We start from the raw sequence: 55,900 nt of genomic DNA, 5'->3' as shown, positions 1-55,900 counted from the left end.
CGCCGGTCAGGCTGATCATATCGACGCCGGGGTGGTTGATCAGATAGCTGCCCACGGTCTGGCCGCGCCCGGTGATGACGTTCACCACGCCTTCGGGCAGTTCTTCGGCCAGAATGCGCGCCAGTTTCAGCGCGGTCAGCGGGGTTTGCTCGCTGGGTTTGAACACCACGGTATTGCCGCCGCCAATCGCCGGGCAAAGCTTCCACGCCATCATCATCAGCGGGTAGTTCCATGGCGCGATGGAGGCGATGACCCCCACCGCATCGCGGCGGATCATCGAGGTATGGCCTGCCAGATATTCCCCGGCCACCTGCCCATGCTGGGTGCGCACGGCGCCAGCAAAGAAGCGGAAGCAATCGACAATCGCCGGGATTTCATCGTTCAGCGCGGCATTGATCGGCTTGCCGCAATTCAGCGCCTCCAATGCGGCGAAGCCTTCGGCCTCGGCGGCGATCCGGTCGGCGATGCGCAGCAAGGCGGCGGAGCGTTCGCCGGGGGTGGTGCGGCTCCAGCTGTCAAACGCCTTGCGGGCGGCGGCGACGGCGGCATCGACCTGCGCGGTGGAGGCTTCGGCCACGTTCAGGATCAGCCCGCCGGTGCGCGGGTTCAGGATCTGTTCGGGGGTTTCTTGCCCCTGCTGGAAATCGGCGCCGATCAGCAGCGCGGTGTCGATGGTGGACATGGGTTCTCTCTCCCTCATTTGCCCGCGCCGGCGGTTTCGGAGCCGCTGCGGGTCAGGTAATAGGCGATCAGGATCGGCAGGAAGGTGGCGGCAAACACCACGATGGCTACGACATTGGTGACGGGCCGCTGCCGGGGACGGACAAGCTCTTGCAGCATCCAGATCGGCAGGGTGCTTTGCTGGCCCGCGGTGAAGGTGGTCACGATCACCTCGTCGAACGACAGGGCGAAGGCCAGCATCCCGCCCGCCAGCAGCGCCGAGCCAAGGTTGGGCAGCAACACATGGCGGAAGGTCTGAAAGGCATTGGCGCCAAGGTCAGCCGAGGCTTCGAGGATGCCGCCCGACAGGCGGCGAAACCGGGCGACGGCGTTGTTGTAGACGATGACGATGCAGAAGGTGGCGTGGCCGAGGATGATGGTCCAGACCGAATAGGGGATGTCCATCACCGAAAAGGCCGAGCGCAGCGCCATGCCGGTGATCACACCGGGCAGGGCGATGGGCAGCAGGATCAGCAGCGAAATCTGTTCGCGCCCGAAGAACCGGCTTTGCGCCATGGCGGCAGAGACCAGCGTGCCAAGGATCAGCGCCAGCACGGTGGCGATGGTGGCCACCTGCACCGACAGCCAGAGCGGTGGCCAGATGTCGGCGCGGTGCCAGGCCACGGCAAACCATTCCAGCGTCAGGCCGGGCGGCGGGAACTGATAGCTCTTTTCTTCGGTCGTGAAGGCGTAAAGGAAGATCAGCAGGATCGGCAGATGCAGGAACAGCAGGCCCGCAAGGGCGGCTATCCGCAGGCCGAGCGAGGCGCGATCAGAGTGCATCGAAGGCCCCCATGCGTTTGGCGATGGCCAGATAGACCAGCATGATGACGATGGGCACGACGGCAAAGGCGGCGGCCAGCGGCAGGTTTCCGGCGGTGCCCTGAAACTGGTAGACGGCAAGGCCGATGAAGCGGGCCGAGGTGCCGATGATCTGGGGGATGATGTAATCGCCCATGGTCAGCGAAAAGGTGAAGATCGACCCGGCCACCACGCCGGGCAGCGCCAGCGGCAGGATCACCGTGCGGAAGGTCTGGCTGCGGCTGGCGCCAAGGTCGGCGCTGGCCTCCAGCATGGTGGTGGGCACCCGTTCCAGCGCGGCCTGCATCGGCAGGATCATGTAGGGCAGCCAGACATAGACGAAGACGAGGAATGTGCCCAGCGGCGCGGTGGACAGCGAATTGCCGCCGATGCCCGGCAGCGCCAGCACGGCATTCAGGATCACGCCCGCGCCGATATGTTCGGCAACCCAGGTCACGATGCCTTCCTTGGCGAGGATCAGCTTCCACGCATAGACCTTGACGAGATAGGAGGACCAGAGCGGCAGCATGACCCCCAGATAGAACACCGCCTTCCAGCGCCCCTTGGCAAAGCGCGCCGCGTAATAGGCGATGGGAAAGGCGATGATCGCGCAGCCCAGCGTGACGGCGGCAGACATCAGCAGCGTGCGCAGGATGATGTCGAGGTTCTGGGCGCGGAACAGTTCGGCATAGGTTTTCAGGGTGAATTCTTCCTTCACCACGCCGGAAAACTCGTCGATCGAGTAGAAGCTTTGCAGCAGCAGCGCCAGCAATGAGCCGAGATAGACAACGCCCAGCCAGATCAGCGGCGGGCCAAGCAGCAGTGCCAGCAAGAGGCGCGGGCGGCGCCAGAACAGCGCGGTCAGCCGGTCACCCGGGCCGCGTTCGGGCAGGATGGCGGGGGAGGCGGTCATGCGCCCTCCATCACATGCAGGGCGTCGGGGGCGAAGGCCAGACCGATGGCGCTGCCCGGCGCGGGCAGGGGCGCCCCGGCAGGCACGATCACGGCGATTTCGGCGCCCGGCACTGCGACAGTGACGCGCGAGCCCGCACCCAGATAGCGGCTGCCGGTGACGGTGCCCGACAGGGCCACCCCGTCGGCGGCAACCAGATGCAGCGCCTCGGGGCGCAGCGAGGCCCAGGCGGCGGGGCCACCGAAAGCGCGGGTCACCTCGGGCGGCAGGACGTTGGAGGAGCCGACGAAATCGGCCACGAAACGGGTGCGGGGGCGGGCATAGATTTCTTCCGGGGTGCCGATCTGGGCGATTTTGCCCTCGTTGAACACGGCAAGGCTGTCGGCCATGCTCAGCGCCTCGCCCTGATCATGAGTGACGAAGACGAAGGTGATGCCCAGCCGCTGTTGCAGCGCCTTGAGTTCATCCTGCATCGCCTCGCGCAGCTTCAGGTCCAGCGCGCCCAGCGGTTCGTCCAGCAGCAGCACGCGGGGTTCGTTGACCAGCGCGCGGGCCAGCGCCACGCGCTGCCGCTGGCCACCCGACAATTGCCCCGGCTTGCGGTCGCCGTAGCCACCCAGCTTGACCAGCGCCAGCATCTCTTCGGCCTTGTCATGGCGCAGGCGGCGATCCACCCCCTTGACCATCAACCCGTAAGCCACGTTGTCGCGCACGTTCATATGCGGGAACAGCGCGTAGTCCTGAAACACGGTGTTCACATTGCGCCGGTTGGGCGGCACGTCGCTGACATCCTGCCCGAAGATGCGGATCGTGCCGGAGGTGGGTTTCTCGAAACCCGATATCAGCCGCAAACAGGTGGTCTTGCCGGAACCGGAGGGCCCGAGCATGGCGAAGAAGCTGCCTTCGGCAATGGTCAGCTCTACCCCGTCCACAGCGCGGACGGGGGCGGAAGGCGGGCCGAAATGGCGAGAGACGGCGCGGAATTCAACGGCGGCGGTCATGTGGGTATCCGTAGGGAGGGTAACCCCCACCCCATCCCTCCCCCCTGAAGGGGGAGGGAGGAGCGAGCGGTAACGGGTGGTCCCGGCGCCCCTTCGCAGGGATGAAGGCGGTGAGCGGCGGGTCTTTGCGCCCCCTCCCCCTTCAGGGGGGAGGGCCGGGGTGGGGGTGGTCAGCGCAAGGCGCTCAGCGCCCGCCGATCACGCCGATATAGTCGCTGACCCAGCGGTAATAGGGCACGCAGGCGCCATCGCCCTGCGCGCAGTTCGACACCGGAGTCGTCCAGAAGCGGATGCGGTCGAAATCCTTCAACCCGTTGGCATCGCAGCCTTCGGCGGTCTGCATCCCGCGCTTGTCGGTGCAGGCGGCAGGCACCGAGGGCACGGCGCCGAACCAGACCGACAGGTCGGATTGCAGGTTCGAGGACAGTTGATGTTCGAACCACATATAGGCGCAGTTCGGGTGGGCGGCATCGACATGCAGCATGGTGGTATCGGCCCAGCCCGTCGCCCCCTCTTGCGGGATGGTGCTGGCGACCGGCACATTATCGGCCTTCAGCAGGTTCACCTGAAACGGCCATGACCCCGAGGCGACCACGCCTTCATTCTTGAAATCGTCGATCTGGATGAAGGCGTCGTGCCAGTAGCGGCTGACCAGCGTGCGCTGCGTGCGCAGCAGATCCAGCGCGGCCTTGTATTGATCCTCGTTCAGCTCGTAGGGCGAGGTGATGCCCAGTTCGGGCTTGTGGAACATCAGGTATTGTGCGGCATCGGCGATATGGATCGGGCCGTCATAGGCCTGCACCCGGCCTTCGTTGGATTTGCCATCCGGCAGGTCCATCTTCTCAAACACCACGTTCCACGAGGTCGGTGCCTCCTTGAACACCTCGGTGTTGTACATCAGCACGTTCGGCCCCCACATATAGGGCACGCCGTAATGTTTGCCGCCCACGGTATGCCACGGCGCATCCTGCAGGCGCGGGTCGATGGTGGACCAGGACGGGATCAGATCCTTGTTGATTTCCTGCACCTTGCCGCCCGCGACCAGCCGCAGCGAGGCATCGCCCGAGGCGGTGACCAGATCGAAGCCGCCTTCGTTCATCAGCGCCACCATCTCGTCGCTGGTATTGGCGGTCTTGACGCTGACCTTGCAGCCCGAGGACGCCTCGAACTTGGTCACCCAGTCGAACGCCTTGTCGGTTTCGCCCCGTTCGACATAGCCAGCCCAGGCGACGATGGACAAAGCGCCTTCGCCCGCCCCGATTTCGGTCATCTGCGCGAAGGCGGGCGAGAGGCCGGTGCAAAGGGCAAGGGCGGTGGTGCTGGCAAGTTTGAATGTGTGAAGTGTGGTCATTCTGAAAACTCCCTGTTTGGTTGCGCATCATGGCGCAGCCGGTTTTCCGGTCATGGCGCCATGCTGCTGCGGGGCGTCAGCTTTCGCAAACGCAAAAGATCGGGGGGTCGTATCGGTAAAACCGATGGATCAGCGCGTCGGGATCGCCGCTTGGGCCGACCGGATGAAGTTCAGCGCCGGGGCGGCCAGCGGTGCGCCCCGCCGCCAGGCCAGACCCACCTGCACGGAAGGAAGATCGCCCGACACATCGCGGATCTCGATCCGGTCGCCTTCCAGTGACCACGGGCGGTAGACGAGGCTGGGCAGGATCGCCAACCCGGCGCCGGTGGCGACGAGGCTGCGCACGGCCTCCACACTGCGGGTGCGGAAAGCGATTTCCGGCTTTACCGGCAAGGCGGCGGTCAGGCGGCGGGTGCTTTCCTCGATCTCGTCCACCATCAACTGGATCATCGGGCGGCCTGCCAGTTCCTCAAGCGCGATGGCCTCTTGCAACGCCAGCGGATGGCCGAGGGGAAGCCACAGCCGATAGGGCGAGACGAGCAGGGTTTCGACATGCAGCGCCATGCGGTCTTTCACCGAGGAGGTGAGCAGGACGGCCACATCCAGCTCGCCCCCGATCAGCAGGTGTTGCAGGTAATCGCCGCTGTCTTCGATCACATGCAGTTCCACCAGAGGATAGGCGCGGCGAAAGCGTTGCAGCATGTCGGACAGTACATAGCCCGCCACCAGCGAGGTGACGCCCAGCGACAGCCGCCCGGTGGCCTGTTCGGCCTCGTCCCGAAAGGCGGTGCGGGCGGCGGCGACATCGGCCAGGATCTGGCGGGCATGGCGCAGGAAGGCGCTGCCCTTGTGGGTGATGAGCAAGCCGCGCGCCTGCCGGTCGAACAGGGTGACGCCCAGATCATCCTCCAGCGCGCGGATCGCCTCGGTCACCGAGGATTGCGAGATCGACAGCGCCCGCGCCGCGCCGGACACGCTGCCCGCCTCGGCGGCGGCCACGAAAAACTGAAGCTGGCGGAGGGTGAAGGCCATGATCTGCCGATAAGAACCGTGCCGCCATAGGGGCACGGTTCGGGGTCACTGTCCAGATCGGGGCTTTGGGGGAGAGGTCCGGGGGCTCTGCCGTCGCCGATCGGGCTTGAACCGATGGCGCCCGACCGGCGACCCCCGGAGTATTTTGACCAGGATGAAAAGGATCAGACCTCGACCGAGATCGCGCCCATCGGGTGCGAGCAGCAGGCGAGGATATAGCCTTCGGCGATGTCGTCATCCGAGATGCCGCCGTTATGCACCATATGCACCTCGCCCGCGGTTTTCTTCACCTTGCAGGTGCCGCAGAGGCCGAAGGTGCAGCCCGAAGGGATGTTGAGGCCAGAGCGTTTTGCCACCGCCAGCACGGTATCGGTTTCGCCGCAGGCGGTGGTGACGCCAGATGCGGTGAAGGTGATTTCCGCCTTGGCGCCTTCAACGGGGGACACGTCATCCAGCACCGGGGCATCGGCCTCGGTGGCGACGGCCATGCCGAAGCTTTCCTGATGATAGTGGCTCATGTCATAGCCGAGGCTTTGCAGCATTTCGCGCACGGCCTGCATGAAGGGTTCGGGCCCGCAGCAGAACACCTCGCGGTCCAGATAATCGGGGGCCATCAGGCCCAGCATGATCTGGGACAGACGGCCCTTGTAGCCGGGCCAGACGCGGAACGGATCGGCCTCTTCCACCGTGAAGCGCAGTTGCAGGCCGGGCACCCGGTTGGCGAACTGTTCCAGCCGTTCGCGGAAGATGATTTCCGAGGGGCGCTTGGCAGCGTGGACGAAGACGATGTCGGGCATCTGGCCGGAATCCCAGGCCCAGGTGGTCATCGACATCATCGGCGTGATGCCCGACCCGGCCGAGATGAACAGGTATTTCTTGGCCGGGTGCTTGTGTGAGGTGAAGATGCCATTCGGCCCATAGGCCTTGATCTTCACACCGGGTTTCAGATGGTCCAGCATCCAGCGCGTGCCGATGCTGCCCGCCTGCGCCTTCACCGTGACGGTGATCGAAAGCGGGCGCGAGGGGCTGGAGGAGATGGTATAGGTGCGCTGCACATTGCCACCGGGGACCGGCAGGTCCAGCGTGATGAACTGCCCCGGCTGATAGTCGAACCACGCGCCCGAAGGCGCGCGGAAGGTAAAGCTGGCGGTGTCGTCATTTTCCGGCACCACCATGGCACATTCCAGCAACTCGCTGTCTTTCCACGGTTCCGCCGACCAATTCGCGCGTGTCTTGCCCATCTGTCACTCCGCCGCCATGGCAGGCTTGGGGGCCAGACGGCCCTGCATCAGACCCGCATACCAATCGACGAACTGGATCACGCCTTCCTCCTGAATGGTGGAATAGGGGCCGGGTTCATAGGCGGGTGACAGGATGCCCTTCTGGTTTTCTTCCACCACCTGACGGTCTTCGTCATTGGTGTTCAGCCAGACCTCGGTCAGGTTCGGGATGTCGTAATCCACGCCTTCCACCGCATCCTTGTGCACCAGCCACTTGGTCGTCACCTCGGTCTCGGTGGGCGAGATCGGCAGGATGCGGAAGACGATGGCATGATCGCCGAGGAAGTGGTTCCAGGTATTCGGATAGTGGAAGAACAGCAGGCTGCCCGCGTCGTTGAACGGCATGGTGCCCATGCGCTTTGCGACCGCCGCCTTGGTGGACATCGTATAGCTTTCGGCGTTGTTCAGCAGAGGGATGCGCGCCAGACGCCATTGCATCTGCGGGTGGTTGGTAAAGCGCGAGGGCAGGCCTGCCGCCTCGCAGCGTTTCCAGTGATCCAGAATGTCGGGGCTGGCCGAATCCGGGCCTTCCATCGCCGTCATGCGCGGATTGTCGGAATAGGTCCGGCACAACGAGGGATGCGAGCCGCCGCAGTGATAGCATTCGCGGTTGTTCTCGATCACCAGCTTCCAGTTGCCCTTTTCCACGATGGTGGAGGAGAAGGCGACCTTGGCATCCTTCAGCCCCGAGGGGGCGAGATAGCTCATCAGCTTGGGTGCGAGGTCGGAAATCGGCGGCGGCACTTCGGCGAGGCAGATGAACACCATGCCGCCCAGATCGACGCAATGCACCTTTTTCAGGCCATGCGCCGCCGGGTCGAACCCGTCCTGCATGTCGCGGGCATAAAGCAGCTTGCCGTCCAGATCGTAGGTCCACTGGTGATACGGGCAGACCAGTTTCGGGGTGGAGCCGGTTTCCTTGGCACACAGCCGCTGGCCGCGGTGGCGGCAGACGTTGTGGAAGGCGCGCACCATGCCATCGTTGCCCCGGGTGATGACCACGGGATAGGCGCCCACCTGCAGCGTGGCGAAGGCACCGGCCTTCGGCAGTTCGCAGGCCGGAATGGCGAACAGCCATTCCTTGTAGAACACATGTTCCAGATCCAGCGCAAAGACGCCCGGATCACAGTAAAGATCCTGCTCCAGCGCGTAATTCGGGCGGCGGTTGGCAAGGAGGGAAAGGGTGTCGGTCTGGCTCAGCATCTGATCCTCGCTTGGCCCACGCCTCCCTGCGCAGGTCCGGGCTATTCTGGGCACGAAGGGGCGACGCTTTACCGGACTGCCTCCACAGACCGGCGAAGCCTCTTGCCTTCGCGGTTGACATATCGCGCCGACCGGCGCCGCGACAGAAAGCGGGGCTTGTGCCCCCGGCGGCAGGGAATTGGCCCCCCTTGCCGCCGCCCGCTGCATTGCAGTGCGGGTTTCGCTTCCAGTCGTGGCGCTGGAGTCGGCTTGCAAACAAAGAATAGCCTGAATGCGACCTGTGCCATGTAAGGATTGCGACATTGTGGCAGTCAAAACCGGACAGCACGCGGCGTGGGTCGGGCCTGTCGCGGCAGTGCAGCAATTTCATCACAAAAGCTTTGCCTGATCATGGCAGGCAAGGGAGGACCGGGAACCGCGCCGGGCCGATACCGTTGCCTGTGTAGCGAAGCTTGCGCAGCGTAATGGCGTCGGAAACGCGCGGATCTGCGTTCAAGGAATACGCGCCGCCGGCCCTGATGCCGTAGGATGCGGGATCGAAGGCTTGTGAGGCTCCGGTGCGCCGGGCCGAGAGAGGTAAGGGAATGAGCAGTTACGGCACCCCGCCCGCGCCGCCCCGGCATCACCGCAGCCTGTTTCTGTCGGATCTGCATCTTGGTGCGCTGGGTTGCCGGGCCGACCTGATCCGCGATTTTCTGGAACGGAACACGGCGGATCGCATCTATCTGGTGGGCGATATCCTCGACATCTGGCACCCGCTGACACTGCATTGGGGGCCGGTGCAGGACCGTATTGTTGCGCTGTTGCGCCAGCGTGCCGCCGAGGGGGCTGAGCTGATCTATCTGGTCGGCAACCACGATCACGCGCTGGATGGCGCCGAGGATTGCGGCCATTTCCCGGCGCGGCTGTGCCGCGAGATCAGCCATCTGGCGGCAGACGGGCGGCGCTATCTGGTGCTGCATGGTGATGTTTGCGATGCCCGGGTGCTGCGCTGGCATATCTGGACGCGGATCGGCAGCCGGATCGACGGTTTGCTGCGGCGGTTTGACGGGGCGCTGCGCCATCTGCGCGGCAGCCTGCGCCCCGAGGATCGCAGCCCGATCGAATGGGTGATCGCCAAGCTGAACGAGGTGCTTTATCTTGGCACCAAGCACGAGCGCAAGCTGATCGCCCATGCCCGGCAAAAGGCGCATGACGGGGTGATCTGCGGCCATTTCCATGTGGCGGCGCTGCACAACCGCCACGGGCTGGTTTACGCCAATTGCGGCGATTGGGTGGACAGTTTCACCGCGATTGCCGAGGACGCCGATGGGCGGTTGCAGATGCTGGGCGGGCGGCAGGTGTTGCGCGCCGCGCAGCCCGAAGCCGGGGTTCTGGCCGGAGAGGTGGCATGATGCCCGCATTGTTCTGGATCTGCGCCGCAGTGGCCGGGCTGATGCTGGCCCTGCATCTGGCCAGCGTGCTGTTGGCCGTGCCGCTGCGTCGCAAGGTTGCCACCGGCCCGCTGCCCGCCGTTACCCTGCTGCGCCCGGTCTGCGGGCTGGATCGGTTCGATGCGGAAACGCTGGAATCGAGCTTCACGCAGGATCACCCGGATTTCCGGCTGATCTTTTGCGCCGCGCGGGCGGATGACCCGGCGGTGGGGCTGCTGCGCCGCCTGATCGCCGCCCATCCCGCCGTGCCCGCGACGCTGCTGATTGGCGAAGACCGGATCAGCGGCAACCCCAAGCTGAACAATCTGCAAAAGGGCTGGGCAGAGGCCGAGACCCCGTTTGTCGCCATGGCTGACAGCAACCTGCTGCTGCCACCCGATTACCTGCGCGAACTGGCGGGGACATGGGATCCGGGCTGCGGGCTGGTCACCTCGCCCGCCGTGGGCACGCGGCCCGAAGGGCTGTGGGGGGCGGTGGAATGTGCCTTCCTCAATACCAATCAGGCACGGCTGCAACTGGCCGCCGACCGGCTGGGTTTTGGCTTTGCGCAGGGCAAGACGCTGTGCTGGCAGCGCGATCTGCTCAATCAGGCCGGGGGCTTGCGCGCCTTGGGCGGCAATCTGGCCGAGGATGTGGCGGCAACCAAGGTGGTGCGCGGGCAGGGGCGGCATGTGCGGCTGACCGCGCGGCCCTTTGCGCAGCCGATCGGCAAGCGCCGCGCGGCGGATGTCTGGGCGCGGCAATTGCGCTGGTCGAAGGTGCGGCGTGACGGGTTTCCGGCGGTGTTCCTGATGGAGCCGCTGAATGGTGCGCTGCTGCCCGGCCTTGCCATGGCGGGGGCGGTTGCGCTGTCCTCCCTGCAGGTCACCGCGTTGCCGCTGTATCTGGCGATCTGGTATGGCGCCGAGGCAGCGCTGGCGCGCGCGCACGGCTGGCCGATGCGGGGGCGCGATCTGCTGGCGCTGCCGCTGCGCGATGTGCTGATGCCTGCGCTGTGGCTGGCCACCTTCCGCAGCCGCAGCTTCGTGTGGCGCGGCACCGCGCTGGCCCCGCAGCCGGAGCGTGCCTGACCCGATGCTGACGCCCGAAGGCTTTGCCACACTGATCAACCAATACGGCCTGTGGGTCATCGCGCCGGTCGCGGTGCTGGAAGGGCCGATTGTCACGGTGATTTCGGTCTGGATGGCGCGGGCCGGGCTGCTGGGCTTGCAGCCCTTGCTGCTGGTGCTGGTGTTGGCCGATCTGGCGGGGGATCTGGTGCTGTATGCGCTGGGGCGCGGGCTGTTGCCGACATTGCCGCGCGGCCTGCGCAAGCTGCTGGGGTTGCGCCCGGCGCGGGTGGCGGCGTTGGCCAGCCATTTCCGCAGCGCAGGTGCGCGCACGCTGATGCTGGGCAAGCTGACCCATTCCGCCGGGGCGATGGTCTTGGTGGCGGCGGGCGTGGCACGGATGCCGCTGCTGCCCTTCCTGTTCTGGAACCTGCTGGCCACCCTGCCCAAGACCGCCGTCTTCGCGGCTTTGGGCTGGCTGCTGGGCGATGCCCATGCGCTGATCGGTGACTGGATCGCGGCGGTGTCACTGGCGCTGCTGCTGCCCATCGGCTGGATCGGGTTGTGCCTGCTGCGTCGGCATCGGGTGGCGCCATGACCCTCATCACCTGCATCGTGCCCGCCCATAACGAGGCGCCACGCATCGCCGCCGTGTTGCAGGTGCTGACCCGCCATCCGCTGATCGCCGAGGTGATCGTGGTGGATGACGGATCGCGCGACGGCACGGCCGAGGTGGCCGCCGCCTTTCCGGTGACGCTGCTGCGCCTGAGCCCCAATCGCGGCAAGACCGCCGCCCTGGCCGAGGGGCTGCGCGCCGCGCGCCATGATCTGGTGATGCTGATCGACAGCGATCTTACCGGCCTGTCCGCCGCCGACATCACCGCGCTGGTGATGCCGCTGCGGCAGGGGCGGGCGCAGGCCACGCTGAGCCTGCGCGGCAATGCGCCAAGGCTGTGGCGCTGGATCGGGCTGGATTACATCTCGGGCGAGCGGGTGTTTTCACGCGCATTGCTGAACGGGCGCGAGGGCGATCTGCTGCGCCTGCCGAAATTCGGCTTCGAGGTATTTTTGAACACCCTGTGGATCGCGCAGGGCCTGCGTGTCGCGGTGGTGGATTGGCCGGGGGTCGCCAGCCCGGCCAAGGCCGCCAAGCGCGGGCTTTGGCCGGGGCTTGCAGCCGATGCCGCGATGCTGGCCGACATGTTCCGCACCATCCGCCCCACGGCGGCACTGTCGCAGATTGTCACCCTGCGGCGGCGGCGGGTGTAGCGCAGGCCCCATGGCAGGGGCCCGCGCAGCGCTTACTTCAGGCGTTCGACCACGTTTTCGGCAAAGGCGCTGACTAGCGCGCGATAGTGTTCGGGCGTGTCGGTCAGGCTGGTCATCGCCACGGTGCCTTCGGGCAGATAGCGGTTCGCCATCTCCATCGACACGGTGAGTTCATAGGCGTCGAACTTGGCGTTGTCGTCGCTGGAGACGTTTACCTGCCCGACGAGGATCGAATCCTGCGTGCCCATCGCGGTCTGGAAGCTGTTGGCCAGCGACACCTCGTTGATGTCAACATAGATGCGCAGGCCCTTGTCGGCGATGCGCGGCTGCACGCGCGACAGGATTGCGGCAGTCAGGTCATCTGACAAACGGCCCCAGAACCGCGCGGCGGCGGGGTTGGAAATCGCCGTCACATCGGTTTCAACCTTGACGCTTTCGACCGGCGTCAGATCTTTGGCATGGGCGGTCAGCGGCAGGGCCAAGGTGGCAAGCAGGGTCATGGCGGGAAGAATACGCATGGAAACCTCGTATGTTGTTGGGGAGTGATGTGGGGAGAACTGCTGTGTTCCCCTCCTGCACAACCAACGCGCAAGCCTGCATCCGGTTCCCCGCACCCTGTGAAGACGCAGCAAAAAGGGAGCCGCAGCCCCCTTTTTTCTTCGGTCCGGCCGCACCTGTCAGGCGGCCAGCGTTTCGGTTGAGGCAAAGAACATCGCCTGACTGACCGCCGAGCGGAGTTGTTCTTCCGAGAAGGGCTTGGTGATCAGAAAGGCCGGTTCGGGGCGCGTTCCGGTCAGCAGACGTTCAGGGAAGGCGGTGATGAAGATCACCGGCAGCGCGTCGAACTGCCCCAGAATGTCGTTCACGGCGTCGATCCCCGAGGAATTGTCGGCCAGCTGGATGTCGGCCAGGATCAGGTCGGGGCGGATGCGGGTTGCCAGCGCCACCGCCTCGTCGCGGGTACGGGCGATGCCGGTAACGGAATGGCCGATCTCGGTCACGATATCCTCGATGTCCATGGCGATGATCGCCTCATCCTCGATGATCATCACCCGACCGGCGATCGAGTTTTCCATCTCGGTTCTCGCGATGGTGATCAACTCTGCCGCCTCGGCATCGCCGATTTGCAGGATTTCGGCGATCTGATCATGCGGAAACCCTTCGATCACTGAAAGTAACAGCGCCTCGCGCGAATTGGGGGTCAGCGCGGCCATATGGCGCTGCGCCTTGGCGGCCAGTGCCGAATCCGCGTCGCCCACCGGCGCCCCGGCGCTGGCCCAGACAAGATGGAAGGCGCGGAACAGCGCCACTTTCGGGCTGGTGGCTGCAGACAGCACCGACATGTCTTCCAGCAACGCCTCCAGCGTGGCGGCGGCGAAACTGTCGCCGCTGGTCTGGCTGCCGGTCAGCGCGCGCGCATAGCGACGCAGGTAGGGCAGGTTGGCCCCGATGGCGGAAGTGAGGTCGGCAGGCATGTGATCTCCCCGTCGTGGATTCGGATCGCTTTTTCTGGGAACCAAACGCGCTGACTTGCGTTTGGTTCCATGTAAAGTTGCAGGACCGGAAAAAACCATGATGCACGAGATGACCTCAAAACCAGCAAAGTCCAGCCTGCAGCAGCAGATCGACGAAAACCTCAAGAAGGTCTACGAAGAGGCGCTGAAGGAAGAAATCCCGGATCGGTTCAAAGACCTGCTGGCGCAGCTGAAGGCGAAGGAGGCGGGCAAATGACCGTGCCCGCACACGTTCTTCCCGATCCGAGGGACGAAATTGCCCTGCATCTTCCGGCGCTGCGGGCCTTTGGCATCTCGCTGACGCGCAACCTCTCTGCGGCCGATGATCTGGTGCAGGATACCATCGTCAAGGCTTGGTCGAACATCGACAAGTTCACGCCGGGCACCGATCTGCGGGCCTGGCTGTTCACCATCCTGCGCAACACCTTCTTTTCCGACAAGCGCAAGCACAAGCGCGAGGTCGCCGACCCTGATGGCATCCACGCGCAGGGGCTTTACGACAAGCCGGAACATGACGGGCGGCTGGCCTTCGGCGAGTTTCTGCGTGCCTTCGACCAGCTTTCGCCGGAACACCGCGAGGTGCTGATTCTGGTCGGCGCCAATGGCTATTCTTGCGAGGAGGCCTCAGCAATGATCGGGGTGGCGGTAGGTACGGTGAAAAGCCGCACCAACCGCGCCCGGGCCAAGCTGGCGGCGCTGCTGGGCATGGAGGCGGGGGAGGCGATTCTGGCGCCCGACTCGGGCGAGACGCTTGCGGTGATGAGCCGATCGGGGGCGCAGGCGGCATGACGCTCGCAGAGCTGCGCGCGCGGTTGCATCCCTTTGTTTCGGGGCTGGGGTTTCGGCTGATGATCATGTTCGGCATCGTTATGATGCCGCTTGCGGTGTTGAGCTATGTGCAGACCCGTCAATACCAGACCGAAGCCGCCGCCCGGGCCGAGGCGGCAGTGCTGGGCGCCACGATGCGCGCCGCCGCCCCGCTGGTGGAAGAAATCCTGCGGGGGCAGGGGGCTGTGAACGCATTGGCCGCGGCCTTGCCCGGTGTGGTGGGCGATCCCGTGGCCTGTACGGCACTTCTGGCACGGTTTCTGGCCGAGCCGGGCAATGCGCAATACACCTTTGTGGGCTATGTCCCGCGCAATCTGCAGATGGACTGTTCGCCGCAGGGCGCGCGGGATCTGACGGCGATGGGCTATCTGCGCGACCTGATGGATGCAGGCGCCCCGAAGGTGCGGGTGAACCGCAATGGTCCGGTATCGCATCAAAGCGTGCTGATCTTCTCGCATCCGGTGCGGGATGTCCGGGGCGTGGTAATCGGTCTGGTGTCGTTGTCGCTGCCCCATGCCGCGCTGACGCTGCCAGCCGTCGCCGATGCCACGGCGAAGCCCGGCACCGATCCCGTCGCGCTGATCACCTTCGACCAGGAAGGCACCCTGCTGACCACCAGCGTCGGCCTGGATGCCGCGCCGCAGCGCCTGCCCCGTGACCGCAGCCTGAAGGCGCTGACCGGCGACGGGGCGACAAGTTTCACAGGCTATTCCGTCGGAGGGGTGGAGCGGGTCTTTGCCGTGGTGCCCTTGGCGTCGGGGTCGGTGTTTCTGTTGGGCAACTGGCCGATGACCGCGACCGATGTCACGATTTTTCGTACGCCGATCCCGATCATTGCCTACCCCGTTCTGATGTGGCTGGCGAGCCTGCTTGTGGCACATCTGGCCGCCGAGCATCAGGTCTTGCGCCATATGCGCACGCTGCGCGCCTCGATCACCTCCTTTGCGGCGGGCAACCGCCGCCTGCCGGACCTGGATCTGGATCATGCGCCGCTGGAACTGCAAAGCGTCGGCCTCGCCTTCGAGCGGATGATGGAAAGCGTGCTGCATGACGAGGCGGAGCTGGAAGATATGGTCCACCAGAAAGAGGTGCTGCTGCGCGAGGTGCATCACCGGGTGAAGAACAACTTGCAGCTCATTGCCTCGATCATCAACATGCAGATCCGCAAGGCACGCAGCCCCGAAAGCAAGACCACGCTGAAGGGGTTGCAGGACCGGGTGATGAGTCTGGCCACCATTCACCGCGAACTTTACCAGACCACCGGCCTGACCGATATCCGTGCCGACGAACTGTTGCAGCGGATTCTGGAACAGATCCTGCGGATGGGCGGCAAACCGGGCGCTCCTTTCCTTGTGGAAACCACGCTGGACGACATCCACCTGACCCCCGATCAGGCGGTGCCCCTGTCGCTTCTGGTGACCGAGGCTCTGACCAACGCGCTGAAATATGCCTCGGCGCCTGCGGGGCAGCGGCCCCGGCTGCGTGTCTGCCTGCGGCGCCTGCCGGATTGCCGGGCGGGCGTCGAGATTGCCAACAGCATCACCGGAAGCCGCGGCCCGCATCCGGCGCTGATGGAGGGCGACGCCAGCGGATCCGGGTTGGGCGAGGCGCTGGTCCGGGCCTTTGCTGCGCAGCTTGGCACAGCCGTGACCCGCGAGGAGCACGATGGCGAATTCATCCTGCGCTTTGATTTCCGCCCCAGCGCCCTGGCAAATGCCGAAGCGCGGCTGGCGGCAGATGAGCCGGAAAATACGGATATAACCTGACACATACCGGCCTGACGAATGCGGTTTTCCGGCTGCCGGGAACCCGATCACCGCTCTGGCGTTGTTCTTGCGTAACAACCATGTGAGAGGAGATCACGCCATGAACTGGGATCAGATCGAAGGTCAGTGGAAACAGGTCAAAGGCAAAGCCCGCGAAAAATGGGGCGACGTGACCGGCGACGAACTGGATCAGGCGGCAGGCAAGCGCGATCAACTGATCGGGCTGGTGCAAAGCCGCTATGGTCGCGCCAAGGAAGAGGCCGAACGTGAAGTGGAGGAATGGGGCAGCAAGCTCTGATCTGACACGCACGGAACAAGACCCGCCCCGAAAGGGGCGGGCCTTTTCTCAGGAGGCTCAGTTGCGCTGCGCCAGCGCCGCAAGGGCAAAGCGCGCCTGTTCGGCCTCCAGTCGCAGATTGTGCAGCACGGCGGCCAGATCGGGGTCCAGACCGGGCACTTGCAGCGCGGCGTCAAGGCGCTCTTGCAACCTTGCTTCCATCCCGATCAACTCTGTCGGGCCGGGGGCGACCGGGGCGATGCGGATGCGATGGACCGGGCGTTCCTTCCGGCTCAGCCGGTGGCGCAACACGACTGTCGCGCGGCGGCGGCGTACCAGAATACCCTTCAGCCCGGTCGAGGGCGTAGCGCTTTGGGCCTGTTCCAGCAAGTCGAGGCTGTCCTCCAGCGTCGTCAGAACCATGGCTATTGCGCGTCTGATCGGCATTCCCGTCTTCCATTGTCCCTGCCCGGCGCATCACCGATGCCTCAGCATTGCAAACGCATATTCGGCCCGGTGGTTCCGGCAAAAAGCTAACGCAGATCAAGATTGGACTTAAGACCGAATGTAACCTGCGCCGCGCCGAAAATGAGACAGCCGACGGAACCGGAATGGACACCCCGCGTTGACCCGGCACAGTGCGTCGGAAACGACGCCCCTTCATTGCATAAAGGAGATATCCATGCTCGGTTGGGCTCTTACCTTTCTCGTCGTCGCCCTCATCGCGGCAGCCCTTGGCTTCGGCGGCATCGCGGGCACCTCTGCAGGCATCGCGCAGATCCTGTTCGTGATCTTCATCGTGCTGTTTGTCGTGGCGATGATCGCCCGGGCGCTGCGCGGCCGGCCGCCGCTGTAAGGCGCCGACCCATGATGTGGCCGGGCGCCTATGTGGGCGCGCAGGCCGCATCATAGGCGGCGACCAGCTTGCGCGCCCGGGCCGCGATCTCTGCAACGGCAAGCCCCGGAGTATACAGCGCGGTGCCGATGCCGAACCCCGTCACCCCGGCCTTCAGCCATTGGCCAAGGGTTTCCGCCCCGGCGCCACCCACGGCAAAAACCGCCGTTTCGCGCGGCAAGACGGCGCGGATCGCCTTGATCCCTTCCGGCCCCATCACGGCGGCGGGAAAGATCTTCAGCCCGTCTGCCCCGGCGCGCAGGGCGGCAAAACACTCCGTCGGGGTGAAAACCCCGGGGAATGATGCCATCCCGGCAGCTTTGGTCGCCGCGATGACCGCCGCGTTGCAATCCGGCGAGACGATCAGTCGTCCGCCCGCCGCCCGGACCGCGCCCACCTGATCCGGCGTCAGCACTGTACCCGCGCCAATCAGGGCGTGATCGCCAAAAGCCTGTGCCATGGTGGCGATGCTGGTCAGCGGATCGGGCGAATTCAACGGCACCTCGATCCGGTCAATTCCGGCTGCAATCAGCGCGGCGGCAACAGGCGCCGCCTCGGGTGGTGTCAGGCCGCGCAGAATGGCAATCAAGGGGCGCGAGGTCATGTTGCGGCTTCCTTCAACAGGCGATGGGCGGCGCACAGGCCAGCCAGCGTGATTTCTGTGCCATCGGTTACTTCGGCGGTGCAGTTCAAGGTGGACAGGGCGATTGCATAATGGCGCGACAGTCCCCCTGCTCCGATCAGCACGACCGGGCCCCCTTGCCAGATGGCGCAGGTCGCAGCCAGTTCCAGACCGATCAGCAGGCCAGACAGCCGCGCCCGCGCTGCTCCGGGGGCAAAGCTGCCCAACAGCCCGCGCGCGCGTATTGCAAACAGATCCGTGCCCAGTCGGGCCGGGTTGGCGGCAGCCTCGGCAACGGCGGTCGTGAAGGCCGTATCATCCCATCCTTCATCCAGCCCGTGCCGCAAGACGGATTGCCCCGACAGCAGCGCGAACAACTCGCCCGTCATGCAGGTCTGGAACCGCGCCACCTTGCCCGCACGGACATGCACCCATTTCGTATGGGTGCCCGGTAGGCAGAGCGTGCCTTCAAACACGGGCCTGCCTTGCAGGAACCCGGCGATCTGGGTTTCTTCGCCGCGCATCACGTCGGGCGGCGTGGTTTGCGACAGGCCCGGCAAGATATGCAGGGTGAAACGCGGATCGGCGGGTTCTACCCTGTGAAATGGCAGGCCAAGTGGGGGGCAGGGTACGGCGCGATAGGCCGCCTCTGACCAGCCTTGCCGCGCGCCGACCATGCCGCAGGCGATGACCGGCAGGGGCGCGCCGGTCAGCCAGCCGCCGATCAGCCGCAGTAGCGCGGGCTCGAACCCGTCTTGGCCCAGCCGCCCCATGCCATCGGCGGACTGCGCTTCGGCCAAAACACTGTCGCCCCGCATGGCCCAGACCCGCAAGGCCGAGGTGCCCCAATCCGCCGCGATCCAGTCAGGTGTCACCGCAGATCCTCCGGCAGGATTTCGGCGGGCAGGTTCTGATACGAAACTGGCCGCAGGAACCTGCGGATTGCCATTGTTCCGACGGATGTTGCGCCGAAATTGGTCGAGGCGGGGTAGGGGCCGCCATGGACCATGGCGTCGCAGACCTCGACCCCGGTGGGGAAGCCGTTGGCCAGCACCCGGCCCGCCTTGCGTTCCAGAATGGGCAGCAAGGTGCGGGCGAGGGCGGCATCTTCCGCATCCATGTGCAGGGTCGCCGTCAGTTGCCCTTCAAAGCTGCGGGCGATCTGTGCCATCTCTTCGGGTGTGTCCGCCGTGACGATCAGGCCCAGAGGCCCGAAGACCTCTGCGCTCAGCGTATGATTGCCCAGCCAGTCGCGGCCCTTCACGAGGAAAAGCTGCGGTGTGGCCTGCCGTCGGTCGCATACCTGCGTCAGCAGCGCGCGCACGCCGGGGGCAGCCTCGATCCGGTCGCGGCCCTGCACATAGGCCGTTGCGATTCCGTCTGTCAGCATCACCTGCGCACCGACCGCGCGCAGGGCAGAAAGCGTTGCCTCGGCCAGCGCCCCGGCCTGATCGGCCAGCACGACGGCGATACCGGGGTTGGTGCAGAACTGACCCGCGCCCATGGTCAGCGATCCGGCCCATCCCTTGGCGATTCCCTCGCCCCGGGCCGACATTGCGGTCGGAAGAATGAACATGGGGTTAACGGAACCCAATTCTCCGAAAAACGGGATCGGCTCGGGCCGCTGCGCGCACAGATCGAACAGCGCCCGCCCGCCGGCCAGCGATCCCGTGAAACCCACGGCTTTTATAAACGGATTGGTAACGAGTGCCGTGCCAACATCCCGCTTGCCGCCCTGAATCAGGCTGAACACACCGGGAGGAAGATTGCATGACAGAATCGCCGCATGAATGGCTTCGGCCACGATCTCGCCCGTGCCGGGATGGGCCGAATGGCCTTTGACCACGACGGGGCAGCCCGCTGCCAGCGCCGACGCCGTGTCGCCCCCGGCGGTGGAGAAGGCGAGCGGGAAGTTGGAGGCGCCGAACACCGCGACAGGGCCGATGGGCCGCTGCATCAGCCGGATTTCCGGGCGGGGCAGCGGTTGGCGGTCGGGCAGGGCCGGATCAATACGGCGATCAAGGTAATCGCCCTTGCGGATATGGCTGGCGAACAGGCGCAACTGGCCCGTGGTGCGCCCGCGTTCGCCCTGCAGGCGGGCGGCGGGCAGGCCGGTTTCCTGCGTGCCGATCTCGGTGATCGCCTCGGCGCGGGCCTCGATCTCGTCGGCGATGGTGTCCAGGAACGTGGCACGGGTGTCGCGCGAACTGTAGCCGTAGGACCAGAACGCCGCTTCCGCCGCGGCGCAGGCCTCGTTGACCTGCTGCGCGCTGCCCATCGCGAACTCGTGCGACGGGCCATGCGCCGGTTCGCTGGCAAAGGTCTCGGCGCCGCCAAGCCACTGCCCGGCGATCAGATGCTTGCCATGGGGGGTGAAGGTCATCGCCTTGTCCTTTGTTCAGAAATCGAAATCGGCCACCGTCACGCGGCGACCGAGCGTCATCGCATCGGCGACATGCACCATGGGCGCGAGATCGACATCGCTTTGCCCGGTGCGGACCAGCGCCGCCATCCGGGCATAAAGCGCCGGATATTCGCCCATGATGCTGTCTTCGCCGGCAATTTCGGCGCCGTTGATGTGCAGCTTGTTGCCGCCCTGCTCCAGCCGAAGCGCGCCATCCGGGGTTTCCACGGCGATATCCCAAGTCTGCTTGCCGGTCTGACGCCAGTCGAAATCGGCGCTGACATGGCCAGAGAACTGAAGCTGCGCCGCAATCGGCGTGGCGCGGTTGGTGGGAAATTCCAGCGTGGCCGACGTCAGATGCACCGGCCCAGGCAGGATTTCCGTCAGGATCGACAGGGCGTTGATGCCGGGATCGAAGACGCCCATGCCGCCCGGTTCAAACACCCAGTCCTGCCCCGGATGCCAGTGCCGCACATCCTCGCGCCAGGTGATATGGGCGCGGGTGACGGTCTTGCCCGCCAGCCAGGCCTTTGCCCCGGCAACCCCCATCGCCATGCGCGAATGCCAGGTGGCAAACAGCGTCAGCCCGCGTGCGGCGGCCATGGCTTGCAGCGCATGAACCTCGGCCAGAGTGGCGCCGGGTGGTTTTTCCAGCATCACATGGCGCCCGGCGGCGAGGCAGGCTGCGGCCACCTCATAGCGCGGCACGGGCGGCAGGCAGAGAGAGACCACGCTGACATCCGGGCAGGCGGCCAGCATGGCAGCGGTGTCAGAAAACGTCTCCACCCCCGCAACATGGCCCTGACGCGACACCGCCGCCGCCAACTGCCAATCGGGCGAGGCGGCGAGGGCCGGGATATGCTGGTCACGGGCGATCTTGCCGATGCCGACCAGCGCGATTTTCAAAGTTGCGGGCATCTAGTGCGAATCCTTCCCGACCGGCGATCCGCGACATCCTTTCAGGAAATCCAGATCCGCGCCGGTATCGGCCCCTTCCACATGCGCCTGATGCAGCCAGGCATAGCCGGAGGCCGCCTGCTCATGCGCGGGTTGCCAGGTGGCCAGGCGCGCGGCGAGCTCCGCTTCCGAAATGTCCAGATGCAGCCGCCGGTTCGGCACGTCGAGTTCGATGAAATCGCCGCTTCGCACCACCGCCAGCGGCCCGCCCGCCGCCGCCTCGGGCGAGGTGTGCAGCACCACGGTGCCGTAAGCGGTGCCCGACATGCGCGCGTCGGAAATGCGCACCATATCGGTGATGCCCTTGCGCAGCACCTTGGGCGGCAGGCCCATATTGCCCACCTCGGCCATGCCGGGATAGCCCTTCGGGCCACAATTCTTCAGCACCATGACGCAGGATTCATCAATATCCAGCGCCTCGTCGTCGATCTTTGCCTTGTAGTCGTCGATATCCTCGAACACCACGGCGCGGCCGCGATGCGCCATCAGATGCGCACTGGCCGCCGAGGGTTTCAGCACCGCCCCTTTCGGCGCAAGGTTGCCCTTCACCACCACGATGCCGCCCGATTGCGCCAGCGCCTTTTCGGCGGGCAGGATCACGTCGTCATTGTGGTTGGCGACATCCTTCACCTCGTCCCATATGGTCGCGCCGGAAACGGTCAGAGCGTCGCGGTGCAGCAGCCCTGCCTCGCCCAGCCGTTTCAGCACCACGGGCAGGCCACCGGCATAAAAGAACTCTTCCATCAGATACTTGCCCGAAGGCATCAGGTTCACCACCGTCGGCACGTCGCGCCCGCAGCGGTCCCAGTCATCCAGCGTCAGATCCACGCCCACCCGGCCCGCGATGGCCAGCAGGTGGATCACGGCGTTGGTAGACCCGCCGATGGCCGCATTGGTGCGGATGGCGTTTTCAAAGGCCGCTTTCGTCATCACGTCCGAGGGTTTCAGATCGTCCTTCACCATCTGAACGATGCGCCGCCCGGTCATCTGCGCCATGACCCGGCGGCGGCTGTCCACCGCCGGGATCGCGGCATTGCCCGACAGCGCCATCCCCAGCGCCTCGGCCATGCTCGCCATTGTGGAGGCGGTGCCCATCGTATTGCAGGTGCCCGACGAGCGGGACATCGAGGCTTCGGCCTCCAGAAACTCCTCTTGCGTCATCTCGCCCGCTTTCACCGCTTCGGAGAATTTCCACAGATGCGTGCCGGACCCGACCCGCTCGCCCCGGAAATAGCCGTTCAGCATCGGCCCGCCGGTCACCACGATCGACGGGATGTCGGTCGAGGCGGCGGCCATCAGCAGGCTGGGGGTCGTCTTGTCGCAGCCGACCAGCAGCACCGCACCATCCATCGGCTGACCGCGCATCGCCTCTTCGGTCGCCAGGGCAGCGAGGTTGCGATACATCATCGCGGTGGGGCGGAAGGTGTTTTCGCTGGCAGAGAAGACCGGCACCTCCACCGGAAACCCGCCCGCCTCCCAGACCCCAGCCTTCACCTTTTCGGCCAGTTCGCGCAGGTGCCCGTTGCAGGGCGTCAGGTCCGACCAGGTGTTCAGGATGCCGATGATCGGGCGCCCGTCGAACAGATCATGCGGATAGCCCTGATTTTTCATCCAGCCCCGGTGATAGATCGTGTCGCGCGAGGTGCCGCCATACCAGTGTTGCGAACGCAGTTTGCGGGGCCAGGGGGCGGGTTTGAATGTCATGGCAGACCTCAGAGAGCTTTGACCGCAAGCGCCGCGGTTTCGCCGGGCGCCAGGACAAGGGGGTTGCGCAGGGGCAGGCCGAAGCCGGGGGCCTCGATCTCGAACTCATCGCCGGGGGCGGTGGTGACGCCATCCGCGAAGGACAGCGTGGCGGTGCCGAAGAAATGCACATGCACATCCCCGGGCTGGCGGAACAGGTCATATTTGAAATGGTGATGTTCCAGATTGGACAGCGTGTGGCTCATGTTCGCCTCGCCCGACAGGAAGGGCTTTTCCCAGATCACCGCGCCACCGCGCCAGATGCGGCTGCGGCCCTCCACATGGGTGGGCAGATCGCCCAGCAGCAGTTCAGGGCCATAAGACGCCGGGCGCAGTTTGGAGTGGGCGAGCCAGAGGTAATTGCCGCGTTCCGTCACATGATCGGAAAACTCGTTCCCCAGCGCAAAGCCAAGCCGGAAGGGGGTGCCATCAGGGCCGATCAGGTAAATTCCGGCAATTTCCGGCTCTTCGCCCGCGTCGCGGGCAAAACCGGGCGAGACGAGCGGGGCGCCGGGGGCGATGGCGGCATGGCCGTTGCCCTTGTAGAACCATTCAGGCTGGGCGCCGACATGGCCCGCAGCGGGTTTGCCGCCTTCAAGCCCCATGCGGAACATCTTCATGCTGTCGGTCATCTGGTCCGGGTCGGCCTTGGCGTGCATCGCGTCGCGGGTGGCGGCGCTGCCCAGATGGGTCAGCCCCGTGCCGGTCAGATGCAGATGCGCCGGGTCGGCGTGATCGACCGGCAGCAGCACCCGCCCCTCGGCCAGGGCGGCAGCCAGATCGACCGGTGCGCCCGGGCCGCGCGCGGCCACCTCGGCGGCGAGGCTGTGGCCTGCCGCGATGGCCGCCTGAGCGAGGTCGATCACCGAGGTTACGCCGGGCACCAGATGGGCCGCCTCACCCTGCCGCGCCACAACGGCGCGCGCCCCGGTTTCTGTGCGGATTTGCGAAAGGAACATGGTTCAGCCCTGCTTCTGTTTGTTGTAGACATCGAAGAACACGGCGGCCAGCAGCACGAGGCCCTTGATGACCTGCTGATAGTCGATGCCGATCCCCATGATCGACATACCGTTGTTCATCACGCCCATGATGAAGGCGCCAACCACCGCCCCCACGATCTTGCCCGCCCCGCCCGACATCGAGGCCCCGCCGATGAACACGGCGGCGATCACGTCCAGCTCCACCCCGAAACCGGCTTTCGGCGTGGCGGTGTTCAGGCGCGCGGCGAAGACCAGCCCGCCCAGTGCCGCCAGCGCCCCCATGTTCACGAAGGTCAGAAAGGTCAGCCGTTCGGTCTTGATCCCCGAAAGCTTGGCCGCCTTTTCATTGCCGCCAATGGCATAGACACGGCGGCCCAGCGTGGTGCGTTCGGTCACAAAGGCATAAAGGGCGGTCAGAACGGCCATCGAGATCAGCACATTGGGCAGGCCGCGAAAGCCTGCCAGCTTCCAGATCACGAACATCAGCGCGGCCGAGACGATCACGTTGCGCGCCACGAAAAAGCTCGTCGGTTCGTCCTCGATGCCGTAGCGGGTGTTGCGGGCGCGGGTTTTCACCCCCATCCAGACCAGCACGGCCACTGCGATGATCCCGGCCGCCAGCGCCGTGACATTGGGTTTTCCGACGCCGAACAGATCAGGGATGAACCCGTTGGACAGGGACTGAAAGCTCTTGGGGAAGGGGCCGACAGATTGCCCCTCCAGCAGCCACAGCGACAGGCCGCGGAACACCAGCATCCCGGCCAGCGTCACGATGAAGGAGGGGATGCGCCAGAAAGCCACGAAATAGCCCTGTGCCGCCCCGATCAAGGCACCGACCAGCAGGCTGACCGGGATGACCACGGCGATGGGCAGGTGCCATTCGACGATCAGCACCGCCGCCAGCGCGCCCACGAACCCCATGACCGAGCCGACCGACAGGTCGATATGCCCGGCCACGATCACCATCAGCATCCCCAGCGCCATGATGATGATATAGCTGTTCTGCAGGAACAGGTTGGTGATGTTCACCGGCTTCAGCAGCGTGCCCTCGGTCACGATCTGGAAGAACAGCATGATGGCGATCAGCGCGAACAGAAGCCCGTATTCGCGCATGTGTTTCAGCAGATAGGCCCCGATCCCGCCGGCAGCCCGTGCATTGGGTTGGTTCATTTTCCCCCCTCCCCTATTCCGTGACGATGAGCGACATGATGCGCTCTTGTGTGGCCTCGGCGGCGGGCAGTTCGCCCACGAAGGCGCCTTCGTTCATCACATAGATCCGGTCGCACATGCCCAGCAGTTCCGGCATTTCCGACGAGATCATCAGAACGGCTTTGCCCTGCGCACTCAGGTCATTGATGATGCTGTAGATTTCGTATTTCGCGCCCACGTCGATGCCCCGGGTCGGTTCATCGAGGATCAGCACCTCGGGTTCGGTGAACAGCCATTTCGACAGCACCACCTTCTGCTGGTTGCCGCCCGACAGGTTCATCACCTTCTGGAACACCGAGGGCGTGCGGATGCGCATGGCGGCGCGATAGGACTCGGCCACCTCGGTTTCGCGCGCCTCGTTGATGACCCCGGCCTTCGACACGGCGCCAAGGTTTGCCAGCGTGGTGTTGCGCTGGATCGTCTCGTCCAAAATCAGGCCCAGCGATTTGCGGTCTTCGGTCACATAGGCCAGACCGGCTTCGATGGCGCGGCTGACGGTCGAAGTATCGACCGGCTTGCCGTGAATCTGCACCGTGCCGGAAATGCGCCGCCCATAGCTGTGGCCGAACAGGCTCATGGCGAATTCGGTGCGGCCCGATCCCATCAGCCCCGCGATCCCCACCACTTCACCCGCGCGGACGTTCAGCTTGACGCCCTTGATCACCTGCCGCTCGGCATGATCGGGGTGCCAGACGCGCCAGTCTGCCACCTCCATCACCATCTCGCCCGCGCGGCGGGGCCGGTCGGGATAGCGATGCGCCATGTCGCGCCCCACCATGTCGCGCACGATGCGATCTTCGGTGATGGACTCGCTGCGGGCATCCAGCGTCGAGACCGTGGTGCCGTCGCGGATCACCGTCACGCTGTCGGCCACGCGTTTCACCTCGTTCAGCTTGTGGCTGATGATGATCGAGGTCACGCCCTGCGCCTTCAGCTCCAGCAACAGATCCAGCAGCGCCTGACTGTCGCTTTCCGACAGGGCGGCGGTGGGTTCATCAAGGATCAGCAGCCGCACGTCTTTCGACAGGGCCTTGGCGATTTCCACCAGTTGCTGCTTGCCGACGCCCAGCTTGTCCACCTGCGTGGCGGGCGGCTCTTTCAGGCCGACCTTCTTCAGCAGGGCCTCGGTCTGGCGGAAAGTATCCTGCCAGTTGATCACGCCACCTTTGGCGCGTTCATTGCCGATGAACAGGTTTTCGGCAATGGACAGCAGCGGCACCAGCGCCAGTTCCTGATGGATGATGATGATGCCGCGATCCTCGCTGTCGCGGATGTCGCGGAACTGGGCGATCTTGCCCTCGTAATGGATTTCACCCTCATAGCTGCCTGCCGGATAGACGCCCGAAAGCACCTTCATCAGGGTGGATTTCCCGGCACCGTTCTCGCCGCAAATGGCGTGAATCTCGCCCTGCCGGACAATGAGGTTCACCTGATCCAGCGCCTTGACGCCCGGAAAGGTTTTGGTGATCGCGCGCATTTCCAGCAATGCGGTCATGGTCGGCCTCCGACATGGTGCCCTGAACGGGGGCACAATAAAGGGTGGGTCGCCCGCCGCTGTGGCAGCGGACGACCCGGCGGTCCGGGAGGAGGACGCGTTACTGGATCTGGTCCTTGGTGTAGTAGCCTGACCCGATCAGCACGGATTCCCAGTTGGTCGCATCGACCGAAACGGGTTCCAGCAGATAGGACGGCACGACTTTCACGCCGTTGTCATAGGTGGTGGTGTCGTTGATCTGCGGCTCGGTGCCTTTCAGCATGGCATCCACCATGCCGACGGTGACCTTGGCCAGTTCGCGGGTGTCCTTGAACACGGTCGAATACTGCTCGCCCGCGAGGATGGATTTCACCGATTGCACCTCGGCATCTTGGCCCGAAACAATCGGCATCTTCATGTCGCCCGACCCGTAGCCCACGCCTTTCAGCGAGGACAGGATGCCGATCGACAGCCCGTCATAGGGCGACAGCACGCCATGCACCTGTTTGTCGGTGTAATTGGCCGACAGCAGGTTATCCATCCGCGATTGCGCCACGGCGCCATCCCAACGCAGGGTGCCCACCTTGTCCATCCCGGTCTGGCCGGAACCGATGACGATCTCGCCGGAATCGATCAGCGGCTGCAACACCGACATGGCGCCATCATAGAAGAAATAGGCGTTGTTGTCGTCGGGGCTGCCGCCGAACAGTTCGACATTCCACGGTTTCACGTCGGGAAAGCGTTCCTTCAGCCCGTTCACCACGCTGGTGGCCTGTTGCACGCCGACCTTGAAATTGTCGAAGGTGGCGTAATAGCTGACATCACCGCTGTCGCGGATCAGGCGGTCATAGGCGATCACCTTGATGTCGGCGGCGGCGGCGTTTTCCAGTGCGTTCGACAGGGTGGTGCCGTCAATCGCGGCGATCACCAGCACATCCACGCCCTTGGTGATCATGTTCTCGATCTGGGCCAACTGGTTGGGAATATCGTCTTCTGCATATTGCAGGTCGGTTTCATAGCCGGCTTCGGTGAACTGCTTCACCATGGAATCGCCGTCCGAGATCCAGCGGGCGGAAGATTTCGTCGGCATAGAGATGCCCACAGTTTCGGCGGCGGCCTGCATTGCGATGAACGAGGCGCACATCGCCAGCGCTGCGGCGACGGATTTGAGTTTCATTGTTCTCTCCCTGACATGGGCGGGCCCGTCCTCCGGCCTCCGCCCGTCTCCTCCTCCGGCCGCTCGAATCGAGAGACCTGCGGTTGTTCTAGTTGACGGCGGTATATCCGTAAAATTACATTAAATGTATTCGTCATACCAAAAATGGCATATCATGCAAAATCCCACCGCCACCCTGAAGCCTGCGCAACTACGGCTGATCCATGAAATCGCCGAAACCCGGCAGTTGCAGTTGGCGGCGGTGGCGGTGTCGATGACCCAGCCCGCCGCCTCGCGGATGCTGTCAGAGATTGAACGGGCAATGGGCGCGCCGCTGTTCCTGCGCCAGCCCAAGGGGATGGAGCCGACCGAGATCGGCCATGTGGTGATCCGCCGCGCGCAAGCCATGCTGCGCGAAATGCGTGCCATGGCGGCCGAAGTGCGGGCGCTGCAAGACGGCTTTGGCGGCACCGTGCGGGTGGGGGCGGTGACTGGGCCTGCGGTGGGCTATCTGGTGCCCGCCATCCGCCAGATCAAACGCGAAGCACCGGCGGTGGAAATCACGGTCGACGTGGCGCCCTCGCGCGATCTGCTGCGCCATCTGGCGGCGGGCGATCTGGATTTCGCGCTGGCCCGGGTGCTGCCGGAATTCGACAGCCGCGAGTTCGATATCCTGCCGATGCGCGATGAAAAGGTGGCGCTTCTCGTGCGGCAGGGCCATCCGCTGGCCCGGGCCAGTGCTGTGACGCTGACCGAGCTTTCGGATTACGAGTGGATCATGCAGGAACGCGGCGCCCCGATCCGCGAAGCCACGCTGGAGGCCTTTGGCGCGTTGGGTCTGGCCGAGCCGCGCAATACGGTGAACAGTTCCTCGCTGCTGCTGATGATCGCGTATCTGTCGAAAAGCGATGCCATCGCGCCGATGTCGGAAGAGGTGGCGCAACTGCTGATCCAGACGCCGGTCGGCGCCGCGTTCAGCGTTCTGGCCGTGCCGCGCGACATCCGTGTCTCGCCCTATTTCATGCTCAGCCTGCGGCGGCGGCAGATGCTGCCGATCGCCGCCAAACTGCGCGATCTGGTGCTGGCGCAAAGTGGTCTGGCGCTGTGAGCGACGTTCAGCGATAGCCGCGGCGGCGTTTGCGGGCGGCGAGTTTTTCGGCGGCGGCGGCGGCCTCGGCAGCAGTGGCATGGGTTTCCAGCAGCGTCTGGCCACGCGTGCCCAGCCGACCCCAGTTGCGCAGCAGGGCAACCTCGCCGAACAGGGTTTGGGTCAGCGTCACCGTATAAAAGCGCGCGCGGTTCTGCTCCGGGTCGATCTGGGTCAGCAGCAGGGGCGGGGTGTCCATGCCGCAGCATCGCCGATCCGGGCGGCTGCGGCAAGCTCAGGCGCGGGCGGCGGCCTGCGCGCGCAGATCGTCGCCGAAGATCAGCAGCGTCGGCCCCCCTGCCGCAGCGCCTTGGCGCAACAGGCCCGGCAGCGCATCCAGATCGGTGACCCGCGCCACTTGCCAGCCGCAGGCGGCGGCAATCGCGGCCAGATCGGGGGTCAGGATATCCACGCCAAGTGGCGGAATATTCTTTGAAATCATATAGCTCTTGATCTCGCCATAGCCGTTGTTGTCGTGCAGCAGCAGAATGACCGGCACCTGCGCTTCGGCGGCGCTGGCCAGTTCGCCCAGCACGAATTGCAGCCCGCCATCGCCGGAAATCGCCACAACCGGCCGGGCATCGGCCAGTTTCGCGCCGATGGCGGCGGGCAGGCCATAGCCCAGCGTGCCAAAGCCGGTGGCCGAATTGAACCAGCTGCCCGCCGTGGCGGCGGCGAAGCCGAGGTTGCCCGCATAGGTCAGTTGCGTGGAATCCCCGACCAGCCGCGCCGCTGGCAGCGTGTCGCGCACCAGATCGAGGATCCGCAGATCGCCCTGCATATCCACGCTCAACCCCGCGCGACCCGCCTGTGCGGCGGCGGCCCGCGCGGCGCCGTCGCCCGGGGGGCGGGGCGGCAGGGCGGCGGTCAGCGCGGCCACGGTCAGCGCGGCATCTGCCACGATGCCCAGCGTGGCGGGCAGGCCACGGGCGATTTGCAGCGGGTCCAGATCCACTCGGATCAGACGGGCGGGCGGCGGGAATCCGCCATCCTCATACATGTCGTAATCGGTCGATCCCATCTCGGTTCCCAGCGCCAGAACCACATCCGCCGCCGCGATCAAGGCGCGGGTTGCGGGCAGCGAGGGCGAGAGGGAGACCGCCAGCGGATGCCCCGGCGGCAGCAGGCCGCGGGCGTTGGTGGTCATCACCACGGGGGCATCCAGCGCCTCGGCCAAGGGGGCGAGGGTGGCATGGGCCGCCCCGCCGCCTGCCAGAATTACTGTTTTTCTTGCGTTGTTTAGCAGGGATGCCGCCTCAGCCACCATTGCCGGATCGGGGGCGGGGCGCGACAGGCGCAGGGGGGCGGGCACCGGCAGATGCCCGGCCTCGGCCAGCATGACGTTGATCGGCAATTCCAGATGCACGGGCCGGGGGCGGGCGCTGGCGAACAATGCGAAGGCCTGTGCCACGGCGGGGGCCAGATCTTCGGGGCGGTGGATGGTGCGGCTGAAGGCGGCAACGCCGGCGACGGTCGCGCTCTGGTCCGGCATCTCGTGCAGCCAGCCCTGCCCCGAACCCATGCGGCCATGGGCGTTGACGGTGGAAATCACCAGCATCGGCACGGAATCGGCATGGGCCTGCCCCATCGCGGTCAGGATATTGGTCATGCCAGGGCCGGAAATAATGAAGCAGACGCCGGGTTTACGGCTGGCGCGGGCATAGCCGTCGGCCATGAAGCCTGCGCCCTGTTCGTGGCGCGGGGTGACATGGCGGATGCCGCTGCCCGCCAGCCCGCGATAGAGCTCCACCGTATGCACGCCGGGGATGCCGAAGACCACCTCCACCCCGTAGGCGCGCAGAAGATGGGTCAGATAGACCCCTGTCGAAATGCCGCTGTTGCCCATGGTCGCCCCCCTGCCTGCCGGGCGATCCTGCCATGGCGGGCCGGGCGGCTGCGCCTCTGGAAACGGCATCCGGCGGGGGCGAATGGTCTGGCAGCGGCATGAAAAAGGGGGGGTGACATCGGTACACCCCCCGTGCACCCCCTGTCGGCCCGGCGTCGTGCCTTTTTCGCGCCCGTCTGCAGGTGCCTTGCGCCGCGTCGCGGCATCGGCCAAGCATGGCGGATGACCCAACCACAGTTCACCGTCGCCACCTACAACGTCCAGAAGGGCTTTGGCATGGACCTGCGCCGCAACCCGCAGCGCACGGCGCAGGTGATCGCGTCCCTGCAGGCCGATCTGGTGGCGGTGCAGGAGGGCGACCGCCGCTTTGGCGAGCGGGCGGGGGTCTTTGATCTGGGCGAGTTGCGCGCTGCGGCGGGGCTGGTGCCGGTGCCGGTTCCGGCGCGGCTGGGCGGGCTGGCGCATGGCTGGCATGGCAACCTGCTGCTGGTGCGCGAGGCCGAGGTGCTGGCGGTGGAAGGGCTGCATCTGCCGGGGGCGGAACCGCGCGGGGCGTTGATCGTCGATCTGCATCTGGCCCATGCCGGGCCGCTGCGGGTGATCGCGGTGCATCTGGCGCTGATGGCGCAGGCGCGGCGCGAACAGGCGCGGGTGCTGGCCGATCTGGTGGCGGGCAGCCCGCGCCCGACCATCGTGATGGGTGACATGAACGAATGGCGGCGCTGGCCCAGCACCACGCTGTCGCCGCTGGATGCCGCCTTTGGCCAACCCGGCATGGCGGCCAGTTTCCCCTCGCCCTTCCCGCGCCTGTCGCTGGACCGGATCTATGTGGGGGGCGGGCTGGAGATGATGTCGGCGCAGGCGCATGACACACCGCTGGCGCGGCGCGCCTCGGATCACCTGCCGGTGGTGGCGCGGCTTAAAGTAACCACTCGATCGGCAGACGCCCGGCAAGGCGCAGCACCGTCCGGCTGAACAGGGTGGTGCCCGGTTCGGTGCGGTGGATGATCAAGGCGCCGGTCGCATCGGTCTCGATCCAGTCCAGCGCGCCCTTCTGGCCGCCTTTGCGTAGGCGCAGGCGATAGGCGATCTCGGCCATATCCTCTTCGATCCCGGCAGAAACTTCGGCGGCCAGCGCCGGGCTTTCGATCAGAAAGCCCATTTCGGTGTTCAGGAACACCGAGCGCTGATCGAGGTTGAACGAGCCGACGAACAGGCTGCGCCCGTCGATCACGAAGGTCTTGGCGTGCAGGCTGGTGCCGGTGGAGGCGCCGGTCAGCACCCGCCGCTTGCGCCGCCGGGGCAGGCGCAGGCCCAGCCCGGCCTTCACCTCATAGACCGCGACCCCGGCGCGCAGCAGTTTGCGGCGGTAGCGGGCGTAGAACACATGGACCAGCCGGACATCGGTGGATTGCTGGCCATTGGTCAGGATGCGCAGCTGCACGCCGCGCCTTGTCAGCGCCGACAGGGTGCGCAGGCCGCGCCCGCCGGGGATGAAATAGGCGGACACCAGATCGACCTTCTGGCGGGCGCGGGCCACGCGCAGCGCCAGCCGGGCGATGATGAGCTGGTGCTGCGAGGCCCGCCCGCGCGCCTTTTCGGGATCGTCGCTGAGCAGTTGCACCGGCGCCACATGCGGCACCAGCCGCCCGGCTAGCAAGTCGCCCAGAGCCGAGCCTTCGGTCAGCGCTTCGGCATAGGGCGCCCCTTCGGGACCGGTGCGCAGGGCGGCGGCCTTGGCTTGCAGGCGGCCCAGCGCGCCGGGGCGCGGGCGCAGCAGGGCGGCGGCGGGCAGGGCATGGCCCGAGGCCCAGTAGCGATCAAAATCGGCGGTGACGGCGGCGGGGGCGGGGCCAAGCGCCAGCAGATCGAAATCGATATAATGCACCCGCGCGCCGCTTTCGAAATACTCGTCGCCGATATTGCGCCCGCCCAGCACCGAGGCCACGCCATCGGCGGTGAAGGATTTGTTGTGCATCCGCCGGTTCAACCGCCCGAAATCCAGCAGCAGGTTCAGCAGGCGCAGGCGGCGCAGCAGGAAAGGGTTGAACAGCCGCACCTCGACGCCGGGCAGGCTGTCCAGTGCCTGCAGCAGCGGGTCCAGATCGGGGACGCCCAGATCATCCAGCAGCAGGCGGATGCGCACACCGCGCGCGGCGGCCTGCCGCAGTTCATCGAGCATCAGGCGTCCGGCCGTATCGCCCTGCCAGATGTAATATTGCAGATCGAGCGTGCAGGTGGCGGCGCGGATCAGTTGCACGCGGGCGGCATAGGCATCCAGCCCGTCGCGCAGCGTCACCAGCCCGCTTTGCCCCGGTGGCAGGGCCAGCGCCGCCACCGCGCGGCGCAGCGGGCTGTCGTGCTGGTGCGGGGCGGGCGCGTCTGGCAAAGCCGCCGCTGCCAGCCGGGCGATGCCGCGGCGCACCCACCAGACGGCGGCCAGCAGCAGCGCCAGAAGCCCGAGTGCGGCCCAGAGCATCACCGGGCCCCCCCTGCGGCGTTCATGTGATCCGCGCCAGGGGCGCCCCGTGGGCCAGCATGTCGCCCGCCTCGGCCAGCCGGGTCAGGCGCCCGGCATGGGGTGCCTCGATCCGGGTTTCCATCTTCATCGCCTCGATCACCGCGACGACCTCGCCCGCTGTAACGGTGGCGCCGTCGGCGACCTGCCAGAGTGTGAGGGTGCCTGCGACGGGGGCGCACAGCAGCGCGGGGTCGGCTTCGGGCGGGGGCGCGGTGGGGGACGGGGGTTGGGTGGTCAGCAGGCCGGGGGGCAGGGCGAGTTCGTGGCGCTTGCCGTCGATTTCGATGGCCATGCGCAGCAAGGGCGTGGCGTCAGGGGCGGTGACGCGGGGATGGGGGGCGAAGCGGGCGGTGCAATCGGCCTCGATCCAGCCGGTATGCACGGCGAAGGGGGTGGTGTCGGCGCGGAAGGCCGGGTCTTGCACCACGGCGCGGTGGAAGGGCAGCACCGAGGCCACGCCTTCGATGCGAAACTCGGCCAGCGCGCGGGCGGCGCGGGCCAGCGCCTCGGCCCGGGTTGCGCCGGTGACGATCAGCTTGGCCATGAGCGAGTCGAAGCTGCCGGGCACCTGCCCGCCCTCGGCCACGCCGGAATCGACGCGGATGCCGGGGCCGGAGGGTGGTTGCCAGAGGGTGATCGGGCCGGGGGTGGGCAGGAAGCCGCGCGCCGGGTCTTCGGCGTTGATGCGGAATTCGATGCTGTGGCCGCGCGGGGTGGGGGGCGTGGCGTCGGCCAGCCGGGCGCCCTGGGCGATGCGGATCATCGCCGCCACGATGTCGATGCCGGTGGTTTCTTCTGTGACGGGATGTTCCACCTGAAGGCGGGTGTTCACCTCCAGAAACGACAGGGTGCCGGTGGCAGAGAGCAGAAACTCCACCGTGCCCGCACCGCTGTAGCTGGCATGGGCGCAGATGGCGCGGGCGGCGGTGAGGATGGCGTCGTGCTGCGCGGGGGTGAGGAAGGGGGCGGGGGCCTCTTCGACCAGTTTCTGGTTGCGGCGTTGCAATGAGCAGTCGCGGGTGCCCAGCACCTTGACGGTGCCGTGCCGGTCGGCCAGCACCTGCGCCTCGATATGGCGGGGGCGATCAAGGAATTGTTCGATGAAGCATTCGCCCCGGCCAAAGGCGGTTTCCGCCTCGCGCGTGGCGGAGGCGAAGAGGTCTTCGACCTCCTCGATCTGCCGGGCGACTTTCAGGCCGCGACCGCCACCGCCGAAGGCCGCCTTGATGGCGATGGGCAGGCCATGGGTTTGCGCGAAGGCGCGGGCTTCGACCGGGGTGGCGACGGGGCCGGGGCTGCCTGCGACCAAGGGCGCGCCGACGGATTGTGCGATGCGGCGGGCGGCGATCTTGTCGCCCAAGGCCTCGATCACCTCGGGGTCGGGGCCGATCCAGATCAGGCCGGCGGCGATCACCGCGCGGGCGAAATCGGCGCGTTCGGACAGGAAGCCATAGCCGGGATGCAGGGCATCGGCGCGGGTTTTCAGCGCCAGCGCGATCAGCGCCTCGGCGTTCAGATAGGTTTGCGCCGGGGTGGTGCCGGGCAGGGCGTGGGCCTCGTCCGCCATGCGGGCGAAGGGCGCGTCGCGGTCGGGATCGGCATAGGCGGCAATCGCGGTGATGCCCAGATCGCGGCAGGCGCGCAGGATGCGGACGGCGATTTCGCCGCGATTGGCGATGAACAGGCGGCGGATCGGGCGCGGGTCGGGGCCGGGGGCGAACAGGGTCATGGCGTGGGCTCGATCGGGGCAAAGGGGGTGGCGGCGGCAAAGCGGATGCGCGCGCCGGGGGGAAGCTGGGCGGCCAGCGGCAGGGCTTCGGGTAGCAGCGTGGCGATGACGGGATAGCCGCCGGTCAGCGGGTGATCGGCAAGGAACAGCACCGGCTGGCCGGAATGGGGGATCTGGATGGCGCCACGCTCGGTGCCTTCGGACGGCAGTTCGCGCGCGTCGCGGGTCAGGGGGGCTGCGCCCGACAGGCGTAGGCCGGTGCGCGAGCAGTGGGGGGTGACCTCCCACTCTTGCGACAGGAACAGGGCGAGCATCTCGGGCGGGAACCAGTCGGCGCGGGGGCCGAGGGTGACGGGCAGGGTGACGGTTTCGCCGGGGGCGGGCAGGTGCGGCGCGGGGCGGGGTGTGGGGTCAACGGCCAGCGCTTTCGCATGGCCGAGGGGAAGGGCGCTGCCGGTGGTCAGCGGCGGCGGGCCGAGATGGGCGAGCGTGTCGGTGGAGGCAGAGCCGAGGGTGGGCGCCACGGCAAAGCCACCGCGCAGGGCGAGGTAGCTGCGCATCCCGCGCGTGGGGGGCAGGATTTCCAGCACCTCGCCGGGGTCCAGCGCGAAGGGGCGGGCCGGGTCTATGGCGATGCGGGCGGTGGGGGTGAGGATGGCGGCTTGGGTCGCGGCGCCGTCGAGCGCGAGGGTGGCGGGTTGATCGACGCTGATCCTTGTGGGGCCGAGGGTAAGCTCCAACGCCGGGCTGTCGGGCGGGTTGCCCAGCGCGCGGTTGGCGCGGCGCAGGGCCGGCAGGTCCAGCGCGCCAGAGGCGGTGAGGCCGAGTGCGGCCTGATGCGGGCGGCCCGCGTCCTGCACCAGCACCGGGAAGGCGGTGGCGCGGATGTGCAGGCTGGGGCCGGTGGGGGCGGCGCTGGGCTGGGGCGGCGGTTTGCGCGGCGTGGGGGTGCGGGCGACGAAGCGGACGCGCTGGCCGGGGCGCAGCAGGGCGGGGGGATTGCGCGACAGATCCCACATCGGTTCGGGTGTGGTGCCGATGAGCTGCCAGCCGCCGGGGCTGGCCTGCGGATAGATGCCGCAGAACCGCCCGGCCAGCGCCACCGAACCGGCGGGGATGCGCGGGCGGGGGCTGGCGCGGCGCGGCAGGTCGAAGCGCGGGTCCGATCCGGTCATATAGGCGAAACCCGGGGCGAAGCCGCAAAAGGCCACGGTCCAGAGCGCGGCTTGATGGGCGGCGATCACCTCGGCTGTGGTCAGCGACATCAGGGCGGCGACTTCGGACAGGTCTGCGCCGTCATAGGTGACGGGCAGTTCCAGCACCTCGGCTGCGGTTTCGCTGCGCAGCGAAACCTGCGGCATTTGTGCTGCGATAGCGGCGGCGAGCGTGCCATTGGCCGGGGTGCCGGGATGGGTGCGCACCAGCAGCGTGCGGGCGGCGGGCACCAGTTCGGCGATACCGGGGAGGGCGGCGTGGGTCAGCGCGTCGAACAGGGCAAGGGTCGCGTCAAGGTCGGACAGTTCGACCAGCAGGCTGTTGGGGGTGAGCGGCAGGAAGCGCAGGGTCATGGTGCGAAGGGCGCAATGGTCACGCCATGGGCCAGCAGGGTGGCGCGGATCTGGCGGGCCATGGCGACGGCATCGGGGCTGTCGCCATGGATGCAGATGCTGTCAGCCTGAAGCCGCAGGGGGGTGCCGTCTGCCGCGTCAATCACCCCATCGGTGGCGAGGCGCAACATGCGGGCGGCGACCTGTGCCGGGTCGTGCAGCACGGCGCCGGGATCGCGGCGCGACACCAGCGCGCCGGTGGCGGTATAGGCGCGGTCGGCAAACGCCTCGGCCACCACGCGCAGACCGGCGGCGCGGGCGCGGGCAAGGATCGGCGCCCCGGCAAGACCCATCAGGGCAAGGCCGGGGTCGAGGGCAAGCAGGGCGGCGATGACGGCATCGGCCTGACCGGCATCCTGCGCGATGGTGTTATAAAGCGCGCCATGGGGTTTGACGTAAGTGACCCGCGTGCCTGCGGCGCGGGCAAGGCCTTGCAGCGCGCCGATCTGATAGATCACATCGGCGGTCAGATCCTCGGGCGCCACATCCATCGGGCGGCGGCCAAAGCCCGCCAGATCGGGGTAGGAGACATGCGCGCCGACCGCGACGCCGCGCGACGCCGCTTCGCGCAGCGTGGTCAGGATGCCGCGCGGATCACCGGCATGAAAGCCGCAGGCGATATTGGCAGAGCTGACGATGCCCAGCATCGCCGCATCGTCGCCCATCTTCCAGGCGCCGAAGCCTTCGCCGAGGTCGCTGTTGAGGTCGATCTGTGCGGGCATCTGATCCTCCGGCTGTTGTGCCTATGGCTAGCAGGGGCGCGGGCCGGGTGGAAGCGGCATTGGCGCGCGGCATGGGGGAGGATAGGGTGAGGCGCAGGGGGGCGCGATGGATTTCAAATGGCTGGAAGATTTTCTGAGCTTGGCCGAGACGCACAGCTTTTCCCGCTCGGCCGCGCTGCGGGGGGTGACGCAAAGCGCGTTCAGCCGCCGCATTCGCGCGCTGGAGGATTGGCTGGGGGCGGAGCTGTTGAACCGCGACAGCTTTCCGGTGACGCTGACGCCCGAGGGCAAGCTGTTTCGCGAAACGGCGGAAGAGGCGGTGCGGATGATCCATGCGCGGCGGGCCGAGTTCCGCGACCATGCCAAGGGGGGCGCGCCCGAGATTTCGTTCATCGCGCTGCACAGCCTGACGGTGACGTTTCTGCCGGTCTGGCTGATGCGGCTGAAGGGCGCGGTGGGGCAGGTGGCCAGCCGGGTGAAGCCCGAGAATTTCGACCGCTGCGTCGAGGCTTTGACGGAAGGCGGTTATGATTTCTTTCTGACCTATCACCATCCCAGCGTCGCCATCCCGCTGGAGGCGCCCGCCTATCCGCATCTGGTGATCGGCGCCGACAGTCTGGTGGCGGTGGCAAGGCCGGGCCAGCCGGAGGATTGGGCGCGCGACGGGATGCCCTTGCTGCAATATTCGCGCGGGTCGTTTCTGGGGCAATTGGCGCGCACCGCGCAGGGGCAGCCGGGGGCGCCGAAGGTCTATGTGGCGCATACCGATGAAGCCTCGATGGCCGAGGCGATGAAGAGCATGGCGGTGGAGGGACACGGCGTGGTGTGGCTGCCGCGCCGGTTGGTGGAGGCGGAGATCGTGGCGGGGCGGCTGGAGGTGGTGGCGCCGGAACTGCCGATGCAGATCCGGCTGTACCGCAATGCGGCGCGGGCGCGGGGGCTGACGGCGCGGGTCTGGGCGGCGGCGGAGCGGTTGGCCGATGATTATGCAAAAACGGAATAACCATGGCGATATTGGCATTGGCCTTGCGGGGCGACTGGGCGTAAATCCCTGAAAAGGCGGGCGGCAAGCCTGGCTGATCGACCAACGAACCCCATACAGATTTGCATGACCCCCCGGTCCCGCAGGTGCGGGCCGTTGGCGGCTGCGCGAGGATAACATGATCCAGACCCGTATCGAACACGACCTGCTTGGCGACCGCGCGGTGCCGGCCCACGCCTATTGGGGCGTGCATACGCTGCGCGCGGTGGAAAATTTCCCGATCTCGGGCCAGCCGATCGGGCAGGCGACGGATCTGATTGCGGCGCTGGCGGCGATCAAGCAGGCGGCGGCGCTGGCCAATGCCGATCTGGGGTTGCTGGACGGTGCGCGGCGCGATGCCATCGTGGCGGCCTGCGAAGAAATCCGCGCGGGCAAGCTGCATGACCAGTTCGTGGTGGACCAGATTCAGGGCGGGGCCGGCACCTCGACCAACATGAATGCCAATGAGGTGATCGCCAACCGCGCGCTGGAAATCCTGGGGCATGAGAAGGGCGCTTACCGCTTTCTGCACCCGAACGAGCATGTGAACCTGAGCCAGAGCACCAATGACGTGTATCCGACCGCCTTGCGGCTGGCGGCCTGGGCGGGGATTCACCGGCTGATCGCGGCGATGGGCAGCCTGCGTGGCGCCTTTGCCGAAAAGGCGGGCGCGTTTTCCGACATCCTGAAGATGGGCCGCACCCAGTTGCAGGAAGCCGTGCCGATGACGCTGGGGCAGGAGTTCAACACCTTTGCCATCATGCTGGGCGAAGACGAATTGCGGCTGGCCGAGGCGGCGCAGTTGATTCTGGAAATCAATCTGGGCGCCACGGCGATCGGCACCGGCATCACGACGCATCCCGACTATGCGGAGCGGGTGCGGGCGCGGCTGGCGGAGGTGACGGGGATTCCGGTCATCACCGCCGCCGATCTGGTGGAGGCGACGCAGGATTGCGGGGCTTTCGTGCAGGTGTCGGGTGTGTTGAAGCGGGTGGCGGTGAAGCTGTCGAAGACCTGCAACGATCTGCGCCTGCTGTCCTCTGGCCCGCGCGCCGGGTTCAACGAGATCAATCTTCCGGCGAAACAGGCGGGCAGTTCGATCATGCCGGGCAAGGTGAACCCGGTGATCCCCGAGGTGGTCAATCAGGTGGCGTTCGAGGTGATCGGCAATGATGTGACGATCAGCTTTGCCGCCGAGGGCGGGCAGTTGCAGCTGAATGCCTTCGAGCCGATCATCGCCTACAGCCTGTTCCGGTCTGTCAGCCATCTGACGGCGGCGTGCAAGACGCTGGAGGAAAACTGCGTGCGCGGCATCACCGCGAACCGCGACAAGCTGCGGGAAACGGTGGAGAAATCCATCGGCATCGTGACGGCGCTGAACCCCTATATCGGCTATGCGGCAGCGACCGAAGTGGCGCTGGAGGCGCATCGCAGCGGGCGCGGTGTCTATGAGCTGGTGCTGGAAAAGGGCTTGATGTCGAAAGAGCGGTTGGATGCGGTGCTGCGGCCCGACATGCTGACCCGACCGCAGGCCTTCGTGGCCTGAGACCTGTGACAGCCGTCTGTCCTGCGGGGCAGGCGGCTGTCAGCCTTTGGCGTATTCGGCCAGCACGGCATGGGCGGTGGCCTCGTCCGTCACCAGCACATTGGCCAGCCGGTTGCGCAACATGCCACAGATCGCGCCGACCTTGGGCAAGCCGCCGCCGACGCAGATCCGGCGCGGCACGTTCAGCAATTCGTCATGCGACATGGTGATGTGGCGGTCGTCAAATTCGCTGCGCACCGGGTTGCCCGCGATGTCGAAGAAATGGCCCGAGGCAAAGCCGATGGCGCCCTTGTCGATATAGACCTGCATTTCCGCCTGCGACATGAACCCGCCCTGCACCAGCAGGGTGGGGCCGATCAGATGGGTGACGCCGAACACCGTCATGGTGCATTGGCGCAGCAGGTCGAAATGCTGGTGGATCGACGGTTCGGCCATCAGGATGTCTTTCACCGCCGGGGTGGAGACGACGCCCGGCGCGTGCAGGTTGACGCAACGCGCGTTCAGCCGTTCGGCAATGTTCGAGGTGCAGAGCACGGGCGAGAAATCGAAGGTCGCGGCGGAACTGCCGGTGATCTGCGCCACGGTGACATTGGGCCGCTGCATCGGGGTCAGCAATTGGGACAGCCGCATCACGGTGCGGCCCCAGGCGACGCCGATCACCTCGGTTTCGCCCAGCCGGTTTTCCAGCACGCGCGCGCCCAGATGGCCGATCTGTTCGTGCAGCGAGGCGGTGGAATTGCCTGCGGGCAGCACGAAACATTCCGACAGCCCGGTTGCCGCGCTGAGCCGCAGCGCCAGATCGGCGCGGGCGATGCGCGTCGGATCAATGGCGATGGTGACGATGCCTTCGTCGCGCGCCTTTTGCAGCAGGTTGAACACCGAGGCGCGCGAGATGCCCATCTGTTCGGCGATGTGATCCTGTTTCAGCCCGTCTTCATAGTAAAGCCACGCCGCCCAAAGCGCCTGATCCATGCCGAATTGCGGCGGAATCGGGCGGCGGGCGGCGGATTTGGCATCCGGTGCGGGGGCTGCGTCAGGGGCTGCGTTGGGGGTTGGGTGCTTCATCGCGTGATCCATTTGCCGCCCACAATTGCAGAGAATGCCTGTCTTTTCCAGCGGAACAACGCGGGCTGTGCGGTGGAGTTGGCAATTTTCACCGACTCAAACAAACGTCATTGACATGTGCCAGTGATGACTGGCATATTTCAATCAACAGATCATTTGGCTTTGGGAGGAGCGGATGGACGTGGTTTCACCGAGGCACACCGCTGCATCGGGCGGCTGGAACGCCCTGATCGAAGATGTGACCGGCGGGCGCTGGATCGACCCGGATAGCGGGCGTGCGGCAGAGGTTCCGTTTCGGCATATCGACATTGGCGACGGCTTTGCCGATGCCGCCGACGACCTGCTGGCGCAGGTGATGCCCGCGCAAAGCTATGGTGTGGTCTGCGATGCCAATACGGCGGATGTGATGGGCAGCCGGATCGCGGCGCGGCTGGGCGACCGGGCGACGCTGATCGTGCTGGACCATCCCCATGCCGACGAGGCCGAGGTGGCCGGGCTGCAATCGGCCACGCGGGGGATGGAGGCGCTGGTCGCCGTCGGGTCGGGCACGATCAACGATCTGTGCAAATATGCGACCTATCTGGACGGGCGGCCCTATAGCGTGTTCGGCACCGCGCCGTCGATGAACGGCTATACCTCTTCCACCGCGTCGATCACGCTGCATTCGGGGTTGAAGACCACGCAGAAGGCCCATGCGGGCAAGGGCGTGTTCATCGACATCGGTGTTTCGGCCGGGGCACCCCAATACCTGATCGGGGCGGGGTTGGGCGACAGCCTGTGCCGGCCCACGGCGCAGGTGGACTGGTATTTTTCGCATGTCATGCTGGGCACGCGCTATGCAACCGCGCCCTATGTGCTGCAAGAGGCCGACGAGGCTGCGGCGCTGGCGCGCAGTGCGGGCATGGGGCGGCGCGACCATGACGCCATCGGTTATCTGCAGCGCATCCTGACGCTGGGCGGGCTGGGCATCGCGGTGGTGGGGCTGAGCCATCCGGGCTCGATGGGCGAGCATCAGATCTCGCACTGGATCGACAGTTTTGCCGGGGTGCTGCATCCGGGCACGGTGCATGGGCAACAGGTGGGGGTGGCCTCGGTCACCATGGCGCGGTTGCAGGAAAAGCTGCTGGCGCTGGAAGAAGCGCCGCAGGTGAAGCCCACGCGATTTGACGAGGCGGCGATCCGGGCGCGCTATCCGGCGGCGGCGGTGGAGGATTGCCTGAAGGCGACCCGCGCCAAGGTGCTGGATGCGGAGGCGGCGGCGCGGTTCAACGCGAAACTGGCAGCACTTTGGCCCGAACTGCGGGGGGTGCTGAAGGCGATGATGATCCCGGCGGATCAGATGGCGGCGCATCTGCGGGCCGCTGGCGGCGGGGCGACCCCGGCAGAGATCGGGCTGGACCCGGCGCTTTATGCCGATGCCCTGCGCTATTCGCGCGAGATGCGCGACCGCTACTCCATGCTCGACCTTGCGGCGGACATGGGGATTTTGGAAGATTTCATCGAAGAGCAGGCATGATGCGCCCGATTTCAGAACTCGATCCCAAGGCGCTGGCCGGATGTGTGGCCGTGCTGACCGATATTGACGATACGCTGACCACCGACGGCCAGTTGCCCGCCGAGGCCTATGCGGCGCTGGAACGGCTGGCGCAGGCGGGGTTGCAGGTGGTGCCGATCACCGGGCGGCCTGCCGGGTGGTGCGACATGATCGCCCGGCTGTGGCCGGTGGCGGGGGTGGTGGGCGAAAACGGCGCCTTCTATTTCTCGTATGACCGGGAGGCGCGGAAGATGCGGCAGCGCTTCTTTGCCAGCGATGCGGAACGCAAGGTCAATCGCGCCAAGCTGGAGACGCTGCGCGCCCGGATTCTGGCGGCGGTGCCGGGGGCGGGGATCGCCTCGGACCAGTTGTATCGCGAGGCGGATCTGGCCATCGACTTTTGCGAGGATGTGGACCCGCTGCCCGAGGCCGAGGTGCAGCGCATTCTGGACATGTTCGCCGAGGTCGGCGCGGTGGCGAAGCTGTCATCCATCCATGTGAACGGCTGGTTCGGCGATTACGACAAGCTGTCGATGACGCGGATCTTTGCGCAGGACATTCTGGGGCTGGACATCGATGCCGCGCGCCACCGCGTGGTGTTCGTGGGTGACAGCCCGAATGACGGGCCGATGTTTGCTTTCTTCCCCCATTCCTGCGGCGTGGCGAATGTGCGGGAGTTCGAGGGGGTGACGTTCGCGCTGCCCGCCTTTGTTGCCGACAGCAAGGGCGGCGCCGGGTTCGTGGAAGTGGCCGAGTGCATTCTGGCGGCGCAGCGCCAGCCCGCCGGGGCGGAGGGCTAGGCCATGGCAGAGCGGATCTTTGATCTGGCGATCATCGGCGGTGGCATCAACGGCTGCGGCATTGCGCGCGATGCGGTGGGGCGGGGGCTTTCGGTGTTCCTGTGCGAGCAGGGCGATCTGGGGGGCGCGACCTCCTCTGCCTCGACCAAGCTGCTGCATGGCGGGCTGCGTTATCTGGAGCATTACGAGTTCCGTCTGGTGCGTGAGGCCCTGATCGAACGCGAGGTGCTGTGGGGCATCGCGCCGCAGATCGTGCGCCCGCTGCGCTTTGTGTTGCCGCACAGCAAGGGGATGCGGCCCGCCTGGCTGCTGCGGCTGGGGCTGTTCATCTATGACCATCTGGGCGGGCGCAAGTTGCTGCCGGGCACCAGCCGGGTGGCGTTTCACAAAAGCCCGCTGGGCGAGGGGCTGCGCCGCGATCTGACCCTGGGGTTCGAATATTCCGACTGCTGGGTGGAGGATAACCGGCTGGTGATCCTGAACGCGCAGGATGCGCAGGAGCGCGGTGCGGTGATCCGGGTGGGCACGAAATGCACGGCGGCCACGGCGTTGCCGGGCGGTGGCTGGCGGGTGGTGACGCGCGATCTGGCGACGGGTGTGGAGGAGGGGATTCAGGCCAAGGTGCTGATCAATGCGGCGGGGCCCTGGGCCAATGCCGTGGCGCGCGACATTGCCAGGCGCCCGCCCAAGGGCAAGGTGCGGCAGGTGCAGGGATCGCATATCGTGGTGCCGCGGCTGTATGCGCATGACCGCTGTTTCATCTTTCAGAACAAGGATGGGCGGATCGTCTTCACCATTCCTTACGAGGACAGGTTTACCCTGATCGGCACGACCGACCGCGATTATCCGGGCGACCCGCGCGCCGTGCGCGCCTCGGACGAAGAAATCGCCTATCTGTGCAAGCTGACCAGCGATTACTTCCAGAAGCCCGTCACCCCGGCGGATGTGGTCTGGACCTATAGCGGCGTGCGGCCCCTGTATGACGACGGATCGGACAAAGCGCAGAAGGCGACGCGGGATTATGTGCTGGAGCTGGATGACAGCGGCAGCGCGCCGATGATTTCGGTGTTCGGCGGCAAGATCACCACCTATCGGCGGCTGGCCGAGGCGGTGATGGACAAGCTGGCGCCCTTGCTGGGGGCGCAGGCGCTGCGCGGCGGTGAAGGGCCGGGCTGGACCGGGCGGCGCCCGCTGCCGGGGGGCGATTTCGCGCCGGGTGGCTTCATGGGCGAGGTGAACCGGCTGCGCGAACAGTATCGCTTTCTGGCCGAGGACGAGGCGCGGCGGTTCGTGCGCCATTATGGTTCACGCGCCGGGCGGGTGCTGGGATCGGCGCGCAGTTGGGCCGATATGGGCATCGACTTTGGCGCCGGGCTGACCTCGGCCGAGGTGGATTACATGCGCGGCACCGAATGGGTGCGCACGGCAGAGGACATCCTGTTCCGCCGCAGCAAACTGGGGCTGCGGATGACGGCGGCGCAGATCGCGGCGCTGGAGGCCTATCTGGACGGGGGATTGCAACGGCAGTCCGCGTAAGCGCGTGCGGAGAGACGACCCGCCATTGGGAGGTGGCGGTGGCAGGGAGGAGACGACATGTATCTGGGTATCGACCTCGGCACGTCTGGGGTGAAGGCGATCCTGATCGACGCGGATCAGCGGTTGATCGGCGAAGCGGCGTCGCAGCCGCTGAGCGTGGCCCGCCCGCAGAAGGGCTGGTCGGAGCAAGACCCCGATCTGTGGTGGGGGGCGGTGTGCGAAACGCTGGATGCGTTGCGGCTGCGCCAGCCCAAGGCGATGGCGGCGGTGCAGGGCATCGGGCTGTCGGGGCAGATGTATGGTGCCACGCTGCTGGATGCGGCGGACCGGCCGCTGCGCCCGGCGATCCTGTGGAACGACACACGCAGCGGCGCGGAATGTCGGGATCTGCTGGAGCGGGTGCCGGAGCTGGGCGGGATCGTGGGGCGCAAACCCACGCCGGGGGTGACGGCGGCGAAGCTGATCTGGGTGGCGCGGCACGAGCCGGAGGTGTTTGCCGCCACGCGGATGGTGTTGCTGCCCAAGGATTACATCCGGCTGCGCCTGTCGGGGGAGCGCGCCTCGGACATGGCGGATTCCAGCGGCACGATGTGGCTGGATCTGGGGCGGCGCGACTGGTCGGACCGGATGCTGGACGCGACCGGGCTGCGCCGGGACCAAATGCCGCGCTTGCATGAAGGCACCGAGGTCACGGGCCGGTTGCGCCGCGATCTGGCGGCGCGCTGGGGCATGGCGGGGCAGCCGGTGATTGCGGGTGGCGGCGGCGACAATGCCTGCGGCGCCTGTGGGGCCGGGGTGATCGGCGAGGGGGCGGGCACGCTGTCGCTGGGCACCTCGGGCGTGTTGTTCGTGGCCAATGCCAGCCCGCGCCCGGCGGGACAGATGGCGATTGAAACGCTGTGCCATGCGGTGCCGGATGTGTGGCACCAGATGTCGGTCGTGCTGTCGGCGACCTCGTGCCTGACATGGCTGTCGGCGCGCCTGAAGCGCAGCCCGAAGGAGCTGGTGGAGGCGCTAGGCCCCGATCCGCGCCCGCCGACCGATCTGCTGTTCGCGCCGTTTCTGGATGGCTGCTGGTCGCCGCGCAATGACCCGGAGATCCGCGGCGCCTTTATCGGGCTGGCGCATCAGCATGACGATGCGGCGCTGACGCAGGCGGTGTTGCAGGGCGTGGCCTTCGCGCTGCGCGAATGTGCCGAGGCGTTCCGCGCCAGCGGCACGCGGTTGGAGCGGTTGATGGCGATCGGCGGCGGGTCGCAATCGGCGCTTTGGCTTTCGATGCTGGCGACGGCGCTGGAGGTGGAGCTGGACTTGCCAGAGGCGAGCGAGCTGGGGGCGGCTTTTGGCGCCGCCCGGCTGGCGATGATCGCCGCGACGGGGGCCGCCCCGCCAGAGGTGCTGCGCCGCCCGAAGATCCGCGCCGTGGTCGCCCCGTCGGCGGAACATGCGGCCAGCTATGCCGGGGCCTATGAGGATTGGGCCGGGCTGACACGACTGTGCTGAGGCCGAAAGGCCCGGCCTGACCCCTGCGCCGATCAACCGGCGCCGGGGGAACCGGACCCGGCCGGCGGTGATCGGCAGGGCAAACAACTGTGGAGGAGACAAGCATGACTGATGATATGATGACCGGCGGGTTCAGCCGCCGGGCCTTCATGGGTGCGTCCATCGCGGCGGCGGCGGCCATGGCGGCCTGGCCCAAGGGACTGCGCGCCCAGGCGGCGGATCGCAAATTCGCGGCCTCGCTGGGCTGGACGACCTATGATTCCGGGCGCCATCTGCAGGACGGGTTCAACGCCGCCGTGGCGGAACTGGGCGGTTCGCTGACCACCACCGACGCGGGCTTTGATGCGCGGGTGCAATCGGATCAGATCGACTCGCTCATCGCGTCGAAACCCGATGCGCTGTTCATCACCCCCGCCGATGCGGTGGCGATTGCGCCTGCGGTGCAGCGGGCCGTGGCGGCGGGCATTCCGGTATTCTGCGCCGACAGCGCGATTCCGGGTGTGCTGGTGAACAGCACCGCCATGTCGAACAATTTCGGCATGGGGCAGTATTCCTGCGAATCCATCTGCAAGGCGCTGAACGGCAAGGGCAAGATCGCCCGCGTGATGCTGCCGCAGAACGAAAGCTGGGATCAGCGCACGCTGGGCATGGAATGGACGCTGCGCCGTTACCCTGATGTGCAGATCGTGACGGAATGGGCCTTTGCGCTGGCGGGCAATGTGACGCCCCGGCAGGCGGTGGACAATATCCTGACCTCCAACCCCGATATCGACGCGATCTGGTGCGCCTGGGATGGTGCGGCGGTGGAAGGCACGCTGGCCGCCAAGGCGGCAGGGCGCGACAATCTGATCCTGACCGGGATCGACGGCGGCAGTCAAGCCTTCAACTATATCGCGGGCGACACGCCGCTGAAGCTGTCGATGGCGCAAAGCTTCTACGAGATGGCCTATGCCAATGTGCTGTATGCGCATGAGCATCTGGCGGGCCGCCCGGCGCCGCGGCTGATCGTGACGCCGACCTATGCCGTCACCAAGGACATGCTGGCCGACAGTATCCCGGATGATTTCGACGTGCCGGGCCGGGCGCAGGAACTCGGTTGGGTTCGCGCGGTCTGATCGACCTCTGGCCATGGGGTTTCGGCCCCATGGCGCATCATTTAGCGAAGGGAAGAGATCATGGGAGCGCCAGTCTTGCTGGCGTCCGAAGTCTCGAAGCGGTTCGGGCCGGTGAAAGCCTTGGACAAGGTGGAGTTCCACCTTGATCCGGGCGAGGTTCATGCGCTTCTGGGGATCAACGGCGCCGGAAAATCGACATTCATCAAGATCCTGTCGGGGATCGTCCAGAAGGATTCGGGCACGATCACCGTGGCCGGGCAAGAGGTGCATTTCCGCGCGCCGGAGGATGCGATCCGCGCCGGGATCGCCACGGTGCAGCAGCACCCGGAACTGGTGCCGGACATGACCGGCTACGAGAACATCTTTCTGGGCCGCGAAACGCATGGCCGCGGGATGCTGGGCCGCGTGGATCAGCGCGGGCTGATCGCACGGGCGGCGGCGCTGCTGCAGCGCTTTGCCGTGCCGATCGACCTGAGCCGGACCGTGGCGCAGATGTCGGCGGTGGAGCGCGAGGCGGTGGCGATCCTGCAGGCGCTGGCGGCGGATGACATCCGCGTGCTGATTCTGGACGAGCCGACCTCGACCCTGACGGATGTGGAGCGGGACGACCTGTTCCGCCTGATGAACATCCTGCGCGATCAGGGCATTTCGATGATCTACATCACCCACCAGCTGGAGGAGGTGTTCGAGATCGCCGACAGTTTCTCGGTGTTCCGGGGCGGGCGCTGCGTGGCGCGGATGAGCATTGACGACGCGCGGGCGCAGGGTGTGTCGCTGGCGACGATGATGCTGGGCGAGGCGATGGGCGAGGTGTTTCCGCCCAAGGCCGCGCCGGGCACGGCGGGCGAGGTGATCCTGAGCGTGCGCGGCCTGTCCTCGGGGCTGGATTTCGCGGATGTGCAGTTCGACGTGCGGCAGGGCGAGATTCTGGGGGTGTTCGGGCTGGTCGGGTCGGGCTGTGATGAACTGGCCAAGGCCATTTTCGGGGCGCAACCGGCCGAGCGCGGGCAGATTCTGGTGAACGGGGAAGAGGTGATGCCGGGGTCGCCGCGCGATGCGCTGGCGGCGGGCATCTTCCTTGTGCCGGGGGATCGGCGCACCGAGGGGCTGGCGCTGACGCGCACGGCGCTGTTCAACATTCCGCTGGCCAATCTGGGGCGCGCCTCGGGCAAGGGCTGGGTGTTGCGGCGGCGGCGGATCCGCGAGGATGCGCAGCGCATGACGGCGCAGGTGGCGCTGCATCCACCGAGCCTGACCATCCCGGCCAGCGGCTATTCGGGCGGCAACCAGCAGAAGATCGTGCTGGCCAAGGGCCTGTATGCCGAGGCCGATGTCTATATCTTCGTCGAGCCGACGGTGGGGGTGGATATTGGCGCGCGGGCCAAGATCTATGCGCTGATCCGCGAGTTGGCCCAAAGCGCCGCCGTCATCGTGATGTCGAGCGATTGCGACGAGGTGCATGGCATCGCCGATCGCACCCTCGCGCTGCACAAGGGCCGGCAGGTGGAGCCAGCGATGGGCACATTCAGCCGCGATCAGCTTTTGATGGGCGGCATCATGGGGGGGGCACATCCATGAGCGGGCGATTTATCCTGTCGCGCGGCGCCGGGCGGGTGGTGGCCTTCGCCGCCATGGTGCTGGCGCTGGGCGCGGCCTTCACGCTGGCCGAGCCGCGGTTTCTGTCGAACGCCAACCTTGCGGGGATCGCGCGGCACATGGCGGCCAACGGGCTGGCGGCGCTGGGGCTGACCTTCGTGGTGATCGTGCGGCGGTTCGATCTGTCGCTGGCGGGGGTGGCGGCCTTTACCGCCATGACCATGGGCGCGGTGATCGCCGCCGGGCTGCCGCTTTGGGTGGCGGTGCTGGTGGGGCTGGCGGTGGGGGTGGGGCTGGGCCTTGTGTCGGGGCTGGCGATCAGCCGCTTCGGGATGCCGGATATCGTGACCACCATCGGCGTGGGGTCGATCTGCGCCGGGCTGGCGTTCCTGTATACCGGCGGGCGGTCGATCTTTCAGAACTTCTTTCAAAGCGGCATCACCGATCTGAACGATGCGCGGCTGCTGGGCCTGGGCGTGTCGCTGTGGTTCCTGCTGGGGATCTATGGGCTGGCCTGGTTCGTGATGCATCGCACCCGCACGGGTGCTGCCTTCTATGCCACCGGCGAAAACCCGGTTGCGGCCTATTACTCCGGCATCCCGACCCGGCGCTATGTGACGCTGGCCTTTGTGGCCTGTGCGGTCTGCACGGTGCTGGCGGTGCTGCTGATCCTTGCGGAAAGCGGCAATGCCGAAACCAACAAGGGCGCCAATCTGATGATGCCCGCCTATGCCGGGGTGTTTCTGGGCGCGGCGATCATGGGGGGCACCTCGGTTCTGGCCAGTTTCGCGGGGATATTGCTGATCACCATGCTGCTGGACGGGTTCGCGCTGATGGGGGTGCCTTACTATTACAGCGACGGGGTGGTGAGCCTGATCCTGCTGGGCGGCGTGGTGCTGTTCAGCGATGCGGCGCGGGGCTGGCTTGCCGGGCTGCTTGTGCTGCTGCCCGCCAAGGCCCCGGCAACACAGGGGGAGAAACGGGGATGAGCATGAGCCTTTCAGGACCGGCGCAACCCGCGCCGCAGCGCAAGCGCAGCTTTGCGCGGATCATCACCAACCTGTGGCTGCTGGCGGCGCTGGTGGCGATGACGCTGGCGATCAGCCAGCAACGGCCCCAACTGCTGGACCCCGGCAATATCGCCACGGTGCTGCGCAGCTTTTCCATCATGGTGATCATGGTGCTGGGGCTGACCTGGGTCATCGCTTCGGGCAAGATCGACGTGAGCTTCATGCAAGTGGCGGCGCTGGCCAACATGACCTGCGCCGCGCTGTTGCAACAGGGCTGGGGCTGGGGGGCGGCGATTGCGGCGGCCATCGCGCTGGGGCTGGTGGTCGGGCTGGTGAATGGTGGACTGGTGGCGCGGATGAAGCTGCCGCCGCTGATCGTGACCATTGCCACGGCGGGGATGTGTGCCTCGGCGGCGGCGGCGCTGGGCAAGGGCACGGTGATCCGCATCGCCGATCCCGGCCCGCTGCGCGGGCTGCTGGAAACCACGCTGTTCGGCGCGGTGCCGGTGATCGTGCTGCCGGTGCTGGGGCTGTGCCTGCTGGCTTGGTACGCGCAGGAACGGCTGGCGATGGGGCGCTATATCTACGCCATGGCGCAGAACGAGGCGGCGGTGGTCGCGGTTGGCGTGCCGGTCGGGCGGATCGTGGTGCTGCTGTTCGCGCTGTCGGGGGCGAGTGCCGCGCTGGCCGGGGTGTTGCTGGCGGCGAACCTGTCTTCGGGCCAGCCGACGATTGGCGGCGCCTATCTGATCAACGGGCTGACCGTGGTCTTGCTGGGCGGGATGATGGTGCATGTCGGCAAGCCCAATATTCTGGGCAGCGTGACGGCGACGCTGTTTCTGGGTGTGCTGTTCAGCGGGGCGGCGCTGCTGGGCCTGCCGGATTACCAACGCCAGATCATTCAGGGCGCGCTGCTGCTGACCGGGCTGGCCGTGGCCACCGGGGCGGCGCGGATGCACGCCCATCGCCGGAAGGGGAACTGAGATGACGATGACCCAAACCCCCGTCACCATCGGGCTGGATTGCGGCACGGGTGGCGCGCGGGCGCTGGTGGCCGATCTGCAGGGCCGGGTGCTGGCCATGGCGACGGTGCCCTATGACACGCAGTTTCCCCGCACCGGCTGGGCCACGCAAGACCCTGCCGACTGGTGGCGCGCCAGCGTGCTGGCGGTGCGTCAGGCGCTGGCCGAGGCGGGGGTGCAGCCCGGCGATGTGCGGGCGATCTGTGCCGACGGCACCTCCAGCACGCTGGTGGCGCTGGGGGCGGATCTGCAACCGCTGGCGCCCGCGATCCTGTGGATGGACAACCGCGCCTCGCCGCAGGCCCGGCGGATCGAGGCGACGGGCCACCCGGCGCTGCGCCGGTCGCGCGGCGGAGTGAGCGCCGAGACGATGATCCCGAAGATCCTGTGGATCAAGGACAATGACCCGGCGCTGTTCGATCGCACGCGCTGGTTTGTGGAAATGTCGGATTACATCGCGCTGCGCCTGTCGGGCGAAGTGACACTGGGGCTGAACCAGACGATCAACCGCTGGTTCCACGATCCGCGCCGGGGCGGCTGGCCCGAGGATCTGTTCGCGCAGATCGGGCTGCCGGGGCTGGCAGAACGGTTTCCTACGACGATGCTGCCGCTCGGGGCGCCCATCGGGCCGCTGGCGCCGGACGCCGCCGCGGCGCTGGGGTTGGGCGCGCAGACGCTGGTGGTGTGCGGCGGCACCGATGCCTATGTGGCGATGGTGGGGCTGAACACGCTGGCCAGCGGCCAGACCGCCTTCATCACCGGATCGTCGCATCTGGTGCTGCCGATGACCGACCGCGATGTGGAGATCGAGGGGGTCTTTGGCCCGCATCCCGATTGCGTCGTGCCGGGGCTGTTCGTCATGGAAGGGGGGCAGGTGTCCTCCGGTTCCGTCATCCGCTGGTGGCATGACCAGATGTCGGGCGGGCGCGACAGCTATGCGGCGATGATGGCGGCGGCCGAGGCGGTGCCGCTGGGCGCCAACGGGCTGGTGGCGCTGGATTTCTGGCAGGGCAACCGCAACCCGCATATCGACTATGATCTTCAGGGCGCGATCTGGGGGCTGACGCTGAAACACGGCACGGCCGACATCACCCGCGCGCTGATGGAATCGGTCTGCTTTGGCACGCGCAACATTCTGGCCCGGCTGGCCGAAGGCGGCGTGGCGGTGGAGACGATGACCATTGCGGGCGGCACGGTGCGCTCGCCCTTCTGGCTGCAGATGCACGCCGATACCGCCAATGTGCCGCTGATCGTGCCCGAAGTGACCGAGGCGACGGCGTTTGGCGCCGCGATCACGGCGGCGGTGGGGGCCGGAGCCTATGCCGCGCTGCCCGAAGCGGCGGCGGTGATGGTGCGCGCGGCGCGGGTGATCGAACCGGATGCGGCCCGCCATCGCCAATATGAAGACCTGTTCGGTTATTACCGCGACACCCATACCGCCCTGCGACCGCTGATGCACCGCATGGCCGACCGGCAGCGGGCCAGCCCCGCCGCCTGACACCTTCACCTTCGTTCTGACCGGCACAACCCGCCTGCGGGGCCGGTGCTTCCATGCCTATCGAAAGGAAACGACATGGCTCATATTGGCGACCTATTGGCAGAGATGCTAGCGCGCAGCGGGATTGATTATGTGTTCGGGATGCCCGGGGGGCAGACGACGGCGCTGCATGACGGGATTTCGCGGCGGACGGATCGGATCCGGCATATCCTGATGCGCGACGAACGGAATGCGGCCTATGCGGCGGATGCCTATGCGCGGCTGACCGGCAAGCCCGGCATCTGCGACGTGACGGTGGGCCCCGGCGCCAACCTGTTGCCTGCGGGGTTTCTGGAGGCGCAGAACGCCTCGATCCCGATGATCGGCATCATTGGCGAACTGCCGTTGGACTGGCTGTCGTTGAAGGAAAAAGGCATTGCCAGCCAAGGGTTTGACCAACTCTCTTTCTTCAAGACCTGCTCGAAGGAGGCGTTCCTTGTGCCCTCGGTCGCGGCCCTGCCGGAACTCTTGCGCACCGCCTTCCGCATCGCCACGGCGCCGCGGCCCGGGCCGGTGGCGCTGATCATTCCGCATGACATTTTCGATGCCGACTGGGACGAGGATCTGCTGAAGATCACCGTCGATGACCGCAGCGCGCGCATCCCCTATCTGCGCTCGGTCGCGCCGCCGTCGGAAATTGACGCGGCGATCACGCTGATCAAGAAGGCCAAGCGCCCGGCGCTGGTCTGCGGCGGCGGCGTGCATGGCGCCGATGCCACCGCCGAGGTGACCGCCTTTGCCGACCGTCTGGGCGGGCTGGTGGTGACCTCGCTGTCGGGCAAGGGTTCGGTGCCGGAAACCCGCGCCTATGCGGCGGGGGTGCTGAACCCGCTGGGCTCGCTGGCGGCGATCGAGCTCATTCAGGAGGCCGATCTGATCGTCTGGTGCGGGTCCAAGGTCAGCCAGAACACCGGCATGAACTGGACGCTGCCGAAGCCCGATCAGGCGACGATCACCATTGATTTCGACCCGCTGGAACATGGCCGCACCTTCCGCCCGACCGTGGCCCTGCTGGGCGATGTGCGCGAATGCGTGCGCGCACTGGATGCCGGTTTGGGCGACAGCCGGGCGCAGGCCAACCCCGGTTGGCTGGCCCGCATCGCCGAGGTGAAGGCGCGCTGCGAGGCGGAAAAGGCGGTCGAAATGGCCTCGGATCAGGTGCCGATCCTGCCGCCGCGCATCATGGTGGAGATCGCGAAACGCCTGCAGCCCGAGGATGTGGTGGTGTCGGACGCGTCCTTCTCGGCCGGGTGGATTTCCGGCTATATCCAGGCGGAACAGGCCAAGCGGCAGTTCCTGTTCGCCCGTGGTCAGGGGGGGCTTGGCTATTCGGTGCCCGGCGCGATCGGGGCGGCCACCGTGGTGCCCAAGGGCGCGCGGGTGGTCACCGTGGCGGGCGACGGCGCGTTTTCCTACACGGTGGGCGAGCTGGCGACGCAGGCGCAATACAACCAGCGCATCGTCAATGTGGTGATCAACAATGGCAAGCTGGGCTGGATCCAGCTGTGGCAGGAGATCTTCTTCAACAACGTGCAATCGGCAACGTTAGAGACGCAAAGCATGGTCCCCGGCTATGCCGCCGCAGCGCAGGCGCTGGGGCTGAAGGGGATCTATGTGGACAAGCCCGACCAGATCGCCGCGGCGCTGGACGAAGCCTTCGCCCATGACGGCCCCTCGGTGGTCGAGGTGCGCATCGACGACCGCGCCACCCCGATCCACAGCTTCAAACGCCGGATGCGCGAAACCGACGCCAAACCCCGCCCCCGCCCCGGCACCGTCTACAAACTCCGCGACTGGAAAGTATCGCCCGACCTCTGACGCGGCCCTCACCGCATAAGGCGATACCCACCCCGGCGGGGCCTCCCCCCCGCCGGGGATTGATGCTGCACGGCGGCCAGACCCGCCGCTTTCGTCTCTGGACCGGCGGAATCTGCGCCCCGGCCCGTCTTCTCTGGTGGCTGGGCCGATGTTATCCACAAGCTGTGGATCAAAGCCCTTGCCCGAATCTGAAAACTGGCGCATTGATTTACGCCAAGTAGTGATAAAGTCGCCGAAAGCCGTAACAAACGGATCGGCAGAGGGCAGTGATGAAGCAACAAACCCGGATTGACCGGCTGGTGGGCGAACATGCCGCCAAGCTGTCAGAGCGTCTTCTGGCGCATCGTGCGCAGCTTTTTCCGCCCGATGCCAGCAAGCAGTTGCGCCGCTTCACCAGCGGCGAGGTGGCCGATCTGCTGGGCGTCAAGGATGCCTATCTGCGCAAGCTCAGCCTCGAAGGGCGCGGCCCGCAGCCCGAAACCGGTGCGGGCGGCCGCCGTCTTTACACCCCCGACGATATCGTGGCCCTGCGCCATCTGCTGGAGGCCGGGGCCAAGACGCCCGGCACCTATCTGCCGGGGCGGCGGGACGGCGACCATCTGCAGGTCATCACCGTGATCAACTTCAAGGGCGGCTCGGGCAAGACCACCACTGCCGCACATCTGGCACAGAAATGCGCGCTGGACGGCTATCGCGTGCTGGCCATCGACCTTGACCCGCAGGCCTCGCTTTCGGCTCTGCACGGCTTCCAACCGGAATTCGACCTGCTGGATGGCGGCACGCTCTATGACGCGATCCGCTATGAAGACCCGGCGCCGCTGCGCGATGTGATCCGCAAGACCTATTTCACCAATCTCGATCTGATCCCCGGCAATCTCGACCTCATGGAGTTCGAGCACGAAACCCCGCGCGTTCTCGCCGCCCGCTCCGGTAACCTGTTCTTTACCAGGATTGCCGACAAACTGGCCGAGGTTGAAGCGGAGTATGACCTGGTGATCATCGACTGCCCGCCCCAGCTCGGATTCCTCACCATGTCGGCACTGAGTGCCGCAACGGCGGTGCTGGTGACGGTGCATCCGCAGATGCTCGACGTGATGTCGATGTGCCAGTTCCTGCTGATGACCTCCAACCTGCTGGGGGTGGTGGCCGATGCCGGGGGCAATATGGAATATGACTGGCTGCGCTATGTCGTCACCCGCTATGAACCCGGCGACGGGCCGCAGAACCAGATGGTCAGCTTCATGCGATCCTTGTTCGGCGACCATGTGCTGAACCATTCGGTGCTGAAATCCACCGCGATTTCCGATGCGGGGATCACCAAGCAGACACTCTACGAAGTCGAGAAAAG

51 protein-coding genes (2 of these 51 running past the window's edge) are annotated in these 55,900 nt (G+C 66.5%); 24 read left to right on the top strand and 27 right to left on the bottom strand.

Features of this window, described 5'->3' with window-relative positions:
- From BMX43_RS00780 to BMX43_RS00745, 8 genes are all read right to left on the bottom strand, one after another.
- On the bottom strand, positions 1-673 hold the start of the coding sequence (locus tag BMX43_RS00780) for a gamma-aminobutyraldehyde dehydrogenase (protein ID WP_091296982.1). Its footprint begins 752 nt before the window's first position; 673 of the gene's 1,425 nt are visible here — the first part of the coding sequence; it begins with the start codon at positions 671-673; its stop codon lies beyond the left edge, outside the window.
- Positions 674-696: 23 nt separating this feature from the next.
- A complete protein-coding gene (locus BMX43_RS00775; protein WP_091295350.1) occupies positions 697-1,503 on the bottom strand; it encodes an ABC transporter permease in 807 nt (268 codons plus the stop codon).
- A complete protein-coding gene (locus BMX43_RS00770) occupies positions 1,493-2,434 on the bottom strand; it encodes an ABC transporter permease (RefSeq protein ID WP_091295347.1) in 942 nt (313 codons plus the stop codon). The genes BMX43_RS00775 and BMX43_RS00770 overlap by 11 nt, the downstream gene beginning before the upstream one ends.
- Entirely contained in the window at positions 2,431-3,435 is a 1,005-nt protein-coding gene (locus tag BMX43_RS00765) for an ABC transporter ATP-binding protein (protein ID WP_091295343.1), read from the bottom strand. Before BMX43_RS00765 ends, BMX43_RS00770 begins: the two co-directional genes overlap by 4 nt.
- A gap of 184 nt (positions 3,436-3,619) precedes the next feature.
- The gene (locus BMX43_RS00760; RefSeq protein ID WP_091295340.1) at positions 3,620-4,786 is read right to left on the bottom strand and encodes an ABC transporter substrate-binding protein; all 1,167 of its coding nucleotides are present in this window, start codon (positions 4,784-4,786) and stop codon (positions 3,620-3,622) included.
- Positions 4,787-4,915: 129 nt separating this feature from the next.
- The gene (locus BMX43_RS00755) at positions 4,916-5,818 is read right to left on the bottom strand and encodes a LysR substrate-binding domain-containing protein (RefSeq protein WP_091295336.1); all 903 of its coding nucleotides are present in this window, start codon (positions 5,816-5,818) and stop codon (positions 4,916-4,918) included.
- A gap of 164 nt (positions 5,819-5,982) precedes the next feature.
- The gene (locus BMX43_RS00750) at positions 5,983-7,059 is read right to left on the bottom strand and encodes an FAD-binding oxidoreductase (protein WP_091295333.1); all 1,077 of its coding nucleotides are present in this window, start codon (positions 7,057-7,059) and stop codon (positions 5,983-5,985) included.
- Between the two features lie 3 nt (positions 7,060-7,062).
- The gene (locus tag BMX43_RS00745; RefSeq protein WP_091295331.1) at positions 7,063-8,301 is read right to left on the bottom strand and encodes an aromatic ring-hydroxylating oxygenase subunit alpha; all 1,239 of its coding nucleotides are present in this window, start codon (positions 8,299-8,301) and stop codon (positions 7,063-7,065) included.
- Between the two features lie 584 nt (positions 8,302-8,885).
- On the opposite strand from BMX43_RS00745, the gene BMX43_RS00740 reads away from it, so the two are divergent.
- Genes BMX43_RS00740 through BMX43_RS00725 form a run of 4 tightly spaced genes read left to right on the top strand, consistent with a single transcriptional unit; the run spans position 8,886 to position 12,052 of the window.
- Entirely contained in the window at positions 8,886-9,695 is an 810-nt protein-coding gene (locus BMX43_RS00740) for a UDP-2,3-diacylglucosamine diphosphatase (RefSeq protein WP_091295328.1), read from the top strand.
- A complete protein-coding gene (locus BMX43_RS00735) occupies positions 9,692-10,804 on the top strand; it encodes a ceramide glucosyltransferase (RefSeq protein WP_091295325.1) in 1,113 nt (370 codons plus the stop codon). Before BMX43_RS00740 ends, BMX43_RS00735 begins: the two co-directional genes overlap by 4 nt.
- Positions 10,797-11,381, top strand: a complete 585-nt coding sequence (locus tag BMX43_RS00730; protein ID WP_425431756.1) for a DedA family protein — start codon at positions 10,797-10,799, stop codon at positions 11,379-11,381. Before BMX43_RS00735 ends, BMX43_RS00730 begins: the two co-directional genes overlap by 8 nt.
- Positions 11,378-12,052, top strand: a complete 675-nt coding sequence (locus BMX43_RS00725; protein WP_091295317.1) for a glycosyltransferase family 2 protein — start codon at positions 11,378-11,380, stop codon at positions 12,050-12,052. The genes BMX43_RS00730 and BMX43_RS00725 overlap by 4 nt, the downstream gene beginning before the upstream one ends.
- 32 nt (positions 12,053-12,084) lie before the next feature.
- Here BMX43_RS00725 and BMX43_RS00720 read toward each other — a convergent pair whose 3' ends face one another.
- Complete coding sequence (locus BMX43_RS00720; RefSeq protein WP_139201497.1) at positions 12,085-12,570, bottom strand: hypothetical protein; 486 nt, start codon at positions 12,568-12,570, stop codon at positions 12,085-12,087.
- Positions 12,571-12,729: 159 nt separating this feature from the next.
- A complete protein-coding gene (locus BMX43_RS00715) occupies positions 12,730-13,527 on the bottom strand; it encodes a response regulator (protein ID WP_091295311.1) in 798 nt (265 codons plus the stop codon).
- A gap of 109 nt (positions 13,528-13,636) precedes the next feature.
- Here BMX43_RS00715 and BMX43_RS00710 point away from each other — a divergent pair, with 109 nt between their 5' ends.
- From BMX43_RS00710 to BMX43_RS00695, 4 genes are all read left to right on the top strand, one after another.
- Complete coding sequence (locus tag BMX43_RS00710) at positions 13,637-13,783, top strand: NepR family anti-sigma factor (protein ID WP_091296978.1); 147 nt, start codon at positions 13,637-13,639, stop codon at positions 13,781-13,783.
- Positions 13,780-14,355 (top strand): RNA polymerase sigma factor, encoded by a 576-nt coding sequence (locus BMX43_RS00705; RefSeq protein ID WP_091295307.1) that lies wholly within the window; start codon positions 13,780-13,782, stop codon positions 14,353-14,355. The genes BMX43_RS00710 and BMX43_RS00705 overlap by 4 nt, the downstream gene beginning before the upstream one ends.
- Positions 14,352-16,160 carry a sensor histidine kinase gene (locus BMX43_RS00700; protein WP_091295303.1) on the top strand — a complete coding sequence of 603 codons (1,809 nt, stop codon included), beginning with the start codon at positions 14,352-14,354 and terminating at the stop codon, positions 16,158-16,160. The genes BMX43_RS00705 and BMX43_RS00700 overlap by 4 nt, the downstream gene beginning before the upstream one ends.
- Before the next feature lie 100 nt (positions 16,161-16,260).
- Positions 16,261-16,458 carry a CsbD family protein gene (locus BMX43_RS00695; RefSeq protein ID WP_091295299.1) on the top strand — a complete coding sequence of 66 codons (198 nt, stop codon included), beginning with the start codon at positions 16,261-16,263 and terminating at the stop codon, positions 16,456-16,458.
- A gap of 57 nt (positions 16,459-16,515) precedes the next feature.
- On the opposite strand, the gene BMX43_RS00690 is transcribed toward BMX43_RS00695, so the two are convergent.
- Positions 16,516-16,884 (bottom strand): hypothetical protein, encoded by a 369-nt coding sequence (locus BMX43_RS00690; RefSeq protein WP_139201496.1) that lies wholly within the window; start codon positions 16,882-16,884, stop codon positions 16,516-16,518.
- A gap of 235 nt (positions 16,885-17,119) precedes the next feature.
- Here BMX43_RS00690 and BMX43_RS00685 point away from each other — a divergent pair, with 235 nt between their 5' ends.
- A complete protein-coding gene (locus BMX43_RS00685; RefSeq protein WP_091295292.1) occupies positions 17,120-17,293 on the top strand; it encodes a DUF1328 domain-containing protein in 174 nt (57 codons plus the stop codon).
- Positions 17,294-17,321: 28 nt separating this feature from the next.
- Here BMX43_RS00685 and BMX43_RS00680 read toward each other — a convergent pair whose 3' ends face one another.
- The 9 genes from BMX43_RS00680 to chvE all read right to left on the bottom strand — a co-directional run bounded on the left by BMX43_RS00680 (position 17,322) and on the right by chvE (position 27,898).
- A complete protein-coding gene (locus BMX43_RS00680; RefSeq protein WP_091295288.1) occupies positions 17,322-17,936 on the bottom strand; it encodes a 2-dehydro-3-deoxy-6-phosphogalactonate aldolase in 615 nt (204 codons plus the stop codon).
- A complete protein-coding gene (locus BMX43_RS00675) occupies positions 17,933-18,829 on the bottom strand; it encodes a 2-dehydro-3-deoxygalactonokinase (RefSeq protein ID WP_091295284.1) in 897 nt (298 codons plus the stop codon). The genes BMX43_RS00680 and BMX43_RS00675 overlap by 4 nt, the downstream gene beginning before the upstream one ends.
- The gene (locus tag BMX43_RS00670) at positions 18,826-20,337 is read right to left on the bottom strand and encodes an aldehyde dehydrogenase (NADP(+)) (RefSeq protein ID WP_091295281.1); all 1,512 of its coding nucleotides are present in this window, start codon (positions 20,335-20,337) and stop codon (positions 18,826-18,828) included. The genes BMX43_RS00675 and BMX43_RS00670 overlap by 4 nt, the downstream gene beginning before the upstream one ends.
- 15 nt (positions 20,338-20,352) lie before the next feature.
- A complete protein-coding gene (locus BMX43_RS00665) occupies positions 20,353-21,276 on the bottom strand; it encodes a Gfo/Idh/MocA family protein (protein WP_091295277.1) in 924 nt (307 codons plus the stop codon).
- Positions 21,277-23,019, bottom strand: coding sequence for an L-arabinonate dehydratase (gene araD, locus BMX43_RS00660; RefSeq protein WP_091295274.1), 1,743 nt, complete (start codon positions 23,017-23,019; stop codon positions 21,277-21,279).
- A gap of 8 nt (positions 23,020-23,027) precedes the next feature.
- Positions 23,028-24,017 carry an AraD1 family protein gene (araD1, locus tag BMX43_RS00655; protein ID WP_091295271.1) on the bottom strand — a complete coding sequence of 330 codons (990 nt, stop codon included), beginning with the start codon at positions 24,015-24,017 and terminating at the stop codon, positions 23,028-23,030.
- Between the two features lie 3 nt (positions 24,018-24,020).
- A complete protein-coding gene (gene mmsB / locus BMX43_RS00650; RefSeq protein WP_091295268.1) occupies positions 24,021-25,208 on the bottom strand; it encodes a multiple monosaccharide ABC transporter permease in 1,188 nt (395 codons plus the stop codon).
- Positions 25,209-25,221: 13 nt separating this feature from the next.
- The gene (mmsA, locus tag BMX43_RS00645) at positions 25,222-26,742 is read right to left on the bottom strand and encodes a multiple monosaccharide ABC transporter ATP-binding protein (protein WP_091295264.1); all 1,521 of its coding nucleotides are present in this window, start codon (positions 26,740-26,742) and stop codon (positions 25,222-25,224) included.
- 100 nt (positions 26,743-26,842) lie between these two features.
- The gene (gene chvE, locus BMX43_RS00640; RefSeq protein ID WP_091295261.1) at positions 26,843-27,898 is read right to left on the bottom strand and encodes a multiple monosaccharide ABC transporter substrate-binding protein; all 1,056 of its coding nucleotides are present in this window, start codon (positions 27,896-27,898) and stop codon (positions 26,843-26,845) included.
- Between the two features lie 154 nt (positions 27,899-28,052).
- On the opposite strand from chvE, the gene BMX43_RS00635 reads away from it, so the two are divergent.
- Positions 28,053-28,985, top strand: a complete 933-nt coding sequence (locus BMX43_RS00635; RefSeq protein ID WP_091296973.1) for a LysR family transcriptional regulator — start codon at positions 28,053-28,055, stop codon at positions 28,983-28,985.
- 7 nt (positions 28,986-28,992) lie between these two features.
- On the opposite strand, the gene BMX43_RS00630 is transcribed toward BMX43_RS00635, so the two are convergent.
- Positions 28,993-29,223: a WGR domain-containing protein gene (locus BMX43_RS00630; protein WP_091295257.1), complete on the bottom strand. Its 231-nt coding sequence runs from the start codon at positions 29,221-29,223 to the stop codon at positions 28,993-28,995.
- Positions 29,224-29,259: 36 nt separating this feature from the next.
- Positions 29,260-30,870, bottom strand: coding sequence for a 5-guanidino-2-oxopentanoate decarboxylase (locus tag BMX43_RS00625; RefSeq protein ID WP_091295253.1), 1,611 nt, complete (start codon positions 30,868-30,870; stop codon positions 29,260-29,262).
- Between the two features lie 222 nt (positions 30,871-31,092).
- Here BMX43_RS00625 and BMX43_RS00620 point away from each other — a divergent pair, with 222 nt between their 5' ends.
- Positions 31,093-31,845, top strand: a complete 753-nt coding sequence (locus tag BMX43_RS00620) for an endonuclease/exonuclease/phosphatase family protein (protein ID WP_091295248.1) — start codon at positions 31,093-31,095, stop codon at positions 31,843-31,845.
- Here the strand turns inward: BMX43_RS00620 and BMX43_RS00615 are convergent.
- Genes BMX43_RS00615 through BMX43_RS00600 form a run of 4 tightly spaced genes read right to left on the bottom strand, consistent with a single transcriptional unit; the run spans position 31,790 to position 37,449 of the window.
- On the bottom strand, positions 31,790-33,349 hold the full coding sequence (locus BMX43_RS00615; protein WP_091295245.1) for a phospholipase D-like domain-containing protein: 1,560 nt from the start codon (positions 33,347-33,349) through the stop codon (positions 31,790-31,792). The two genes, BMX43_RS00620 and BMX43_RS00615, sit on opposite strands and share 56 nt — an antisense overlap.
- A 22-nt stretch (positions 33,350-33,371) precedes the next feature.
- Entirely contained in the window at positions 33,372-35,120 is a 1,749-nt protein-coding gene (locus BMX43_RS00610) for an acetyl/propionyl/methylcrotonyl-CoA carboxylase subunit alpha (RefSeq protein ID WP_217643920.1), read from the bottom strand.
- Positions 35,117-36,688 carry a 5-oxoprolinase subunit B/C family protein gene (locus BMX43_RS00605; RefSeq protein ID WP_091295242.1) on the bottom strand — a complete coding sequence of 524 codons (1,572 nt, stop codon included), beginning with the start codon at positions 36,686-36,688 and terminating at the stop codon, positions 35,117-35,119. Before BMX43_RS00605 ends, BMX43_RS00610 begins: the two co-directional genes overlap by 4 nt.
- The gene (locus tag BMX43_RS00600; protein WP_091295239.1) at positions 36,685-37,449 is read right to left on the bottom strand and encodes a LamB/YcsF family protein; all 765 of its coding nucleotides are present in this window, start codon (positions 37,447-37,449) and stop codon (positions 36,685-36,687) included. The genes BMX43_RS00605 and BMX43_RS00600 overlap by 4 nt, the downstream gene beginning before the upstream one ends.
- Positions 37,450-37,555: 106 nt before the next feature.
- Between BMX43_RS00600 and BMX43_RS00595 the strand changes: the two genes are divergently transcribed.
- Together BMX43_RS00595 and aspA are read left to right on the top strand one after the other, a co-directional pair.
- Positions 37,556-38,452, top strand: coding sequence for a LysR substrate-binding domain-containing protein (locus BMX43_RS00595; RefSeq protein ID WP_091295235.1), 897 nt, complete (start codon positions 37,556-37,558; stop codon positions 38,450-38,452).
- A 157-nt stretch (positions 38,453-38,609) separates the two neighbouring features.
- The gene (gene aspA / locus BMX43_RS00590; RefSeq protein ID WP_091295232.1) at positions 38,610-40,016 is read left to right on the top strand and encodes an aspartate ammonia-lyase; all 1,407 of its coding nucleotides are present in this window, start codon (positions 38,610-38,612) and stop codon (positions 40,014-40,016) included.
- A gap of 39 nt (positions 40,017-40,055) precedes the next feature.
- On the opposite strand, the gene BMX43_RS00585 is transcribed toward aspA, so the two are convergent.
- A complete protein-coding gene (locus BMX43_RS00585) occupies positions 40,056-41,081 on the bottom strand; it encodes a sugar-binding transcriptional regulator (protein ID WP_217643919.1) in 1,026 nt (341 codons plus the stop codon).
- 175 nt (positions 41,082-41,256) lie between these two features.
- Here BMX43_RS00585 and BMX43_RS00580 point away from each other — a divergent pair, with 175 nt between their 5' ends.
- From BMX43_RS00580 to repA, 11 genes are all read left to right on the top strand, one after another.
- Positions 41,257-42,597 carry a sn-glycerol-1-phosphate dehydrogenase gene (locus tag BMX43_RS00580; protein WP_091295225.1) on the top strand — a complete coding sequence of 447 codons (1,341 nt, stop codon included), beginning with the start codon at positions 41,257-41,259 and terminating at the stop codon, positions 42,595-42,597.
- Positions 42,594-43,415 carry an HAD-IIB family hydrolase gene (locus BMX43_RS00575; protein ID WP_245749335.1) on the top strand — a complete coding sequence of 274 codons (822 nt, stop codon included), beginning with the start codon at positions 42,594-42,596 and terminating at the stop codon, positions 43,413-43,415. The genes BMX43_RS00580 and BMX43_RS00575 overlap by 4 nt, the downstream gene beginning before the upstream one ends.
- 3 nt (positions 43,416-43,418) lie before the next feature.
- Positions 43,419-44,951 carry a glycerol-3-phosphate dehydrogenase gene (gene glpD / locus BMX43_RS00570; protein WP_091295222.1) on the top strand — a complete coding sequence of 511 codons (1,533 nt, stop codon included), beginning with the start codon at positions 43,419-43,421 and terminating at the stop codon, positions 44,949-44,951.
- Positions 44,952-45,008: 57 nt separating this feature from the next.
- Positions 45,009-46,454, top strand: coding sequence for a xylulokinase (xylB, locus tag BMX43_RS00565; protein WP_091295219.1), 1,446 nt, complete (start codon positions 45,009-45,011; stop codon positions 46,452-46,454).
- 104 nt (positions 46,455-46,558) lie between these two features.
- The gene (locus tag BMX43_RS00560; RefSeq protein WP_091295215.1) at positions 46,559-47,569 is read left to right on the top strand and encodes a sugar ABC transporter substrate-binding protein; all 1,011 of its coding nucleotides are present in this window, start codon (positions 46,559-46,561) and stop codon (positions 47,567-47,569) included.
- A 60-nt stretch (positions 47,570-47,629) separates the two neighbouring features.
- A complete protein-coding gene (locus BMX43_RS00555; RefSeq protein ID WP_091295212.1) occupies positions 47,630-49,147 on the top strand; it encodes a sugar ABC transporter ATP-binding protein in 1,518 nt (505 codons plus the stop codon).
- Positions 49,144-50,154 (top strand): ABC transporter permease, encoded by a 1,011-nt coding sequence (locus BMX43_RS00550; protein ID WP_091295209.1) that lies wholly within the window; start codon positions 49,144-49,146, stop codon positions 50,152-50,154. The genes BMX43_RS00555 and BMX43_RS00550 overlap by 4 nt, the downstream gene beginning before the upstream one ends.
- Before the next feature lie 2 nt (positions 50,155-50,156).
- Positions 50,157-51,158, top strand: coding sequence for an ABC transporter permease (locus tag BMX43_RS00545; protein WP_175481981.1), 1,002 nt, complete (start codon positions 50,157-50,159; stop codon positions 51,156-51,158).
- A gap of 1 nt (position 51,159) precedes the next feature.
- Complete coding sequence (locus tag BMX43_RS00540; RefSeq protein WP_091295202.1) at positions 51,160-52,695, top strand: FGGY-family carbohydrate kinase; 1,536 nt, start codon at positions 51,160-51,162, stop codon at positions 52,693-52,695.
- Positions 52,696-52,770: 75 nt separating this feature from the next.
- Positions 52,771-54,552 carry a thiamine pyrophosphate-binding protein gene (locus tag BMX43_RS00535; protein WP_091295199.1) on the top strand — a complete coding sequence of 594 codons (1,782 nt, stop codon included), beginning with the start codon at positions 52,771-52,773 and terminating at the stop codon, positions 54,550-54,552.
- Positions 54,553-54,821: 269 nt separating this feature from the next.
- Positions 54,822-55,900, top strand: partial view of a plasmid partitioning protein RepA gene (gene repA, locus BMX43_RS00530; protein ID WP_091295196.1) — the 5' portion only. It continues 97 nt past the right edge of the window; 1,079 of the gene's 1,176 nt are visible here — the first part of the coding sequence; the start codon lies at positions 54,822-54,824; its stop codon lies beyond the right edge, outside the window.

Origin of the sequence: Gemmobacter aquatilis (assembly GCF_900110025.1) — a bacterium.
GTDB lineage: Bacteria > Pseudomonadota > Alphaproteobacteria > Rhodobacterales > Rhodobacteraceae > Gemmobacter > Gemmobacter aquatilis.
The sequence above is the reverse complement of the archived record's forward strand: the minus strand, read 5'-3'. Positions and strand labels throughout refer to the sequence as shown.

Excerpts from the sequence above, each read along its gene's own strand:
- BMX43_RS00775 (WP_091295350.1), bottom strand. The coding sequence starts at position 1,503 with ATGCACTCTGATCGCGCCTCGCTCGGCCTGCGGATAGCCGCCCTTGCG.
- BMX43_RS00770 (WP_091295347.1), bottom strand. The coding sequence starts at position 2,434 with ATGACCGCCTCCCCCGCCATCCTGCCCGAACGCGGCCCGGGTGACCGG.
- BMX43_RS00765 (WP_091295343.1), bottom strand. The coding sequence starts at position 3,435 with ATGACCGCCGCCGTTGAATTCCGCGCCGTCTCTCGCCATTTCGGCCCG.
- BMX43_RS00760 (WP_091295340.1), bottom strand. The coding sequence starts at position 4,786 with ATGACCACACTTCACACATTCAAACTTGCCAGCACCACCGCCCTTGCC.
- BMX43_RS00755 (WP_091295336.1), bottom strand. The coding sequence starts at position 5,818 with ATGGCCTTCACCCTCCGCCAGCTTCAGTTTTTCGTGGCCGCCGCCGAG.
- BMX43_RS00750 (WP_091295333.1), bottom strand. The coding sequence starts at position 7,059 with ATGGGCAAGACACGCGCGAATTGGTCGGCGGAACCGTGGAAAGACAGC.
- BMX43_RS00745 (WP_091295331.1), bottom strand. The coding sequence starts at position 8,301 with ATGCTGAGCCAGACCGACACCCTTTCCCTCCTTGCCAACCGCCGCCCG.
- BMX43_RS00740 (WP_091295328.1), top strand. The coding sequence starts at position 8,886 with ATGAGCAGTTACGGCACCCCGCCCGCGCCGCCCCGGCATCACCGCAGC.
- BMX43_RS00735 (WP_091295325.1), top strand. The coding sequence starts at position 9,692 with ATGATGCCCGCATTGTTCTGGATCTGCGCCGCAGTGGCCGGGCTGATG.
- BMX43_RS00725 (WP_091295317.1), top strand. The coding sequence starts at position 11,378 with ATGACCCTCATCACCTGCATCGTGCCCGCCCATAACGAGGCGCCACGC.
- BMX43_RS00720 (WP_139201497.1), bottom strand. The coding sequence starts at position 12,570 with ATGCGTATTCTTCCCGCCATGACCCTGCTTGCCACCTTGGCCCTGCCG.
- BMX43_RS00715 (WP_091295311.1), bottom strand. The coding sequence starts at position 13,527 with ATGCCTGCCGACCTCACTTCCGCCATCGGGGCCAACCTGCCCTACCTG.
- BMX43_RS00710 (WP_091296978.1), top strand. The coding sequence starts at position 13,637 with ATGACCTCAAAACCAGCAAAGTCCAGCCTGCAGCAGCAGATCGACGAA.
- BMX43_RS00705 (WP_091295307.1), top strand. The coding sequence starts at position 13,780 with ATGACCGTGCCCGCACACGTTCTTCCCGATCCGAGGGACGAAATTGCC.
- BMX43_RS00700 (WP_091295303.1), top strand. The coding sequence starts at position 14,352 with ATGACGCTCGCAGAGCTGCGCGCGCGGTTGCATCCCTTTGTTTCGGGG.
- BMX43_RS00695 (WP_091295299.1), top strand. The coding sequence starts at position 16,261 with ATGAACTGGGATCAGATCGAAGGTCAGTGGAAACAGGTCAAAGGCAAA.
- BMX43_RS00690 (WP_139201496.1), bottom strand. The coding sequence starts at position 16,884 with ATGCCGATCAGACGCGCAATAGCCATGGTTCTGACGACGCTGGAGGAC.
- BMX43_RS00685 (WP_091295292.1), top strand. The coding sequence starts at position 17,120 with ATGCTCGGTTGGGCTCTTACCTTTCTCGTCGTCGCCCTCATCGCGGCA.
- BMX43_RS00680 (WP_091295288.1), bottom strand. The coding sequence starts at position 17,936 with ATGACCTCGCGCCCCTTGATTGCCATTCTGCGCGGCCTGACACCACCC.
- BMX43_RS00670 (WP_091295281.1), bottom strand. The coding sequence starts at position 20,337 with ATGACCTTCACCCCCCATGGCAAGCATCTGATCGCCGGGCAGTGGCTT.
- BMX43_RS00665 (WP_091295277.1), bottom strand. The coding sequence starts at position 21,276 with ATGCCCGCAACTTTGAAAATCGCGCTGGTCGGCATCGGCAAGATCGCC.
- araD (WP_091295274.1), bottom strand. The coding sequence starts at position 23,019 with ATGACATTCAAACCCGCCCCCTGGCCCCGCAAACTGCGTTCGCAACAC.
- araD1 (WP_091295271.1), bottom strand. The coding sequence starts at position 24,017 with ATGTTCCTTTCGCAAATCCGCACAGAAACCGGGGCGCGCGCCGTTGTG.
- mmsB (WP_091295268.1), bottom strand. The coding sequence starts at position 25,208 with ATGAACCAACCCAATGCACGGGCTGCCGGCGGGATCGGGGCCTATCTG.
- mmsA (WP_091295264.1), bottom strand. The coding sequence starts at position 26,742 with ATGACCGCATTGCTGGAAATGCGCGCGATCACCAAAACCTTTCCGGGC.
- chvE (WP_091295261.1), bottom strand. The coding sequence starts at position 27,898 with ATGAAACTCAAATCCGTCGCCGCAGCGCTGGCGATGTGCGCCTCGTTC.
- BMX43_RS00635 (WP_091296973.1), top strand. The coding sequence starts at position 28,053 with ATGCAAAATCCCACCGCCACCCTGAAGCCTGCGCAACTACGGCTGATC.
- BMX43_RS00630 (WP_091295257.1), bottom strand. The coding sequence starts at position 29,223 with ATGGACACCCCGCCCCTGCTGCTGACCCAGATCGACCCGGAGCAGAAC.
- BMX43_RS00625 (WP_091295253.1), bottom strand. The coding sequence starts at position 30,870 with ATGGGCAACAGCGGCATTTCGACAGGGGTCTATCTGACCCATCTTCTG.
- BMX43_RS00620 (WP_091295248.1), top strand. The coding sequence starts at position 31,093 with ATGACCCAACCACAGTTCACCGTCGCCACCTACAACGTCCAGAAGGGC.
- BMX43_RS00615 (WP_091295245.1), bottom strand. The coding sequence starts at position 33,349 with ATGCTCTGGGCCGCACTCGGGCTTCTGGCGCTGCTGCTGGCCGCCGTC.
- BMX43_RS00610 (WP_217643920.1), bottom strand. The coding sequence starts at position 35,120 with ATGACCCTGTTCGCCCCCGGCCCCGACCCGCGCCCGATCCGCCGCCTG.
- BMX43_RS00605 (WP_091295242.1), bottom strand. The coding sequence starts at position 36,688 with ATGACCCTGCGCTTCCTGCCGCTCACCCCCAACAGCCTGCTGGTCGAA.
- BMX43_RS00600 (WP_091295239.1), bottom strand. The coding sequence starts at position 37,449 with ATGCCCGCACAGATCGACCTCAACAGCGACCTCGGCGAAGGCTTCGGC.
- BMX43_RS00595 (WP_091295235.1), top strand. The coding sequence starts at position 37,556 with ATGGATTTCAAATGGCTGGAAGATTTTCTGAGCTTGGCCGAGACGCAC.
- aspA (WP_091295232.1), top strand. The coding sequence starts at position 38,610 with ATGATCCAGACCCGTATCGAACACGACCTGCTTGGCGACCGCGCGGTG.
- BMX43_RS00585 (WP_217643919.1), bottom strand. The coding sequence starts at position 41,081 with ATGAAGCACCCAACCCCCAACGCAGCCCCTGACGCAGCCCCCGCACCG.
- BMX43_RS00580 (WP_091295225.1), top strand. The coding sequence starts at position 41,257 with ATGGACGTGGTTTCACCGAGGCACACCGCTGCATCGGGCGGCTGGAAC.
- BMX43_RS00575 (WP_245749335.1), top strand. The coding sequence starts at position 42,594 with ATGATGCGCCCGATTTCAGAACTCGATCCCAAGGCGCTGGCCGGATGT.
- glpD (WP_091295222.1), top strand. The coding sequence starts at position 43,419 with ATGGCAGAGCGGATCTTTGATCTGGCGATCATCGGCGGTGGCATCAAC.
- xylB (WP_091295219.1), top strand. The coding sequence starts at position 45,009 with ATGTATCTGGGTATCGACCTCGGCACGTCTGGGGTGAAGGCGATCCTG.
- BMX43_RS00560 (WP_091295215.1), top strand. The coding sequence starts at position 46,559 with ATGACTGATGATATGATGACCGGCGGGTTCAGCCGCCGGGCCTTCATG.
- BMX43_RS00555 (WP_091295212.1), top strand. The coding sequence starts at position 47,630 with ATGGGAGCGCCAGTCTTGCTGGCGTCCGAAGTCTCGAAGCGGTTCGGG.
- BMX43_RS00550 (WP_091295209.1), top strand. The coding sequence starts at position 49,144 with ATGAGCGGGCGATTTATCCTGTCGCGCGGCGCCGGGCGGGTGGTGGCC.
- BMX43_RS00545 (WP_175481981.1), top strand. The coding sequence starts at position 50,157 with ATGAGCCTTTCAGGACCGGCGCAACCCGCGCCGCAGCGCAAGCGCAGC.
- BMX43_RS00540 (WP_091295202.1), top strand. The coding sequence starts at position 51,160 with ATGACGATGACCCAAACCCCCGTCACCATCGGGCTGGATTGCGGCACG.
- BMX43_RS00535 (WP_091295199.1), top strand. The coding sequence starts at position 52,771 with ATGGCTCATATTGGCGACCTATTGGCAGAGATGCTAGCGCGCAGCGGG.